Raw genomic sequence first — 56,991 nt, forward strand, 5'->3', positions numbered from 1 at the left:
GTCGTCGACCAGACACCGTTGGAGACGACGGCCGAACCGGTGCCCGGGATGCGGTCACCGTTCTCGTCGAGAACGTTGATCCGCGAGCCGCTGGTTCCCGTACCGGTGAAGGTGACGGTGCGCGAGTCGACCGTCTGTCCGGAAGTGGGGCTCGTCACCGAGAAGTCTGCGGGTGCGGCCTGTGCCGCGGTCGTGCCGAGAAGGGCGCCGGCCGAGCTCAGTGCGACGACGGCCGCGACGGCCGCCATCTTCTTCCATGTGGAAGTGATTTTCACGTGAATCCTTTGTATCGGGTGGGTCGGAGCACGCAACATGGAGACCGCCGCTGCGAGAAGTTTCTACGACGGAGCCAATGGTTGCTTCTGTGCAATTGTTAACCGAAGCTACCAGAGGTCATCCAATCGGATTCCGGTTTGACTTCGAAGAGGAAGTATGGCGACAGACACGAACGCACCCGACGCAGATGAGCATGACGAAGTCATGGGAGCTCTCCGCGCCGTTCTGGCGATCACCGCTCGCGCTGTCGCGAACAATGTCGAGGGAGCACGATTCGACGACGTCCGCCTCGTCGCCCTCGCATCGCAGGGCTGGCCGCTCGAGCATCTGCCCTCGCGTCTCAATCGACCCCCCGAGAGGATCGCAGACGACGTCGACCGACTCGCCGCCGAGCGGTTCGTCGTCTCTGCCGGCGCGGCCGAAGCCGCAACGCTGCGCATACTCCCTCGCGGCGTTCACCTGCTGGAAGACATCGCCGCCCGGTATCGCGCCGAGTTCGAGCGGGTGCTGCGCCGCCTCGACGACCGTCAACGCGAGGAGTTCCGCGAGGCCCTCGACACGTTCCCGGTCATAGATGCGCTCGCGCGAACCGACATCCTCACACTCGGGCTCGCCCGCGCGGAGTCCGAAGAGGTGTAGCGGCCGCGGTCAGAGCACGGGCCACGAGTCCGGCTGCGGACCCGCCTCGCCGGCCGCGGCCGCGAAGGCTCCCAGCGCGCGGCGAAGCTGCTCCTGACGCTCGGGCGGCACGTCGGCCAGCACGATCCGCAGTTCGTCCTTCCGCCGCCGCATCACCTCGTCGACGAGTTCCGCTCCGCGGGACGTGGCACGCACGAAGATCTCTCGGCGGCTCGCCGCGCTGGTCTCGCGCTCGACCCACCCGCCGCCGATCATCCGCTCGATCATGCGCGTCACGGTCGACGGAGCCACCCCGGCTCGTTCGGCCAGCGCGCCCATGCGCGTCGGGCCTTCCCGATGGAGGATGACGAGAATGCGGAACTGCGCGACCGTCACCTGTTCCAGCGCGGGTTCGAGCGATCGCGCGATGATGGCGAGCAGCGCACCCGACGCATCGATCGTCGCCTGCATGACCTCGTCAGGTACGGACGATTCGTCGACCATCGTCAGCCTCTCAGCTACTCGGACCCCCCGCGCACTGCCCTGTCGTTGCAAGGGCGACCGGCCATGCACGCTGTTCGACAGCATACAAGCGCGAGCATCGATCGTCGGCGGAGCCGGACGCACCATAGACGGCGGCAAGACGGTTCGCCAGACCGACCCCGGAGCCCCCAGGTATGCCTATGGTGAAGCATGACTGCCAGCATCCTGGGGATCGGCACCGCGGTGCCCGCAACGCGCCTGCGACAGGGCGACGTGCGCGACCTCCTCGCGGAGCAGCCCGCCATCGACCGACGCGCGCGCCGCCTGCTCGGTGCGGCCTTCGATGCCGCCGCGATCGATACGCGCTACACGGTGCTCGGCGAGCTCGGCGGCGGCGACGCATCGGGGCTGAAGCTCCGCGACGGCACCCCGGTGCTGCGCGTACCGTCGACCGGCGAGCGCAACGCCGAGTACCGCCGCACGGTGCCGGCACTGTTCGCGGCCGCCGCCCGCGACGCCCTGGCCCGCTCCGGCGTAGACCCCTCGGAAGTCACGCACGTCATCACCGTGTCGTGTACGGGGATGTTCGCTCCCGGCCCCGACTACCTGCTCGTACGCGACCTCGGGCTCTCGCCTGCGACCGAGCGCTACCACCTCGGATTCATCGGCTGCGCCGCGGCCATCCCCGGCCTCCGGGCCGCCGCCCGGATCGCGGCGGCGCAACCCGACGCGGTCGTGCTCGTGGTGTGCGCGGAGCTGTGCTCCCTCCACATCCGCAGTTCGAACGACCCCGAGCAGATCGTCGCCGCATCGGTCTTCGCCGACGGCGCGGCCGCGGCGGTCGTCAGCGCCGATCCCGCCCGACATGTCGGTCGGCGCCTCGACCTCGACGGGTTCGGCACCCGGCTCACCGAGGACGGCGAGAAAGACATGGTGTGGACCGTCGGCGACGAGGGGTTCGAGATGACCCTCACCGCCCAGGTGCCGCGCATTATCGGACGCGAGATCGAGGCGGTGGCCCTCGACCTCTTCGGCGGCACCGCGGCCGTCGACGCGTGGGCGGTGCACCCGGGCGGGCGCAGCATCCTGGACCGCGTCGAGGACGGCCTCGACCTCGACCCGAGCGCTCTCGCCCACTCGCGCGACGTGCTGCGCGAGTACGGCAACATGTCGAGCGCGACCATCCTCTTCGTGCTGCGCCGCATGATGGAGCACGACCGTCGCGAGGGCGAGCGACTCGCGGTGCTCGCCTTCGGACCCGGACTCACGATCGAGGCCGCGCGGATGTCGGTGCGCGGGGTCGAGGCACCCGTCGAGGCGGTCCGCGACCTGGTCGCGGGCGCCACCGGTCGCTGACCGCGCGATGAGCATGCGCGAACGTGCGGTCGATCTCACGGAGATCATGGACGACCCCGACTGCGACCCGGTGCGCCTCGCCGCCACCTATCGTCGTTTCGACACCGTCAACCGGCTCGTCGCCGGCTGGGGCGGCGTGTACCGCACACGCCTGCGGCCGTACCTGAGGAGCCTGGGCCGACCGGCGCGCGTGCTCGATCTGGGCTCCGGCGGCGGCGACCTCGTCGCCCGGCTCGACGCCCTCACCCGGAAGGACGGGCTCGTCGTCGACTGGACCGGGGCCGATCCCGACCCGCGCGCGCATGAGGCCGCGCGAGGGCGCAGCTCGAGCCGCATCCGTTTCGTTCGCGCCGATTCGGCCGAACTGCTCGCGGCGGGCGAGACCTTCGACGTCGTCGTGTCGAATCACGTGCTGCACCACCTCTCCCCGGCGGCGCTGACCCGCTTCGCCGACGACTCGCTCGCCCTGTCGCGGGGCACCGTGCTGCACGCCGACATCGAGCGCGGACGCCTCGCCTACGCGCTCTACGGGGTCGGGGTCGCGCCCCTCAGCCCCGGCACCTTCCTTCATACCGACGGACTGCGGTCGATCCGCCGCAGCTACCGCGCCGCCGAACTCGCCGACGCCCTCGGCCGGCCGTGGCGCGTCGACCGCCCCGCGCCGTTCCGCCTGCTCGCGACGGGAGCAGGGCGTGCATGACGTGGTGATCGTCGGCGCCGGACCGGTGGGGATGCTGCTGGCCGGGCGCCTGCATCGCGCCGGCCTCGACGTGGTCGTGCTCGAAAAGCGTCCTGAGGCGTCCCCGGGTTCGCGGGCGATCGGCCTGCACGCCCCGGTTCTCGCGGCCCTCGAAGCATCCGGGGTCACCGAGCGGTTGTTGGCGGACGCGCTGCGCGTGGAGCGCGGCGAGGCACGATCGGGCGGCCGACTGCTCGGCGAGGTGCGCTTCGACCGGCTCTCTGCGCGGTTCCCGTTCGTGGCGACCCTGCCGCAGTCCGCGACGGAAGCCGTGCTCGCCGTCGACGCGCCCGCCGTGCGCCGTGGCGTCGACGTGACGGCCGTGCGCCCGGACGGCGACCGGGTGCGCGTGTTCATGAACGGCGCCGAGCCCCTCCTCGCCCGCGTCGCGGTGGTGGCCGCGGGCGTCGGGTCGCGCGGTCTCGTGTTCCGCGAGGGCGGCGTGGCGGTGCGCGAGTATCCCGACCGCTACCTCATGGCCGATCTCACCGCCCCGGGCGGGCCGGTGGCCGTCGTGCACCTCGACGACGGCGGCGTGCTCGAGTCGTTCCCGCTGCCCGGCGGACGCCGACGGTTCGTCGCCTGGGACGCCGGTGGAAACGACGATCCCGCCGCCCGCACCGAGCGACTGCGCGCCGCGCTCGCAATGCGCGGCGAGAGCGAGGCCGCCGCGGAACTCACGGCGGCGTCGTCTTTCCGCGTACGGCGCGCCGTCGCCTCCGGTCTCGTGCGCGGCGGACTCGTGGTCATCGGTGACACCGCCCACGAGGTCAGCCCGATCGGCGGTCAGGGCATGAACCTCGGTCTGCTCGACGCGGCTACGCTCGTCCCGCTCCTGATCGAGTGGGTGCGGGCCGGTCGCCGCCCCGACGCCGACCTGCGGCGCTGGGAGCGAGCGCGCATCGCCTCGGCGCAGACCGCGGCGCGGCTCGCCGCGATGAACACCTCGCTCGGTCGTCCGATGGGGCCGACCGGTGACGTGCTCCGCCGCGCTGCCCTCCGCGTCGCACTCGGCACCCCCGCGGGCCGCGTCGTCGCCCACGCCTACGCGATGGGTCTCGATCGCGCGGCGTGAGGAGTCGCCCCGTGGCTCAGCCGCCGAGCGCCGAACCCGTCGCCACCAGTTGCGCAGCGAGCAGCAGCGCCGCCAGCATCACGAAGCGGAACACCGTGCGATCGGGTGGGCGCACGAGGGCGCGGATGCCGGTGGCCACCGCCACGACGCCCACGGCCCCCGCGAACAGCCACCCGGGCCAGGCGATCCGGCCGAGGTCGCCGCCGACGGGACCGAGGAGCACGGCCGCCGCTCCGATGAAGAGCCCCGCGACGGCGAGCAGCGCGGATGCACGAGGCCCGATGCGATGCGGGAAACCGCGCACCCCGGTCGCCCGGTCGTCGTCGAGGTCGGGGAGCACGTTGGTCAGGTGCACCGCCGCTCCGAGCGCAGCACCGGCGATCGCGGCCCAGAACGGGGCGAGGGTCGGCGCGGGAGCGGAAAGGGTCGCGAGCGACGGGAAGACCCCGAAGCTGACGAGGAACGGCACGAGCGAGAAGGCCGACGACTTCATCCCCGCGTTGTACGCCCAGGCCCCGGCGATCATGAGGGCCTGGCCCGCCAGCATCCCGAATCCGAGCACCGCCGACAGCGCCAGCGAGGCGACGACCGCCCCGACCGCGACACCGAGTGCGAGCTGCACCGAGACGACGCCCGCGGCGATGGGCTTGTCGGTGCGCCCCACGGCGCGATCACGGCCGGCGTCGATGGCGTCGTTGGAGAGGCCGACCGAGATCTGGTTGCACAGCACCGATGCCACGAGGAGGGCAATGCGCGCAGGATCGAGGCCCGTCGCGATGCCGAGAGCGAGCGAGAGCGCCGTGACGACGAGCGCCGGACCGGGATGAGTGGAGCCCCAGAGCGCCCGCGCCGTCTTCATGCTCCGACGTTACCCGCGGTCACTTCCTCTTCGCGCCGAGGGCGCTCGCGATGTCGGGAACGGAGCGGTGGAGGTCGCGCGGCGGTCGCGCGTCGTCGGCGATCGGCGGGCGGTCGGGAATCTCGATCTCGTCGGGTTCGGATCGCTCGTACGGGATGCTGCTCAGCAGATGCGCGATCGTGTTGAGACGTGAGGCGCGCTTGTCGTCGCTCTCGATCGTCCACCAGGGCGCTTCGTCGATGTCGGTCGCGTCGAACATCGCATCCTTCGCCCGCGAGTAGTCCTCCCACCGCAGGATCGACTCGAGGTCGGTGGGTGAGAGCTTCCATCGACGCATCGGGTCGTTCAGCCGGGAGGCGAACCGATCCTGCTGCACGCCGTCGGAGACCGAGAACCAATACTTCAGCACGATGATGCCGTCGGCCACGAGCAGGCGCTCCACGATGGGCGTCTGCACGAGGAAGCGCTGGTACTCCTCGTCCGACGAGTAGCCCATCACGCGCTCGACCCCGGCCCGGTTGTACCAGGACCGATCCATCAGCACGATCTCGCCCGCCGCGGGGAGACGCTCGATGTAGCGCTGGAAGTACCACTGCCCGCGCTCGCGATCCGAGGGCTGAGGCAAGGCCACGACGCGCGCGTGACGCGGGTTGAGGTACTGCATGACGCGTTTGATCGCGCCGCCCTTGCCCGCCGCATCCCGGCCCTCGAAGATGACCAGCACCCTCGCGCCGACCGCCGTCACCCACTGCTGCATCTCGACGAGTTCGATCTGCAACCGCTCGAGCTCCGCCTCGTACGCCTTCTTCGGGACCCGCTTGACCTTCTTCGACACGTGCACTCCTTCGCCGCGATGCGTCTCGATCGTCGGTCGAAGGAGGCACGCGCCAGCCTAGACCCGGGCTTCGTCCTCCGGGCCGTCGCTCGTGAGCACGAGCGTCGACCCATCGGCGGCCACGTCGACGCGAACCACGTCGCCGTCGTGCACCCCGCCCGCCAGGATCGCCATGGCCAGGCGGTCCTGGATCTCGGACTGGATGAGCCGGCGCAGCGGCCGGGCGCCGAACAGCGGATCGTATCCGCGCTCGGCCAGCCACGAACGCGCGTCGGGCGTGACGGCGAGCGTCAGCCGGCGCTCGCGCAGACGCCGCTGCAGGGCGAAGACCGACAGCTCGACGATCTGGGCGAGGTCATCTTCCGTCAGCGCCTGGAAGATCACGATGTCGTCGAGGCGGTTGATGAACTCCGGCTTGAACGCCTGGCGCACGAGCGCCTGCACCTGCGCCCTCTTCTCATCGAGCGAGAGCAGCGGGTCGATGAGGATCGGCGAGCCGAGATTCGACGTGAGGATCAGGATCACATTCGTGAAGTCGACCGTGCGGCCCTGGCCGTCGGTCAGCCGGCCGTCGTCCATGACCTGCAGCAGCACGTCGAACACCTCGGGATGGGCCTTCTCGACCTCGTCGAGGAGGACGACGCTGTACGGGCGTCGGCGAACGGCCTCGGTGAGCTGACCACCCTGCTCGTACCCGATGTATCCCGGAGGGGCACCGACCAAGCGCGAGACCGAGTGCTTCTCGCCGTACTCCGACATGTCGATGCGCACCATCGCGTGCTCGTCATCGAAGAGGAAGTCGGCGAGCGACTTGGCCAGCTCGGTCTTCCCGACGCCCGTGGGCCCGAGGAAGAGGAACGACCCGGTCGGCCGGTTCGGATCGCTGATGCCCGCACGCGAGCGGCGCACCGCGTCGGCGACTGCCTTCACGGCGTCCTTCTGGCCGATCAGGCGCTTGCCGAGTTCGGCCTCGAGGTGCAGTAGCTTCTCGGTCTCGCCCTGCAGCAGCCGCCCGACGGGAATGCCCGTCCACGCGGCGATGACCGCGGCGATGTCTTCGTCGGTGACCTGGTCGTTGACCATCCGGTCTTCACCGGCGGTCTCTTCGCCCTCGGCCGTCATGAGCTCGCGCTCGAGCGCGGGGATGTCGGCGTACAGCAGGCGCGACGCCTTCTCGAGGTTGCCCTCGCGCTGCGCCCGCTCGGCCTCCATCCGGGCCGTATCGAGCTTCGTCTTCAGGTCGCCGACGCGGTTGAGCGAGGCGCGCTCGCGCTCCCACCGGGCCTGCAGCTCGTCGAGGTGAGCCTGCTCCTTGCCGAGGGTCTCGCGCAGAGCTGCCAGCCGCTCCTTCGACGCGGCGTCTTTCTCCTTCTTCAGCGCGAGTTCTTCGAGCTTGAGCCGGTCGACGTGGCGCCGCAGCTCGTCGATCTCCAGCGGCGCCGAGTCGATCTCCATGCGCAGGCGCGACGCCGCCTCGTCGATCAGGTCGATCGCCTTGTCGGGCAGCTGGCGGGCCGGGATGTAGCGGTGCGACAGGGATGCTGCGGCGACGAGAGCCGCATCCGCGATCGCGACCTTGTGGTGGGCCTCGTAGCGCTCCTTGAGTCCGCGGAGGATCGCGATGGTGTCTTCGACGGTCGGCTCGCCCACGTAGACCTGCTGGAAACGGCGTTCCAGCGCAGCATCCTTCTCGATGAACTCGCGGTACTCGTTGAGCGTGGTCGCCCCGATGAGGCGCAGCTCTCCGCGCGCGAGCATCGGCTTGAGCATGTTGGACGCGGCGACCGACCCCTCTCCGCCGCCGGCGCCCATGAGCACGTGCAGCTCGTCGATGAACGTGATCACCCGCCCGTCGGACTCGGTGATCTCCTTGAGCACGCTCTTGAGGCGCTCCTCGAACTGACCGCGGTACATCGCCCCGGCGACGAGCGCCGAGATGTCGAGGGTGATGAGCTCCTTGCCCTTGAGGCTCTCGGCCACGTCGCCCGCGACGATGCGCTGGGCGAGACCTTCCACGACGGCGGTCTTGCCGACACCGGGTTCGCCGATGAGGACGGGGTTGTTCTTGGTGCGCCGGGTGAGCACCTGGCTGACCCGGCGGATCTCGGAGTCGCGCCCGATGACGGGGTCGAGCTTGCCCTGACGGGCGCGGTCGGTGAGGTTGATGCCGAACTGCTCGAGGGCGCTCTGCGCCTCCTCCTGTCCGGGCTGTTGCGTGGCGTTCATACGGTCTCCTGGAAATCGGTGGGCACTCGATAAAAGTTGAGTGCGTCGGACTCAACTTTATCAGCGACCCCCGTTTCCCACCAGCCCTCCCGGCGGAGGACTACGGTGATGCCGTGACGACGCCCGCACCCGCCGAACCGCGCAACCCGCCGCCGAGCTCCGCAGACCGACGCGCCTTCGGCAGGGACGCGCGGCAGCGCCTCCCGCGCCGCGATCTGGCGCGACTCACCACGACCGGCCGCGACCCGCTCGGCGTCCTCGCCTCGCAGAACGCCTCGCGGGTGCCCGAGCTCGTGCCGATGCGCGCGGAGCGCATGTCGGCCAGCGTCTTCGCGTTCTATCGGGGAGCCGCCGCCGTCATGGCCGCCGACCTCGCGCGCGACGCGAGCACGGGGATCGCCGTGGCATCCTGCGGCGACGCGCACGTGGCGAACTTCGGGTTCTACGCCTCGCCCCAGCGCTCGCTCGTGTTCGACCTCAACGACTTCGACGAGGCCGCATGGGCACCGTGGGAGTGGGACCTCAAGCGGCTCGTCACGAGCGTCGTGCTGGCAGGACAGGAGACAGCACGCGACGACCGCGTCGTGCAGGAGTCGGCGGCCGCGGCCGTGCGCACCTACGCGCGGGTGCTCGACCGCCTGGTCGAACGCGACCCGCTCGCGCGCTACTTCGAGCATTTCAGCCCGCAGGAACTGCTCGACTCCTACGACCCGCAGTCGCGGAGCGTCGTCGTCGAAGCCATCCGCGACGCCAAGCGCCGCACGGGCAAGCGGGCGGTCCGCAGGCTCACGACCGAGGGAGACGGAGGGCGCCTCGCCTTCGTCGATCAGCCGCCGACCACCGTGCACGTCGACCTCGACACCGCCCGCCTCATGCTCGCCGTCGACGGCGACTACCGCGCCTCGGTGAACGTCGACGTGCGGATGCTGCTCTCCCACTACGAAGCCGTCGACGTCGTGCTGCGCGTGGTCGGCGTCGGCAGCGTCGGCACGCGCTGCTTCCTCGTGCTGCTGCAGGACGGCGACGGGCACGCGCTCATGCTGCAGGGCAAGGAGGCGGGGCGCAGCGTTCTGGAGCAGTACGGCGGCGCCCACCAGCCCGCCGCGCTGACCGAGGTGGTCGCCGCATCCGGCGAGGGCGCTCGCGTGGTCTCGCTGCAACGGGTGCTGCAGGCGGTGTCCGACCCGTTCCTCGGTCACGTCCGCGGTCCCGATCGCGACTTCTACGTGCGCCAGTTCCACGACATGAAGGGCGGGATCGAGATGGTCGAACTCGACGACGCCCCCTTCCAGCGCTACGCGCAGGCCTGCGCGGCCACCCTCGCGCGCGCGCACGCCCAGTCGCCGAACGCCGCCGCCGTCGCCGGCTACGCCGGCGGCGGCCGGGCCCTCGCCGATCCGATCGTCGACTGGGCCTACGCGTACGCCGACCTCACCCGCACCGACCACGCCGCGTTCGTGTCCACCTGACGCCGGCGGTCCGCTCGGTCAGGCGACGGGCGCGAGTTCGGGCGTCGCGCTCGACCCTGCCCCGACGACGGCCTCCTGGGCCTCGTCGGTGCAGGCGAACCGGGCGCGGTACGCGGTCGGCGTGATCCCGAGGGTGCGCGCGAAGTTCTGACGCAGCACCGCCGCCGACCCGAATCCGCTCTCGGCGGCGATGCGATCGAGCCCGAGCCCGGACTGCTCGAGCAGCCGTTGCGCGTGGATGATCCGCTGACGCCCCAGCCAGGCGGCCGGCGTCGCACCGAAGTCGGCCTTGAACCGGCGGGCGAAGGTGCGCGGAGACATGTGCGCCCGCGCCGCGAGCTGGTCGACCGTCAGATCCAGCGCGAGGTTCTGCAGCATCCAGTCGCTCACCGGGGCGAGCGAGAGCGAAGCCTCGATGGGAAGAGGCGCGACGATGAACTGCGCCTGCCCCCCGTCGCGCTGCGGCGGCACGACCATGCGGCGGGCGATGATGTTCGCCATCTCGGCGCCCAGCTCCTGCCGCAGCAGATGCAGGCACGCGTCGAGTCCTGCGGCGGTGCCGGCACTGGTGATAATGCGGTCGGCCTGCACGTAGAGCACATCGGGATCGACGTCGATCGCGGGGTACATCGACGCCATCACGTCGGCGTACCGCCAATGCGTCGTCGCCCGGTGACCATCGAGGACTCCCGAGGCGGCGAGCACGAACGACCCGCTGCAGACGCTCAGGAGCCAGGCGCCGCGGTCGGCCGCCCGCCGCACGACGTCCGCGACGCGGACGTCGACGCACCCCCAGTCCTCGCGCGGAATCGGGGTGACGACCACGAGGTCGGCGTCGTCAGCGAACGCCAGGTCGTGCTCGACGTTGATCGAGAATCCGAGGTTGCTCGGGATGGCACCCGGCTCCGGCGTCACGATGCGGAAGTCGAACGGCTCGATCCCGTCGTCGCTGCGATCGAGCCCGAACGCCTCGCACGCGAGACCGAACTCGAAGGGCGCGAACCCGTTCTGGACGACGACGGCGACCGTTCTCATGGTGCGACCTCACGATGGGTGAATGGCAGGAAAAACGCGATGCATGTCTATCCTGCCACTCGTGGCTCGATTCGTACAACCATAGCGTTACTGCCGTGATCGTCCTTCTCGCCTCAGCCCTGCTCGCCGCCGTCGCGATCGCGGCGTCCGTCCGCTCGCTGTTCACCGACGGCTACCGCCGCCTCCCCACCGACCGCAACCGCCTGCCCTGAGGCTCGCTCACGCTCCGCGGGTGCTCGCGGCCACGCGGTCGTACAGCTCGACCATCGCGGCCGTCCGAGACGACTGCCGGAACTCCTCGGCGACGGCCGGATCGGGCCGCGGGGAAGCGCCGCGCATGATGTCCGCGGCGGCGGCGCTCAGGGCGCGGGCGAGCGCCGTGGTCGATGCGTCGGCGACCGGCCACGATCCCGAGCGCAGCTCGGCGGCGATGTCGGGATCGCTCACCACGGCCGGCGTACCCAGCGACGCCGCCTCGAAGACGGTCATGCCCTGCGTCTCGAAACCGATCGAGGTCTGCACGACCGCATCGGCGGCACCGATGCGACGCAGCGTCTCGGCGTAGGGAAGTCGCCCGGCGAACTCCACCCGCGTGGCGCCGGTGCCCGCCTCGACGATCCGACGCGCAGCGCGCAGCTGCCCGCCACCGCCGATGATCTCGACGTCGGCTGCCACCCCCGACTCGACGACCGCGCGCAGGAACGGTAGCAACCGCTTCTCGGGGCTCATGCGCCCGACCCAGACGAAGCGAGGGCGTGACGGATGCGGCGAATCGGAACGGGGGCGATCGCGTGCGGCATCGAGGATCTCGTCGTCGATGCCGTTCCAGACCACGTCGACTCTCGGGAAGACGCCGTGCTCCTCGAGACGATGCGCGAAGTGGGCGGAGGGCGCGGTGACGGCGTCGGCACCCTCCGCCAGCATCCGCAGATACGCCCACCCGTCCGTGCCGCGCCGCGACGTCGCCCCGGCCGGCAGCATCCGCCCCGCCCAGGAGTTGAGCATCCGCAGGACGAGCTTCGGGAAGGGGGCGGTGGCTTCGATGCCGACGTCGACGCGGTTGTGCATCGTGTGAACGACCGGCAGGCCGTGCCGCCGGGCGAACCGGTGCCCGATGACGGCGCCCCAGAAGTCGGCCTGCACGTGCACCACGTCGACCGGAGGCCGCCCGGTCATCGCGAGGTCGAGCCGCCGATCGGCCCGGCGACCGGGCACGGTCATCGCGTACTCGCGGTCGGGGGTGAGGGGCACCGAGGGAAGGTCGAGGTACGCCGGATCGTCGATCCGTCGCGCGTGAAGGCGCGGCGCGACGATCGTCACGGTGTGCCCGGCGCGTTCGAGGAAGCGGCGTTGCAGCCGCATCGACACCTGCGCGCCGCCCGAGGACTCGACGTGCTGGTCGCCGAACATCACGACGTGCATGCGGTTACGAGGGGAGCGGCTCGCCCCGGTAGAGGGCTTCGAAGGTGTCGAGGGTGCGGCCGATGTCGTGCACGGAGACGCCGTCGAGCGACGCCTTCTGCATGCGCAGCCGTTCCTCCGGGGAAGCGGTCAGCACGTCGGTGAGGCGCGCGGCGAGCTCGTCGTCGTTGCCCGGTTCGAACAGGAACCCGTTCTCGCCGTCATGCACGAGATGCGGCAGCGCGACCGCATTCGCCGCCACGACGGGAAGACCCGACGCCATGGCCTCCATCGTCGCGATCGACTGGAGTTCGGCGATCGAGGCGATGGCGAACACACTCGCCCGCGTGTACAACGCCCGCAGGTCGGCCTCCGAGGCGTGCCCGTGGAAGGTGACGCGCGATCTGATGCCGAGCTGGTCGCTCAGGGTCTCGAGGTTTTTGCGCTGATCGCCGCCGCCGACGAGGTCGACCGACACGTCGAGGGACGGATCGAGCTTCGCGACCGCCTTCAGGAGCACGTCGATCCCCTTCTCTGTCGTCAGTCGCCCGACGAAGAGGATGCGGTTCGCCTCACGCGGGGTGAGGTCGGCGGTGTAGTTCGCCTGATCGATGCCGCAGCTGATCGGGATCACGCCGTGGAGGTCGATCGTCGACTCGAGGAAGTCGGCGGCGTTGCGCGTGGGTGTCGTGACGGCGCGGGTCATGTCGAACGTGCGCTTCGCATCGGCCCAGGCCAGCGCCAGGATGTAGCGGTTGAGGAACGCGGGGAGGGCGGTGAAGTCGAGCAGGTTCTCGGCCATGACGTGGTTGGTCGCGACGATCGGGATGCCGCGCTTGCGCGCCTCACGGGCCAGACCGCGACCCAGCACGATGTGCGACTGGATGTGCACCACGTCGGGCTTGACCGCGTCGAGCACCTGACGCGCGTAGTGCTTCGACCGCCACGGCCAGACGAAACGGAGCCAGTCGTGGGGAGGCCAGCGCACCGACGGCAGCCTGTGCAGCGTCATCGGCTGGTCTTCGACCACCTCGGTACGCGGGGCCGCGCGACGGTACTCGGTGTTCGGCGCCACGACGTGCACGTCGTGGCCGCGGACCACCAGGCCGGCCGCGAGGCGCTCGGCGAAACGGGCGGCTCCGTTGATGTCGGGCGCGAAGGTGTCGCAGCCGATCAGGATCGTGAGCGGCCGATCGGGGTCGGGACGAACGTGGTCAGGCGTCGCGGGGGAGGTCACGGATGGCGGCCAATCTGTGCGGCGGGATGAGTCGCACGGTGCGGTGCTTGCCGGTTCACTGTACCCGAGGCGTCGATGAACGCCGCGGACGGCGGCGGCATGTCAGCGGGGCGCGGACTCCTCCTCGGTGATCGCTTCGGCGGTCTCCGAGCCCGCCGCCTGCTCGAACTGCGACTGGTAGAGGCGCCAGTAGGCGCCCTCCGCCTCGATGAGCTCGGCGTGCGTGCCCTTCTCGACGATGTCGCCGTGCTCCATCACGAGGATGAGGTCGGCGTCGCGGATCGTCGAGAGCCGGTGGGCGATCACGAAGGACGTGCGACCTTCACGCAGTGCCGCCATCGCGTGCTGCAGGAGGAGCTCGGTGCGGGTGTCGACCGACGAGGTGGCCTCGTCGAGGATGAGCACCGACGGCCGGGCGACGAAGGCGCGGGCGATCGTGATGAGCTGCTTCTCGCCCGCCGAGACGTTCGACGCGTCTTCGTCGAGCACGGTGTCGTACCCGTCTGGCAGCGAGTGGACGAAGCGGTCGACGCGGGTCGCGGTCGCAGCATCCAGGATCTCCTGGTCGCTCGCCGACGCGCGTCCGTAACGGATGTTCTCGCGGATCGTGCCGGCGAACAGCCAGGGATCCTGCAGCACCATGCCGGTGCGCGAACGCACGGCATCGCGGGTGAGCGTGGCGATGTCTTGCCCGTCGAGCAGGATGCGACCGCCGTCGAGCTCGTAGAACCGCATGATGAGATTCACCAGGGTCGTCTTGCCCGCACCGGTGGGTCCGACGATCGCGACCGTCTGGCCGGGCTCGACCCGGAACGACAGGTCGGTGATGAGCGGACGGTCGGGCGAGTACGAGAACCGCACGTGCTCGAACTCGATGACGCCCTCGCCGTCGACCGGGGCGGGAGCGTCGTCGGCGTCGGGCTCTTGCTCCTCGGAGTCGAGCAGTTCGAACACCCGCTCGGCCGAGGCGGTGCCCGACTGGATGACCGCAGCCATGCCGCCGAGCTCGGACAGCGGCTGGGTGAACTGCTGCGAGTACTGGATGAACGCCTGCACGTCGCCGAGCCGCAGGTTGCCGCTGGCCACCATGAGACCGCCGAGCACGGCGATGCCGACGTAGGTGAGGTTTCCGACGAACATCATTCCCGGCATGATCATGCCGGAGAGGAACTGCGCCCTGAAGCTCGCCTCGTAGAGCTCCTGGTTCTCGACCTCGAACTTCTCGCGGGAGTCCTTCTCGCGGCCGTAGACCTTCACCAGCGCGTGACCGGAGAACGACTCCTCCACCCGGGCGTTCAGCCGGCCGACCTTGCGCCACTGGATGCCGAACGCCTTCTGCGACCGCGGACCCACGATACCGAAGATGACGGCCATCAGGGGCAGGGAGATCAGCGCGACGATCGCGAGCTGCCACGAGATCGTGAACATCATCACGAGCACGCCGACGACGGTCAGCACGGAGGTCACCACGGTCGACAGCGACTGCTGCATCGTCTGGGTGATGTTGTCGATGTCGTTCGTGACGCGGGAGATGAGCTCACCGCGCTGCACCCTGTCGAAGTACGACAGGGGCAGTCGGTTGATCTTCGCCTCGACCGACTCGCGCAGACGCCACATCGTGCGCACCATGATGATGTTGATCACGAAGCCCTGCACCCAGCTGAGGAACGACGACGCGACGTAGATCGCGAGCACCGCGATGACGACCCCGCGGAGGCGGTCGAAATCGACACCGGCGCCGACCTGGAAGTTCTGCATCGCCGAGACGACGTTCGCCATGTCGCCCTGGCCGGAGTTGCGCAGCGACTCCACGACGTCGGCCTGCGACGTGCCGACGGGGAAGGAGTCGCCGAGCGCGCGGGAGGTGATGCCCTCGAAGATGAGGTTGGTGGCCTCGCCCAGCACGCGCGGTGCGATCACGGCGAGCACGACGCCGATCGCCCCGAGGATCGACACGAGCGTGAAGGCCACGGCGTGCGGGCGGAGCAGACCGATGAGGCGGCCGAAGCTCCTGCCGAAGTTCGTGGCCTTGCCGGGGGCGACGCTGTCCCAGTCGCCGGAGTTCTGACGCGCCTGCTCGGCGAGCTCGAGTTCGAGCCGTTCGTCTTCGGTCAGTGCGTCGGGAGCGCTCATGCCTCCACCCCCAGCTGCGACTCGACGATCTCGCGGTACGTGACGTTGTTCTCGAGGAGCTCTTCGTGGGTGCCGAGCCCCACCATGCGCCCGTCTTCGAGCACGACGATGCGATCGGCCTCGGTGATCGTCGACACGCGCTGCGCGACGACGATCTTCGTCACCTCCGGCAGCTCCCGCCACAGCGCTTGTCTCAGCCGCGCGTCGGTCGAGAGGTCGAGGGCCGAGAACGAGTCGTCGAAGACGAGGATGTCGGGCTGGTGCACGATGGCGCGGGCGATGGCCAGGCGCTGACGCTGCCCGCCCGAGACGTTGGTGCCGCCCTGCGAGATGCGGGCCTCGAGCTGCCCCTCCATCTCGGCGACGAAGTCGCTGCCCTGGGCGATCTCGAGCGCCTTCCACAGGTCTTCGTCGGTGGCCTCCTCGCGTCCGAAGCGCAGGTTGGACGCCACGGTGCCGGTGAAGAGGAACGGACGCTGCGGCACCAGCCCGATGCCCTTCCACAACTCGTCGAGATCGGCCTGGCGCACATCGACGCCGCCCACGCGCACCTCGCCGCCCGTCGCGTCGAAGAGCCGGGGGATGAGCGAGACGAGCGTCGTCTTGCCCGAGCCGGTCGAACCGACGATCGCGACGGTCTCGCCGCGGGCCGCCTCGAAGCCGATGCCCTGCAGCACGGGCGACTCGGCGCCCGGATAGGTGAACTCCACGTCGCGCAGCTGCAGCGCCCCCGGCTCGGGGAAGCGGGTGACCGGGTCGGCCGCCCGCGTGAGGGTCGACTCGCTCGCGAGCACCTCGCCGATGCGCTCGGCGGAGACCGCCGCGCGCGGGATCATGATCGTCATGAAGCTCGCCATCAGCACCCCCATGAGGATCTGACCGACGTACTGCATGAACGCGAACAGGGTGCCGATCTGCACGGCACCCGAATCGACCTGGATGCCGCCGAACCAGATGACACCGACGACCGTCACGTTGAGCACGAGCATCGCCAGCGGGAACAGCAGCACGAAGAGGGATCCGACCTTGCGACCGACCACGAGGATGTCGGTGTTCGCCTCGCGGAAGCGCTCCTCCTCGATGCGCTCTCGCACGAACGCCCGCACGACGCGCACGCCGGTGAGCTGCTCGCGCATGACCCGGTTCACGGCGTCGAGCTTCTTCTGGAAGCTGCGGAACAGCGGAACCATGCGACTGATGATGAGGCCCGCGACGACCAGCAGGAGGGGCACCGCCACACCGATCAGCCAGCTGAGCCCGACGTCCTGCTGCAGCGCCATGACGACCCCGCCGATCGCGAGGAGCGGAGCGGTGACGAGCATGGTCGCGCCCATCATCGCGAGCATCTGCACCTGCTGCACGTCGTTCGTGTTGCGGGTGATGAGCGACCCCGGCCCGAACTGCGACACCTCGCGCTCGGAGAACGCGCTGACCTTGTCGTAGACGTCGCGGCGGATGTCGCGCCCGGCGCTCATCGCGGCGCGCGCGGCGAAGTAGGTGGCGATGATCGACGCGACGATCTGGCAGAGCGAGATGCCGAGCATCATCGTGCCGGTCGACCAGATGTAGCCCGTGTCGCCCTGGGCCACGCCCTTGTCGATGATGTCGGCGTTGAGGCGCGGCAGGTAGAGCGAGGCCATGGCCGAGACGAACTGGAAGGTCAGAACGCCCGCGAGGAACCAGCGGTAGGTGTTGAGATAGCGGATGAGCAGCTTGCCGAGCACGGGATACTCCGAGGTGTGAGCACGACGATCGCCCCCGACCCGGGGGCGTGGTGAACAGCCTGCCACTTGGCTCGGACACCGCAAGACCACCGTCGACGCCTAACCTGGAAGGCATGGCGACGCGATTGCAGGCAGAGGCCGATCCCGCCCGCTGGGTGGCGGTGACGGAGTCGCTGGGCCTGCGCGGGCGACGGCACCGCAAAGCGGCGATCCGGATGCTGCTGGGGCAGGCCAACCGCGCCGTGGGAGCGACCGAGCGCCCCGGCAGCGGGTTCCTCGCGTGGGCGGCGAGCCAGGCCGCGCCGCTCCTGATGCGCCGCGCCGCCGGACGCGTGCGGGTCTGGGTGTGGAAGTCCGATCCCGAACTCGTCGTCGCGATGGCGCAGCTGCAGGAGGCCACGCCGCAGCTGCGCACCGCGCGCGCGAGCATGCCGATGGAGTACGACGACACCGAAGACTTCCGCAACCCCCACCTGGGCGTCGGCGAGAAGCTCGTGATCGACCTGCCGACCGACCAGCGCACGCCGCCCTTCGCGACCTACACCTGGGACACCGGCAGCCACTTCGTCACCCTGACCGCCGTCTGCTCCGACCGCGCGCGGATCGCCACCGTGCTGCCGGCGGTCGACGAGATCGCCCGCAGCCTGAGAGTGATCGACGACCTCTCGGTCGGCGAGTCGCCCGCCGTGCTGCGCATCGACCCCGGTCCCGCGCCGCGCTGACCCCGGTCAGACCCCGCCGGTCGCGACGGGCGAGGCGAGCGCGCGATCGATCTCGTCGCGCGACGGCATCGACTCGGCCGCGCCCGCCCGGGTGACCGTGATCGCCGCCCCCGCGATCGCGGCCTCGAGGGCCTCGTCGAGGGATCGCCCGTCGGCGAGCCACGCCACGAGCACGCCCACGAAGGTGTCGCCCGCCGCGGTGGTGTCGACCGCGCGGGCGGGGCGCGCGCCGACACGACGCACCACCGCTCCCCCGCGCGCCACGAGCGCGCCGTGCTCTCCCAGGGTGACGATGACCGTCGCGGCGCGCCGGCTGAGCTCGATCGCCGCGGACTCGGCATCGTCGCGGCCGCTCAACATCATCGCCTCGCCCTCGTTGGGCACGAGCACGTCGGCGAGATCGAGCAGCGCATCCAGGCCCGCCCCCGCCGGCGCCGGCGTGAGCACGGTCGTGACCCCGGCGTCGCGCGCGTGACGCAGGGCCACCTCGAGCAGCTCGATCGGTCTCTCGAGCTGCACGACCAGATGGGATGCCGCCGCCACCGCCGAGCGGTCGTCCTCGGTGAACGCGCGATCGGCGTTGGCCCCGGGCACGACCACGATCGTGTTCTGTCCGTCGTCGGTCACGGTGATCTGTGCGATACCGGTGGCACCGGGCACCGTCCGCAGCCCCTCGACATCGACCCCGTCGGCGACGAGCCGGTCGCGCAGGCGCTCGGCGAAAGCATCCGCCCCCACCGCTCCGATGAAGCGCACCGACGCGCCCGCGCGAGCCGCGGCGATCGCCTGGTTGAGCCCCTTGCCGCCCGGTCCGGTCGAGAAGTCCGTGCCGAAGAGCGTCTCGCCCGGCTCCGCGCGGCGCGGCTGGCGCACCACGAGATCCATGTTGGCGCTGCCGAGCACGACGACCCCCGAGCCGCTCATCGGGCGGCCCCCCAGCCGCCGGTCACACCGTCACCCGGCCGACCAGATTGACCGCGATGCCCATGCGTTCGAACATAGCGGCCTTCGCGATCAGGGCCTTGTCGGCGGTCGCGGCGTCGGGTGCGTAGACGACCTGGGCGTGGTTCGCCTTGTGCCGGGCCATGAACTGGTCGCGCGAGACATCGTGCAGCACCACGTGCGCGATGGGCCACTCGGGATTGGTCGCCTCCTTGCGCCGACGCGTCTCAGCCTCGGGCAGCTCGACCGCGCTGCCCCGGAAGATGTCGACCTGCAGGATCCCGTCGGCGATGAAGACGCGACTGATCACCAGCTCACCGGGGCGCGAGACGCCGTTGATGGTGGCGCCGCCGGCGGGGAAGAAGACCGGCCCCTGCCGCCACCCCTCCGCCTTGTCCCATCCCCCGAGGTGCGAAGCGGGAACCGATCCCGAGATCTCGTAGACCCACACGAACTCGCCGTCGTACTCCTCGCCCCACCGCACGTCGTGCAGCGTGTTGTCGGGCACGAGCCCCATCGCCGTCCAGACCCGGTCGGTGACCAGAGCGTCGACCGCGACGCCCTCGTCGGCCTCGTTGAAGTGCGGCATGGCCCGACCGGCGAACAGCTCGCGCCCGCCGTCGCGCGAGAACACCGGCGGGCGTTCGGTGGAGTTGAGCACCCCCTCGGCGAGATCCGACGCCGGCACCAGGTCTTTGAGGCCCTGCTGGTACTGGATGCCCACGGCGTCGAGGCCGAAATCATCGGCGATGCGCAGCGCCGCGATGTACATCTTCATCTGCCATCGCACCTGGCCCTCGGTGAGCTCCGTCGCCTCGTCCGTGCCGAAGCGGAAGGTCATCCCCCGGTCGATCAACCAGTCGCGCGCGGCATCCGCCTCCTCGTCGGGGACGACGAGCATCTCGGCGTACAGGGCCGACTGCGAGAGGCGTTCCTTGTAGATGCCCGTCGGATTCAGCAGCTCGTCGTCGAAGATCGCGTTGTACATGCCCATGCAGCCCTCGTCGAAGACACCGATGATGGCCTTCTCGGCGAGCAGCTGGTCTCCCAGCGCGCGACCCAGATCGCGCTCGGGCGAGGGAGCCAGCTCGGGCAGCGGCCTGACGTGCGACTCGTCGTGGACGATCCGGCCGGTCTCGGTCCACTCCCGCAGCCCGTCCCGGAACCACGGGTCGGTGAAGTCGACCGACCAGATCGTCGAGTACTCGGTGCCCATCTTGGTCATGCCGGCGTTCAGGCCCAGCAGTCCGACGAGCCCCGGCCAGTCGCCGGCGAAGTTCGCGACCGTCAGGATCGGACCGCGGTGGGTGCGCAGGCCGGCGAGCACGTGGTGCGAGTACTGCCAGACGGCCTCGGCGACGATGAGGGGCGCATCGGCGGGGATGCTGCGGAACACCTCGAGCCCCATCCGCTGGCTCGAGATGAACCCGTGGCCCGTCTCGGGATCGACGCCGTTCGCGCGCACGACCTCCCAGCCGAGCTCGGCGAGCGCCGCGGACACGTCCGCCTCCATCCGGGCCTGCGTGGGCCAGCCCGCGACGTTCGCCGACTCGCGGAGGTCGCCGCTGGCGATGAGGTAGGCGGTGCGCGCGGGCGCGGTGAGACGGGGCGGCGGGGAGGGGAGGGTGTACGTGGTCATCGGGGAGCGCCTTCCGTGTCGGTGAGGCTGCGTTGACGCGCAGCGAGATCGTGGGTGATGACGGCCGTTCCGTCGTAGAGGGAGAGGTAGAGGGTGAAGAGGTCGTCGTAGAGCGCGGCGACCGCCGGGTCGGGGACGACGGTGCGTGCGACCGGGTTCCAGTCCTCGATGCGCGGGGCGTCGTCGCGAGAGGGATCGGAGGCCGCCGCGAGGAAGGCCGCGCCGTACGATGCGCCGATCGTGACCTCGGGGACCTCCTGCACGAGGCCGGTCACGTCCGAGACGATCTGCAGCCAGAGGGCGCCCTGGGTCCCCCCGCCGACCGCGACGATGCGTCGGATGTCGGCGCCCGCGGCGCGCATCGTCTCGACGTTGTGCCGCACGCCGAACGCGGTCGCCTCGAGAGCGGCGCGGTACAGATCGCCGCGGTCGTGCTCGAGGGTGAGACCGGCGATGACGCCGCGCGCGTCGGGGTCGAGGATGGGCGTGCGCTCACCGGCGAAGTACGGCAGCATCACCAGGCCCCGCGCGCCCGGCCCCGACTCCGCGGCTTCGGCGAGGAGGCGCGGGTAGTCGGCGCCGGTGAGGGCCGCGATCCATCGGGTGATCGCGCCGGAGCTCGCCAGACCGCCCGCGAGGTTGCGAGACCCGGGGAACGCCCCGACGGTGCTCCACATCGACGGGGTGCGAAGAGTCTCGTTGCCGGTGGCGACGAGGAACATCGTCGTGCCGTACATGAGCATGAGGTCGCCGGCACCGTGGGCTCCGACGCTCACCGCCTCGGTCCACGCGTCGATGGTGCCGGTGATCACCGGCGTCCCCTCCGCGAGACCGGTGCGGTCGGCGGCGTCGCGGGTCACGAGACCCGCGACCTCTCCCGCCCACCGCAGGAGCGGCTGCTCAAGTCCCGGCGCGATGAGCCGCCACCACGGTTCGTGCCACCGTTCGTGCTCGATGTCGTAGAGCGGAGTCATCTGACTCGCCGACTGATGATCGAGCACGTACGCACCCGTCAGGCGATGCGCGAGCCACGAGGCCGGCATGAAGAGGCGACGAGCCCGCGCATACGCCTCCGGCTCTTCGTCGCGCACCCACGCGATCTTCGGGCCGCCGGCCTGCGTCGTCAGGGACGACCCCGCGATGCGCACGATCTCGTCCTCGCCGAGCGCTTCGGTCAGGCGACAAATCTGGTCGGTCGCGCGCGTGTCGACGCCGTAGAGGATCGCCGGACGGACCGGGGTCGCGTCGGCGTCGACGAGCAGCACGCAGGGACCCATGCCGCTGACGCCCACCGCGCTGACCTCCACGTCCTGCCCCGAGACGCGCGCCAGGAGCTCGCGCGAGAGCGTCACGAACTCGTCCCACCAGACCGAGCCGTCCATTTCGACCCAGCCGGTGCGCGGACGCGAGACCTCGTGTTCGACGGCCGCCGATGCGACGATCCGGCCCTGCGCATCGACGAGGACGCCCTTGCTGCTGGACGTGCCGATATCGACGCCCATCGTGCAGCGGACCGTCATGGCATCCGCCTCTCTTCCCCGTGTGCGGATCAGCGGTAGGCGGCGATGACGCGATCGATCTCGACCAGCGCCTCGTCGTCGGGCTCCACGAGCGCCATGCGGCAGCGACCGTCCGCGACGCCCATCGAGCGCAGGGCGGCTTTCATGCGGGGCATGTCGCCCCCGATGACCCGCACCACGTCGTCGACGGCCGCCTGCGCGGTCGCGATGATCTCGGGGTCGCCGCCGTCGGCGGCTGCGGCGAGCGCGCGGAACGGCTTCGGCAGCACGGACGACACCCCCGAGACGACGCCCTGCGCTCCGACCTCGCCCGCGGCGACGAGGTCGCGGTCCGCGCCCGTGTAGAGCACGAAGTCATCGTCGACGACGGCGCGGTAGGCGGCGATGTCGTCGAGGCTCATCTCGCTGATCTTCGCGCCGATGACGTTCGGCAGCTTCGCGAGACGGGCCAGGAGCGCGGGGCTGACCTCGACGCCGCTGCGCTTCGGGTACACGTAGACGAACAACGATCCGTCGCCGACGGCCTCGGACACGGCCTCGAAGTAGCTCTCCACGGCGGCCTCCGCCGAGGCGAGGTAGTACGGAGTGAGCGCCGCGAACTCGCGCGCCCCCAGCTCGCGGGCGATCTGCACCCGCCGCACCGCCTCGAACGCGCTCGAGCGACCGACGTGCACGATCACGCGCATCCGACCGCCGAGATCCTCGACCGCGGCTCCCACCAGCGCGCGGAACTCCTCCTCGTCGATGGCGGGGAACTCCCCCGTCGTCCCCAGCACGAAGGCGCCTTCGTTGCCCGACTGCGCGACGTAGCGGAAGATCGCGCGGCTCCCCTCGAGGTCCAGGCTCCCGTCGGCGTGGAAGCTGGTCGGGATGGCGGTGACGATGTCGCGACGTGACATGTGATGCGGCCTTTCAGATGGTGGAACGGATGACGCAGATCAGGCGTAGGAGGTGTTCGAGGTGGGGGTGAGGACGAGCTCGTTCACGCAGACCCGTTCGGGCAGCGCGGCGATCCACCCCACCGCCTCCCCCACGTCCGCGGCGCGGAGCATCGACTCGCGCGCCTCGGCCGAGGGCGGGTTCGGACGGGTGTCGAGGATGTCGGTCGCCACCTCTCCGGGGCACAGGTGGGTGGCGCGCACCCCGTTCGGGTGCTCCTGGGCGTTGACCGATTCGGTGAGCACCCCCAGGGCGGTCTTGCTCATCGAGTAGGCGGCCCCCGCGCCCGGGGAATGGCGCCAGGCAGCCCATGACGAGATGAGCACGATGCGGCCGCCCCCGGCCGCACGCATGCCGGGCAGGACGGCGTGCACCGCGCGGACCGCCCCGTGCAGGTTCACATCCATGACGTGGTCGATCGCCGATGGGGTCACGGCGTCCCAGAAGCGCTCCTGCACGTTGGTGCCGGCGCTGAACACGAGGGTGGCGACGGGCCCGTGTTCGGCCTCGATGGTCGCGACGGCCCCCGAGACCGCGCGGTCATCGGACACGTCGAGCGCGAGCGGCGTCGCCGAGCCGCCGGCCGACCGGACCTCGGCGACCACACGGTCGAGCTCGCGCTCTCGGCGGCCCGACACCACCACGTGACCTCCGAGCCGAGCCAACGCCCGGGCGGATGCCTCGCCGATACCGCTGCCACCGCCGATCACCCACGACGCGGGGAGAGCAGGCACGTCAGCCCTTCGTCGCGCCGGCGGTCAGACCGCTGACGACGTATCGCTGGGCGATGAGGGCGACGATCATCACCGGGACGGTGATGACGACGGCCGCGGCCATGAGCCCGCCCCAGTCGACCGCGGCGTAGCTGGTGAAGTTCACGATCGCCACGGGCAGCGTCCTCGTACCCTGACTGGACAGCACGAGCGCGAACAGGAAGTTGTTCCAGCTGAAGATGAACGACAGGATCGACGCGGTCGCGATACCCGGCACCGACAGGGGGAGAACGACCCGGACGAACGCACCGATCCGGCTGGTCCCGTCGATCTGCGCCGCTTCCTCCAGCTCGTGCGGGATGCCGTCGAAGAAGCTCGACATGATCGCGACGACGAGCGGCATCGTCACGAACAGGTGCGTGAGGATCAGCACGGTGTAGGTGCCGACGAGCTGGATCTGCGAGAACAGGAAGTACCAGGGGATGAGCAGGCTCACACCCGGGATCACGCGCGCCATCAGCAGGAAGGCCGTCGTACTGCGAACCCGGTAGCGGGCGATGCCGTAGGCGGCGGGCACCCCGATCAGGAGGGCGAGCAGCGTCGCGCCGATGCCCACGATGACGCTGTTGCCGATGATCGGCAGGAAGTTCTGCGCCCCGAAGACCGTGTCGTAGTTGCCGAGCGTCGGTTCGAAGTCGAACGTGCGGGAGGGGTCGACGACGTCGCGGTTGCGCTTGATGCTCGCCAGGAACATCCAGGCCAGCGGCACGAGGAAGGCCAGCACGACGGCGACGATGCCGACGACGCGGGCGGTGCCGCCGATGATCTGCGCACGTGTCCGCCTGCGCCGACGCGGCGTCGGCAGCGGGCGGGCGGCGGCGGGGGTGGCTCCCTGACGGGGCCGGATGGGGGCGGTGACGCTCATGAGCGGTCTCCTCGTTTGCGAAGAATGGCCAGGGCGACGAGCACGATGACGATGAGCATGAAGAACAGCATCAGAAGGGCGGACGCCTTCCCGTACTGCGAGAACTGGAACGCCTGCCCGTAGGCCAGGATGTTCAGCGTCTCGGCCTCGTGGCTCGATCCGCCGCCGATGCCCTTGGTGGCGTAGATGATGTCGAAGGTCTTCATGGCGTCGATCGCGCGCAGGATGGCCGCCGCGCCGATGACCGGCGCGAGCAGGGGCAGCGTGATGTGTCGGAAGCGCTGCCACGCGTTGGCACCGTCGACCCGCGCAGCCTCGTCCGGCTCCTCGGGGAGCGTGGAGAGCCCCGCGAGCAGGATGAGGATGACCATCGGGGTCCACTGCCAGACGTCGATGAAGATCAGCGTGTTCAACGCGGTCGCGGGATCGGACAGCCACCCCTGCGCGGGAAGACCGAAGAACTGCATCACGACGTTCGCGAACCCGATGGTGGGTTCGAAGATGAGCAGCCACATCATGCCGACCGCCACCGGGGTGGCCACGAGCGGGAGCAGGATGAAGACCCGCACGATCCCCTGGCCTCGGAAGGTCTTGCGCAGCAGCAGTGCGATCGCGAGTCCGAAGAGCAGCTCCAGCCCCAACGCGACACCGGTGAAGTAGGCCGTGCGTCCCACCGCCGGCCAGAACCGCTCGGTGTCGGTGAGCCATCCGACGTAGTTCGCCAGGCCGACGAACTCGAACGGCCGGTTGACCGACCCGGCGGAGTCCGTCAGCGACAGGAACACCGTGTACCCGATGGGGAACGCGATGAGCGCACCGATGAACACCACCGACGGCGCGATGAGGATCCACTTCAGGTGCGCGTCGACCCAGTCGACGGCGCGCGTCGCGGCGCTCGGGCGGCGCGGGGCGGTGATCGTTGCCACTTCTTCCTCCTCTGGTGAGCGGGGTCCCGGCGGTGCAGCCGCCGAGACCCCGGCCCGATCAGTTCTCAGAATCCAGGAGGTCCTGGAACTGCGTGTTGGCCGACGCCGCCGCCTCGGAGACGTCGCCGCCCTCGATCGCGGCGATCACGGGACCGCCGACGATCTCGCGCGCCGCGGCGACCTGCTCGAGTTGCGGGCGGTCGTGACCGACACCGTGGTCGGCGACGTTGCGGACGATCTCGACGAGTCCGGCCGGGAACTTGGCGACGGCGGCGTCATCGTCCCAGGCGGACTGACGGGCGCCCGGGACGGTCTCGTTCTCGAGCAGCCACTTGGTGTTCTCCTCGTTGGTCACCCACTTGATGAACTCCCACGCCGCATCCTTCTTCGTCGAGAACTCGTTGATGCCGACGGTCTGCGGCACGATGTTGTAGAACTTCGAGCCGTCGGGACCCTCGGGGAACTGCGCGAAACCGACGGTGTCGACGACGCTGCTGTTGTCCTCGTCGAGGAAGGTGTAGGCCTGGCTGTCGGCGTCGATGTAGAACGCCGCGCGCCCCTGAGCGAACAGGGCGGATGCTTCGACCCAGCCCATGTTCGTCACTCCGGGAGGGCCGTACTCGCGCAGCAGGTTGCCGTAGAGCTCGATGGCCTCGACAGCCTCCGGGGTGTCGATCGATGCGTTGCCGTCGGCGTCCTGGAAGTCTGCACCGAAGCTGTAGAGGAACGAGGAGAGCTGCGTCACCAGCGGCACGCGCGAGCCGCGCATGGCGATGCCGAAGACGCCGTTCTCGGGGTCGTTCAGCGTCGCGATCGCCGTCTCGAGCTCCTCGAGCGTGGTCGGCACCTCGAGGCCGGCCGCTTCGAGCAGGTCGGTGCGGTAGTAGACGATCTGGCGCTCGGTCATGACGGGGACGCCGTAGACGACGCCGTCGAGCTCCACCGCGTCGCGCGCGGCGGGCTGGAAGTCCTCCCAGTTCCACTCGGCGTCGGACGAGACGTACTCCGTCATGTCGGCCAGCCATCCGTTGCGCGAGAACTCGCGCATGACGTCCTGCACCTGGAAGGCCATCACGTCGAAGTCGGACGACGACGAGTTCAGCTTGACCTTGTAGTTGTCGTTGAGCTGCTCGTTGCCGTACGCCTCGATCGTGACCGCGATGCCGGTCTCTTCCTCGTACTGCGTGGCGAGGGTCTTCAGTCCCTCGGTCCACGGGCTGTTGGCGGCGACGACGGTCAGCTCGGTGACCTCGCCCTCCGCCTGACCGCCGCTTCCGCCGCCGCAGGCGGTGAGGCCGAGGGCGAGAACCGCCCCGGAGGCCAGGACGGCGAGAAGGCGCCGCGATCGCTGTGTGGTGAACATCGGTGTTCCTTTCGTGGGGTGTTCGGGTTGTGTGAAGGTCAGGCCACCAGCGCCGTGGGAACGCGGCCGGCGAAGACGTCGACGATCGCCTCGGCGGTGGCGAGCCCGATCCGCTCGTACGCTTCGCGGCTGTCGGCCGCGGCGTGCGGGGCCACGACGACCATGGGGTGGGAGAAGAGCGGGTTGTCCTGCGAGGTGGGCTCGATCTCGAACACGTCGAGGCCGGCTCCGGCGATGCGGCCCGTGGCCAGAGCGTCCACGAGAGCGCCCTGGTCGACGAGGCCACCGCGCGACGTGTTGATCAGGATGGTGCCCTGGCGCATGCCGGAGATCAGTTCGGCGTCGACGATGTGGTGCGTCGCCGCGATGTGCGGGGCGTGCACGCTGACGATGTCGACGTCGGCCACCGCCGCAGCCGCCGTGTCGACCAGCGACACCCCGAGGCGCGCCGCGGCGGCCTCGTCGGCGTAGGGGTCGTAGGCCTTGATCGAGACGTCGAAGCCGGCGAGCCGACGGGTGAGCAGCTGGGCGATGGCGCCGAAACCGATCAGGCCGATCGACGTGCCTGCCAGCTCACGGCCGACGAATCGGTCCCACCGGCCCGCCTTCGTGGCGGAGTCCATCTCGGGGATGCGGCGCAGGACCGACAGCATGAATCCGATGGCGAGTTCGGCCACCGCGGCGGCGTTGCCGCCGGGCACGTTCACGACCTTCACGTCGCGGCCGCGGGTGGCGTCGAGGTCGATGTTGTCGAGGCCGACACCGAGGCGGGCGATGATCTGCAGACGGTTCGCGTGTGAGAGCGCTTCTGCGTCGTAGACCTCCACCCCGCCGACGGCGGCGTCCGCGTCGGCGATGAGCGCGTGCAGTTCGGCCTGGGTCCACGGAACGGTGGAGTCGTTCTCGACGAGGGTGAAACCGTGGTCGATGAGCAGCTGACGGCCCGACGAGCAGAGTTCGGGGTATCGGACCGGCCCGACGATGACCGTTCGTCCCGTGCCGACAGGTATCAGGGGGGCGGTAGCAGTCATCTCGGAGGCCTTTCTGGGCGGGTCAGGATTCCGAGGAATCGATCACCGTTGAACGATTTGTTTACTGTTAACAGTCACCATAGAGGGCGGGTCGTTGGCATGTCAAGACGACGAAACGAAGGGGCGCCCGCGGCCTGATGCCACGGGCGCCCCTCTGCGGAAGTGAGCCTCAGGAGTGCGCGAGCCCGCGCAGCACGTCGCGGACGTGGCCCTTCGCCAGGGTGAGATGCAGCCTGAGCCGCCGCACCGACGCCTCGACGTCGCCCGTGCGCACCACATCGAGGAAACCCTGGTGATCTTCGGTCGCAGAGGCGATGTCCGAGGTGTCGCTGAGCTCGAACAGGATCGCGAAGATGCGCTGGTAGGGCCGCCACGCATCGAGGAGGCGACGGTTGCCGGAGTTCGCATAGAAGCTCGTATGGAAGGCCATGTCGGCGTCGGCGAACCGCTCCCCGTCGTCGTCCTCCGCAGCGGCGGCCATGGAGTCCACGATGCGCTGGACGTTGTCCCAGTCCTTCGCGCTCGCGTTCTCGATGGCGAGCCGGATGGCCAGCGACTCGAGGGCCTCGCGCACGGTGTAGAGCTCCTCGACGTCGCGGAGATCCATCGCGCGGGCGTACAGCCTCTTTCGCCGGTCTTCCGCCAGCCCCTCGGTCTCGAGTTGGCGCAACGCGTCGCGCACGGGCCCGCGACTGACATCGAAGCGGGCGGCCAGGTGGTCCTCGGCGAGATGGGTGTCGGGCGGGATGATCCCGCGGATGATCTCCACCCTCAGGCGATGTGCGATCTGATCACCCATCGCCAACGGTCGAAGATCCGACACGGTTTACCCCCTGTGAATTGTCTACTGGTGACAAAGCTAACCCACGCTCGGCGATCCGGGGCAATCCTTCACGAACGGGCGTCGGAACCGCCCGCCGCTCGCCGGTCGGTGCTCTCACGGGATGCGCGCTCGTGCTCGAGTTCGCGCATCACCTCCTGCACGTCGGCTCGGGTGGCCGGCAACTGGTCCTCGTGGCCGCGGGCGGCTCGCTCCACGACCCACGATGAGAACGACGCGACGATGAGGCCCACGAGCACCACACCCCCGACCATCAGGAACACCGCGATGACCCGCCCCGGGATCGTCACCGGCGTGTAGTCGCCGTATCCGACGGTGGTCACGGTGCAGAACGCCCACCACACGGCGTTGCCGAAGGAGGTGATCGTCGCCCCGGGGGCGTGGCGCTCGGCGTTGAGCACGGTCAGCGAGGCCATCCAGATGAGAAGCAGGGCCGCGCCCGCGCCGTAGATCAGCAGACGGGCGCGCAGCGAGCTGCCGGCGGTACGCGTGAACGACGTGAGGCGAGTGAGCGCGCCGAGCAGCCGCACGGGCCGCAGGGTCGGCACCAGCACGATGACGATGTCGATGAGGTGCCGCCGCACCCAGAGCCCGCGGGGGTGGCTGAGCAGGAGGCGCGCGAGGTAGTCGACGATGAACATCACCCACGTCGTCACCACGACGACGGTGGTCACGGTCGACCACAGGCCCCGCAGATCGCCGATGACCTGGAACGTGTAGGCGATGAGGAACGCGAGCGCGGCGACCGTCAGCGGCCAGTAGCTCGCCGCCTCCCAGCGCCGGGTCGCCGCGGTCTCCCCCGCGTTGCGTGCGCGCGGGGGCGAGGACTTCGACGGCATGATCGCACTCTAGAGCAGGCACACCCCGAAGTGCGCGAGACGTCAGTGGGCGGATTCATCACCGGGGCGACGCGGTCGCCAGAGCACCACGTCGGTGGCGCGGCGCACGCGGGCGCCGTGCCGGAGCGTCACGACCGACCCGGTGGCGCCGGCCGCGAAGACGCGCGCGCCGGGGCGGGATTGCCGCTCGGCGTTGAGCTGACGCTCGAGGTCGGTGACGCGGCGGGTGAGGGCGTGGACGTGCTCCTCGAGCGCGAGCAGCCGGGCGATCGCCGGAAGGCTCATCCCCTCGCTCGAGAGGCGGGCGACCTCGCGCAGCTGCCCGATGTGTCGGGAGGAGTAGCGGCGCGATCCGCCCTGGGTGCGGCCGGGCACCACGAGCCCGAGTCGGTCGTACTGCCGCAGCGTCTGCGGGTGCATGTTGGCCAGTTCGGCCGCCACTGCGATCGCGAAGATCGGCGCATCCGCGTCGAGTTCGTCATCCACGTCTGTCACCAGTCTTCCCCCTCTCCTCCGCTCACCTCAGCCGCGCGCCTTCGACATCAGCTCGGCGCGAGGGTTCTCCTTCGGCTCGAGCTCCTGGAAGCGCACGAGCGCCTCGCGAGCCGCATCATCCAGGTGTGCGGGCACGGCGACCTGCACCTCGGCGAGGAGGTCGCCGGTGCCCTTCGACGTCTCGACGCCGCGACCCTTCACGCGCAGCACGCGCCCCGACGGGGTGCCGGGCGCGACGCGGAGCTTCACGGGATCACCGCCGAGGGTCGGCACCTCGATCGTCGCCCCGAGCGTCGCCTCGGTGAAGGTGACCGGAACGGTGACCCTCAGATTCAGACCGTCCCGCACGAAAACGGGGTGCGGGCGCACCGTCACCTGCACCACGACGTCGCCGTTCTCGCCGCCGTCGGGCGACGGGCGCCCGCGGCCGCGGAGACGGATCTTCTGGCCGTCCGAGACCCCGGCGGGGATCTTCACCTTGAACGGCTTGCCGTCGTCGCCCTGGAGCGAGATCGTCTCGCCCTTGGTGGCCGTGACGAAGTCGACCGTCGTGCGCGCCGTGACGTCGGAACCCCGGGTCGGGCCGCCGAACCCGCGATACCCGCCCGAGGTCTGCCCGAACCGTCCGGAGCCGAAGCCGCCGGGCTCGAAGTTCGCGAAAAAGTCATCGAAGTTGCTCGACGACTGGGTGCGCGGGCCCCCACGACCCTGACCGAACATGCTGAAGACGTCTTCGAAGCCGGCGTTGCCGCCGCCCGGGGCCGTGAAGCGCGGCGCCCCCGAGCCCATGGCGCGGATCTGGTCGTACTCCGCGCGCTGCTCGGGGTCGCTCAGCACCGCGTAGGCCTCGCTGACCTCCTTGAAGGTCGCCTCCGCCTTCGCGTCGCCGGGGTTGGAGTCGGGGTGATACTTGCGGGCGAGCTTGCGGTAGGTCTTCTTGAGGTCGGCCTCCGAGATGTCCTTCGCCACGCCGAGCACCTTGTAGAAGTCCTTGTCGAACCAGTCCTGACTCGCCATACGGTGCTCCTATTCCGCCGGGACGGCGACGACGACCTTCGCGGGTCGCAGTTCGACAGAGCCGAGACGGTAACCGACCTCGACGACCTCGAGCACGGTCGGAACCGTCACGCCCGGGGTCGGCGCCTGGAAGATCGCCTCGTGCTGCTGCGGGTCGAACTCCTCGCCGGCAACGCCGTACGAGACGACACCCAGGCGTTCGGCCACGGAACGCACCTTCTCGGCGATCGCCGAGAAGGGCGTGCCGGCCTCGAGGTCGCCGTGCTTGACCGCGCGGTCCAGATCGTCGAGCACCGGGAGCAGGCCCTTCACGGCCTCGCCCTTCGCCCGCTCGATCTCTCGCTCGCGCTGGTCTTCGGTACGGCGACGGTAGTTGGCGTACTCGGCCTGCAGACGCTTGAGGTCGTTGAGCAGCTGCGACTCGAGGTCTGCCAGGGTCGTGTCCTCGGCCTGCGCCTGAGCGGTCTGCTCCGCGCCGAGGATGTCGTCCACGGTCAGCTCGTCCTGCGACGAGGGGTCGGATGCTGCGGCGGACTCAGCGCCCGCGGACTCAGCGCCCGACCCCTCCCCGTTCGGCCGAACCTCGTCGTCGCCCCGGCCGTCGTCGGCGCCGGGCTCTTCGAAGTTCTTCTTCGCCATGGTTACTTCTTCTCGTCTTCCTCGTCGACGACCTCGGCGTCCACCACGTCCTCGTCGGAGGAGGGGGCATCGGTCGCGGCGTCGGGCGCAGCATCCGGGGCCTGCTGCGACTGACCAGCGTTGTAGATGGCCTCGCCGATCTTGCCCTGGCTCTGGTTGAGCTTGTCGAAGGCGGTCTTGACCGCGTCGTCGTCGTCACCGGCGAGCGCGCTCTTGAGTGCGTCCACGTCGCCCTGCACCTCGGTCTTGACGTCCTCGGGCAGCTTGTCGGCGTTCTCGGAGAGCAGCTTCTCGATCGAGTACGAGAGGGTCTCGGCCTGGTTGCGCACCTCGGCCGACTCGCGACGCTTCTTGTCTTCGGCCGCGTTCTCCTCGGCCTCGCGCACCATGCGCTCGACGTCCTCCTTCGGCAGCGAAGAGCCGCCGGTGATGGTCATCGACTGCTCCTTGCCGGTGCCCTTGTCCTTCGCCGAGACGTGGACGATGCCGTTCGCGTCGATGTCGAAGGTGACCTCGACCTGCGGGATGCCGCGGGGGGCCGGAGCGATGCCGGTGAGCTCGAAGGTGCCGAGCGGCTTGTTGTCGCGGGTGAACTCTCGCTCGCCCTGGAAGACCTGGATCGCGACCGACGGCTGGTTGTCGTCTGCCGTGGTGAAGGTCTCGCTGCGCTTGGTCGGGATGGCCGTGTTGCGCTCGATGAGCTTCGTCATGATGCCGCCCTTGGTCTCGATGCCGAGGCTCAGGGGGGTCACGTCGATGAGCAGGACGTCCTTGCGCTCGCCCTTCAGCACGCCCGCCTGGAGAGCGGCGCCGACGGCGACGACCTCATCGGGGTTGACGCCCTTGTTGGCTTCCTTGCCGGCCTCGCGCTTGACGAGTTCGGCGACGGCGGGCATACGGGTCGAACCACCCACGAGCACGACGTGGTCGATGTCGGCCACCTTGATGCCGGCTTCGCGGATGACGTCCTCGAACGGCTTCTTCGTGCGGTCGAGGAGGTCCTTGGTGAGGTCCTCGAACTTCGCGCGCGTGATCGTCTCGGAGAGCGAGACGGGGCCCGAGTCGGTCAGCGAGAGGTACGGGAGGTTGACCGAGGTCGAGGTGGAGCTCGAGAGCTCCTTCTTGGCCTGCTCGGCGGCTTCCTTCAGACGCTGGAGGGCGATCTTGTCGCCGGAGACGTCGACGCCGGTGGTGTCCTTGAACTGCTTGATGAAGTACTCGACGAGACGCTGGTCCCAGTCGTCACCGCCGAGGCGGTTGTCGCCGGAGGTGGAGCGCACCTGGATCGTCGAGAAGTCGTCGTCCTTGCCCACCTCGAGCAGCGACACGTCGAAGGTTCCGCCGCCGAGGTCGAAGACCAGGATGAGCTCGTCCTCCTTGCCCCGGTCGAGGCCGTAGGCGAGAGCGGCCGCGGTCGGCTCGTTGATGATGCGGAGCACGTTGAGGCCCGCGATCTCACCGGCCTCCTTGGTGGCCTGACGCTCGGCGTCGTTGAAGTACGCGGGAACCGTGATGACCGCGTCGGTCACGGTGTCGCCGAGGTACTCCTCCGCGTCGCGCTTCAGCTTCTGGAGGATGCGCGCGGAGATCTCCTGCGGCGTCCACTTCTTGCCGTCGACGTCGAAGCCCCAGGTGGTGCCCATGTGGCGCTTCACGCTCGAGACGGTGCGGTCGACGTTCGTGACGGCCTGACGCTTCGCGGTCTCGCCGACGAGCACCTCGCCGTCCTTCGTGAACGCGACGACGGACGGGGTCGTGCGGAAGCCCTCCGCGTTCGCGATGACCTTGGGCTCGCCGCCCTCGAGGACGGAGACGACCGAGTTGGTGGTTCCGAGGTCGATTCCAACAGCACGTGCCATGTTGATCTCCTTCTAGGTGAGACGAGCGGATGCTGCGCCCCTGGGTTCGATTCGAGTTCTGGGGGCTCAACCGCTCCTCGAGTTCGCGAAGGGTTGAGCCGTGATGACTCAAGGCTATCGAACCCGAGAGTCGCGGTCAAACGAACTTGCTATGAATCGGCTCAACTTCGCACGATCAGATCGCGTGGGCGATCGTCTGCAAGCCGATCACGAGAAGACCGAGGGCGAGCAGCAGCAGCAGGGCGAGCAACTGCTGGCGGACGGGTAGGCGGGAGCGACGCACGCCGAGCCAGCCGATGAGGGCCAGCGTGCCGATGAAGACGAACGCGCACACCGTCAGCGCCGTCTCGATGTCGAGCACGTCGACCCAGGAGAGCACGATGATGCCACCCGGGATGATCACCGTGCCCATCGCGCCGCCCGCCACCTTGAGCATCTCCTCGACGCGGCGTCGGTCGGGGAACTCCCGGTGCACCGCGAGATGCGAGATGATCTCCGACACGAACCCCGCCGCGGTGATACCCAGAACGCCCAGCACGAGCGCGAAGAAGGCGTGGTCGGGTTCGGGGTGGAAGGCGGTGGCGGTCACGAGCACGATCGCGAGACCGGTGAACGTCGCGTAGACGCGCTCCTTGAAGTAGGTCGCGGCTGCCCGCTCCTTCTCCACGTCGACCTGCGGCGTAGCATCCGACATCTCCCGGCCCCTCTCGTCGTCGCGAGCCTAACGCCCGGCCGCACCCCCGCGCGGCGGCCGCCCGACCTGCGGCGGGGCATCACCGCGTGTTCACCGTGACGGCCTAGCGTGACCGACGTGAGCTCCCCCGATCCGGCCGAGGCCGCTGTCATCCCCCGCTCGAGAGTCTGGTCATGGGCGCTGTGGGACTGGGGCTCCGCGGCCTTCAACGCCGTCGTCACGACGTTCGTCTTCAGCACGTATCTGGCCAGCGGGCTGTTCGTCGATCCGGCGATCGTCGCCGCGGCCGGCGACGACGACCGCAACCCCGACCTGGTCGCCGCCCTCGCCGCGAACGCGAGCCTCGTCGGGGTGGCCCTGATGGTGGCCGGCATCGTCATCGCCGTGCTCGCACCGGTGCTCGGTCAGCGCAGCGACGGCAGTGGCCGCCGCAAGCTCTGGCTCGGGATCAACACCTTCGTCGTCGTGCTGGCGATGGCGGCGATGTTCTTCGTGGAAGCCGCACCGGGGTACCTCGTGCTCGGAGCCACCCTGCTCGCCGTCGGAAACGTGTTCTTCGAGTTCGCGGGCGTCAACTACAACGCCATGCTCGTGCAGGTCAGCACGCGGACGACCGTGGGTCGCGTCTCGGGCTTCGGCTGGGGCATGGGCTACGTCGGCGGAATCGTGCTGCTGATCCTGCTGCTCGTGCTGTTCATCCAGAACTTCGGCGCCGAGGGCACCGGAGGCGTGCTCGGCATCACCACCGAGAACGGGCTCAACATCCGCGTCGCCGTGGTCGCCTCGGCGATCTGGTTCGGCCTGTTCGCCATCCCCGTCCTCGTGCGCGTGCCCGAGATCGAGGCGCCGTCGCGGCGCGTGCGCGTGGGGTTCTTCCGCTCCTACGCCGTGCTGTGGCACACGCTCGCGTCGCTGTGGCACGGAAACCGCCAGGTGCTGCTGTTCCTCCTCGCCAGCGCCGTGTTCCGCGACGGCCTCGCCGGCGTCTTCACTTTCGGCGCCATCATCGCGCAGCAGGTCTTCGGCTTCTCCTCCACCGAGGTGCTCTACTTCGCTGTCGCGGCGAACCTCGTCGCCGGCATCAGCACCATCGCGTCGGGCCGGCTCGACGACCGGTTCGGCCCGAAGAACCTCATCCTGTTCTCGCTCGTCGGCCTGGTCGTCACCGGCACCGCCGTGCTGTTCATCGGCTCGGCTCAGGGCGGATTCTGGGTCGCGGGACTCATCCTCTGCGCGTTCGTCGGACCGGTGCAGGCGGCCAGCCGATCGTTCCTCGCCCGCATCACCCCCGCGGGTCGGGAGGGGGAGATCTTCGGCCTGTACGCCACGACGGGGCGCGCCGTGTCGTTCCTCGCGCCCGGCCTGTTCGCCCTGTTCGTCGGCGTGACGGGCGACACCCGCCTGGGCATCCTGGGCATCGTGCTGGTGCTGCTCGCGGGGCTCTTCCTCATGCTCCCCGTGAAGGCGAAGCAGGCCACGATCGACTGAGCGCGGCTCCCGACCGAGGCACGACCCGCGAAACCGCTTCCGCGCGCCGACACCCCGACACGATGTCAGGGTCTCGGCGCGCAGATCGGATTCTCGGTCAGGTGTTCGTCGGGCCGGCAGGGGTGTCGGATGCTGCGGGCGCAGCATCCGCGCGCTTCTTCCACGGCCACCAGTCGGGCGCCCGGAGGCCCGTATCGTCGCGCGCCTCGACCTCTAGACCGTAGTGCTCTCCGATCTGGTCGACGAACTGCGCTCGGCGCGCCCGCTCGTAGGCCCGCCGCTCGCGCTGGAACGCGATGACGGTTGCCCAGCACATCGCGAGCATCACGACACTGAACGGCAGCGCGGTCGTGATCGCCGCCGCTTGCAGAGCGTCGAGACCCCCCGCGACGAGGAGCGCGATCGCCAGGAACGCGGTGACGAGCGTGAAGAGGATGCGCACCCATCGGGCGGGTTCGGGGTTTCCCCCGGTCGCGAGCATGCCCATCACCAGCGCCCCGGAATCGGCGGAGGTGACGAAGAAGATCGCGATGAGGATGATCGCGCCGATCGTGAGGATCGCCCCGCCCGGCAGGCTGTCGAGCAGCTGGAAGAGCGCCCCCGCGACGTTGACCGATCCATCGGCCTCGGTGAGCGCACCCGGGCTGCGCATCTCGAGCGCGATCGCCGACCCACCGAGCACGGCGAACCAGAGCACACCGACGAGCGTCGGCACGAGCAGCACGCCGACCACGAACTGGCGCACGGTGCGTCCGCGGCTGATGCGCGCGATGAAGATGCCGACGAACGGCGCCCACGACATCCACCAGCCCCAGTAGAACGACGTCCACGCGGCCTGCCACTCCTGACCCGCCTCGCCCTGGAACGCGCTGACGGTGAAGCTGAGGCCGACGAAGTTCTGGATGTAGGCGCCGATCGACTGCACCCACTCGCGCAGCAGGAACGCCGTGTCACCGGCGAAGAGGATGAACAGCATCAGGAGCCCGGCGAGCACCAGGTTGATCGACGACAGCCACTTCATGCCCTTCGTCACGCCCGAGAGCACCGAGAAGAGAACCGCGATCGTGATGACGCCGATGATGACGATCTGCACCGGCAGCCCGGGCTCCGAGACGATCCCGCCCGCATCGAGACCGGCGCTGATCTGCAGCACCCCGAGACCCAGCGACGTCGCGACGCCGAAGAGGGTCCCGACGAGCGCGATCGCGTCGATCGCATTGCCCCAGCCGCCGCGAACGCGCTTGCCGAGGAGAGGCTCCAGCGCCCAGCGGATGGACAGCGGACGCCCTCGGCGGTGGATGGCATAGGCGAGACCGAGACCCACCACGACGTAGATCGCCCACGCCTGGATGCCCCAGTGCAGGTAGGTCTGGGTCAACGCCGACTGGGCGAGCTGCGCGTCGGTGCCGATGACCCCGGGGCGCGGGTTCACGTAGTGGCTGAGGGGCTCGCTCACGCCGTAGAACACGAGACCGATGCCCATGCCCGCGGCGAACAGGAGGGAGATCCACGAGCCGGTCGAGAACTCGGGCTCGTCGTCGTCCTTGCCGAGCTTGATATCACCGAACCGGCTGAAGCCGACGAAGAGGGCGAACGCGACGAAGAAAGCGGCGATCAGCACGTAGTACCAGCTGAAGGTGTTCACGATGCCCGCCTGCACGGCGGCGAACGCGACCTCGGCCTGCGCGGGGAAGATCACCGCGAACAGACTGATCAGCAGCGCGACCGCGCCGGCGGGTATCACCACCCATCTGGCGACCCCGAGCGGCGCCTTCGAGTCGGTCGATACGGGCGATGGCTTCTCGGCAGGGATTCCGTCGGTCACCGGAACACGGTATCCAAGCCTCTCCGCCCGCGCGAGGGAGGCCCTCCCGTGTTATGGACGAGGCCAGACGTCGGGCGCGGCTTCACCGCCGGGTTCGAGCGCGGTCGTGCCGCAGCATCCGAGCCGGTCGCGTAGCCTGCGGACCAGAATCCAGGACGGATCGCTGCTCGGGGGCCCGAAAGCCCCCGAGAACGCGGATCGATCCTGGATTCTGTGCGCGTACGCGGCGCGGCGGATGGAACTGCAGGGCCGAACGCAGAAGCGCCACGAGAGCGGGATGCTCTCGCGGCGCTTCTGCCCGGATGCGGCGTGACCTGCGGCTACGCGGCGCTGACGCGATCGCGTCGGCGACGCACGATCACCACGAGGACGAGCACGATGGCCGCCAGCAGCGGGAGGACGAAGCGCACCACCAGCGCCAACGGACCCCACTCCTGCACGTCGCCCTGGATGGCCGTTCCGCCGACGACGTTCCACGTCACGAGAAGCGCGGACGCGAACGCTCCGGTCCAGATCGTGCCGGTGAGGTGGAAGAAGTACGTCGACATGATGCCCACGAGAGCCAGCACCACGATGAAGGGGTAGCCGACGATCGTGAGCAGCGCCTCGTCGATCGCCAGGCGTCCGGTGACGAGGAGCGGGACGTAGTTGATGATCTCGAGCACGAGGATTCCCGCGGGGAGCACGATGGCGTTCGCCAGCATCTCCTTGCCCCGCGAGATCGACCGTCCCTGCCAGCGCAGCGAGCGGTGCAACGTGAAGGTGAGCATCAGGAAGAACGCCGTGAAGGGGATCAGGTACACGAGGAACTGCGCGAACCGCGTGATGGTCAACGGCTGCAACTGCAGCACGTAGAGCCGGAAGTCGGTCTTGAACAACCAGTCCGAGAGGACGACGAGCACGTAGGCGGCACCGACCGCGATCGTCGCGACGAGCGCCGCGCGTCCGATGACGGCACGCGCACGAGGAGCGGCGACGTCACCGTCGACCTCCGGCAGGTTCGGGAGCACCCGGTTGCCCGACGAGCGGCGTGCCAGAGCCGCACCGATCGCGTAGATGACGAGACCGATGATGCCGTTGAGCAGTGCCCATACCGCGATCCCGGTCGCGAAAGTCTGACCGAAGACGGGCCCGGCGGGGATCCACAGCGCCCCCCAGGTGTTGAACCAGAAGAAGGTCAACGCGGGGATGCCCGCCGTCAGCAGCGCCGAGACGGCCCACGGCCAGCCCCATCGGCTGCCGGCGGCAGCGGGGACGGGACGACGCATCTGCGAGAAGAAGGGAGCGCGCAGCAGCAGTCCGCCGGTGGCGAAGATCATGAGGACGGCGCCGACCATCGCCACGAACGTTCCGGCTTCCTTGAGCCACCAGATCTGTCCGGCCGCGTCGTGGCCGCCCTCGAGAGTCTGTCCGAACCAGTCGATGATGTGCTGCGTGGCCGCGAGATCGTGCGTCACGCCGGGGTGGTTGTTCACCGGACGCACCAGCTCGCGCGCGGTGCCGTCGGCGATCGATCCGTAGAGCTGGTCGGGCACCACGTCGTCGGTGGTGCCGAACGTCGCCTTGAGCGCTTCGCTCGCGGGGATGTCGCGCGTGTTGGCCTCGCCCCACATCGACCCGGAGAACTCTTCGAACTCGGCGAACTGCACGAGCAGGTTGCGCGGGAAGTCGGGGGTTCCGGGAGGGCCGAAGAACCCGGTGGCCGAATCGAGGAGGACCATCGACTGGTACCCGTCGGGGAACGCCGCGGCGGCGTTCATGATCGTCGAACCGCCCAGCGAGTGCCCGGTGAGCCCGATGTTGTCGGTGTCGACGATGTCGAGCGATCGGAGGTATCCGAGGCCGGCCGGGCCGTTGAAGGCGTTGCCGAAGGCCGGGGCGTCCGAGCGCCCGTGGCCCGACTGGTCGATGGCGAGGACGACGTAGCCGCGACGGCTGAGCTCGATCGACGGAGCCTGCTGCATCTCCCGGGAGTTCACGTATCCGTGCACGGCGAGCACCGCGGGCGCCGGCGACTCGGCGGTGACACCGTCGGGGACGAACAGGAGCCCCGAGACCGTCTTGCCGTCAGCCGACGTGAATGCGACGTCACGTACCTGGACAGACCCGAACGAGGTCTGCGCTATCGCGGCGGTCGAGCCGCCCGCGAGAACGAGGGCCAGGGCGACCAAGAACAGTGACCACAGGCGGTGGTGCCTTCGGGATGAGGGCATGGCGATTACTCCTTTGTACCGACGGGTGAAGCGACGCTCGGGTGCGTCCGGCTCACCGGCCACCATGCGGCCGGCCGAGCCAGGGTCGAGTGTAGGGTTCTGCGCCGAAGCTGAGAGAACGCTCCACACAACATGCACATACGTGCAATTGCGCGTGTCGCATACCGCCGGAACGGCCGGATAGCGGTATGGCTACCCGCCGGCCGAACCTGCGTCGGTGACCCCGACATCGGTGCGGTGGAAGTTGAGGAACGAGCGCGACGCCGTCGGTCCGCGCTGACCCTGGTAGCGGTTTCCGTAGGGGCCGGAGCCGTACGGGTTCTCGGAGGGCGAGGTCAGCTGGAAGAAGCAGAGCTGACCGATCTTCATCCCGGGCCAGAGCTTGATGGGGAGCGTGGCGACGTTGGAAAGCTCGAGCGTGACATGCCCGGTGAAGCCGGGGTCGATGAACCCCGCCGTCGAATGGGTCAGCAACCCGAGCCGGCCGAGCGACGACTTCCCCTCGAGCCGCGCGGCGATGTCGTCGGGCAGTCCGATGAGCTCGAACGTCGAGCCGAGCGCGAATTCCCCCGGGTGCAGGATGAACGGCTCGTCGGGTGCGACCTCGATCAGGCGCGTCAGCTCGGGCTGGTCCTCGGCAGGGTCGATGAACGGGTATTTGTGGTTGTCGAACAGCCGGAAGTACCGGTCGAGTCGCACATCCACGCTCGACGGCTGCACCATCGCGGCATCGGAGGGTTCGAGCACGATGCGCTTCGCATCGAGCTCACGGGTGATGTCGCGGTCGGAGAGCAGCACGGCATCAGCCTAGAGCCGCGCGACCGATCCGAGAGGATGCTGCGGCGCAGAGCCCCCTGTTATGCTGGCCCGACGCCGAAAGGCTGCCCGGGGATGTAGTTCAATGGCAGAACTTCAGCTTCCCAAGCTGATAGCGCGGGTTCGATTCCCGTCATCCCCTCCACAGAGCGAGGCCCACCGCAGGTGGCGCATCACCTCGCATCCGCCGCGGGACGCTCCTCGTCGCGGTCAGGCCGGCGTGAGGCGGCGCGTATTGGCACGCACCGAAGGCAGTCGGCGCCGGTGCAGCACGATCTCGCGCACGGCGGTGACGCGGCGACGCAGACCCCAGACGGTGACGTTCCACAGCGACTCGCGCACGATGCCGCCGCTCATCTTGCTGACGCCGCGCTCGCGCTCGACGAAGGTGATCGGCACTTCGACGACGCGCAGGCCGCGCTCGAGCCCTCGCCAGAGCAGGTCGAGCTGGAAGCAGTAGCCCTGCGACGCGACCCCGTCCAGTCCGATGGCGTCGAGAGCGCCGGCGCGGAACGCGCGGTAGCCTCCCGTCGCGTCGCGCACGTCGATCCCGAGGGCGAGGCGCGCGTAGAGGTTTCCGCCGACGCTGAGCGCCTTGCGGTGCATCGGCCAGTTCACGACGCTTCCGCCCGGCACCCACCGCGACCCCAGCACCATGTCGGCGTCGGCCAGCTCGTCGAGCATGGTCGGCAGCGATTCGGGCTGGTGCGAGCCGTCGGCGTCCATCTCGACGAGCACGTCGTACCCGCGCTCGCGTCCCCACGCGAACCCGGCGAGGTACGCGCGTCCGAGTCCGTCTTTCGCTGTTCGGTGGAGCACGTGCACGCCGGGATGCTGCGCGGCGAGGCGATCGGCGAGCGCACCGGTGCCGTCGGGCGACGCGTCGTCGACGACGAGCACGTCCGAGCGTCCGACGGCGAGCACGCGATCGACGATCGCTTCGAGGTTCTCGATCTCGTCGTACGTGGGGATGACGGTCAGCGCGGTGTTCATGACGGGTCCTTCCTTCGGCCGCGAGGCGGCGGTTCTCGACGTGTCAGGCGGCGATGGCGGTGACGACCACGTTGTCGACGTAGTGTCCGGTCTGGGGGTCCCACGCGCCGCCGCAGGTCACGAGCCGCAGTTCCGGGGTCGGCACCGGGGCGTAGATCGACTCCGTCGGGAAGCTGTCCTTCTCCACCGTCTGGATGCCGGTGACGACGAAGTCCGCCGTGGTGCCGTCGCTGCGCGCGACGGAGACGGTGTCGCCCGGGACGAGCTTCGGAAGGTCGTAGAAGACGGCGGGTGCCGTCGGGGAGTCGACGTGCCCCGCGATCACCGCCGGGCCGATGGCGCCGGGCACGACGCCGTTCTCGTACCAGCCCACGGCGTCGAAATCGGCGGGGGATTCGATCCAGCCGTCCACGCCCAGCCCGAGGCCGATGAGGTCGGAATCGACGCCGATGGCGGGGATCGATATGTGCTCGGGCGTGGCGTTCGACGCCGCCTCCGGGGCGACGGGGTCTTGGAACCCGTCGGCAGCGGAAGCCGAGGCGCCCGCCGCCGACGTCGCCGCGTCGAGCGGCGGGCATCCTCCCAGCACGTCGTCGGTCAGCATCGCTCCGGCGAGGGCGCTCCACGCGTCGCCGTAGTACGTCGGCGTCGCCACCGCCGTCTCGGTCATGCGCGCGAGATCGTCCCGCGCAGCATCCGTGCTCGAGTCGGCGGCGTACGCGGCCGCGCGCGCGGCGTAGGCGACGGGGTGCTGGTCGCTCGTCACCGCCTCGGCGCCGGAATCGAGCTCGGCCGGCAGCTCGTCGCCGTCGGGCAGGGCTGCGGCGATCCGGGCGGCCACCGCACGGTCGGCGGGGTCGCACGATTCGGCGTAGCGGATCGATGTGCGGGTGGCGTCGTATCCGTATCCGGGCTCGCCCTCGCCGCTCGCCGAACCGGCGATGGCGACCGAGCCGTCGGCCGCGACCGTGGCCCAGTTGGTCGGAAGCGCGTTGACGTCCAGGAGCGCCTCGGTCGCGGCGCGGCTGCCGGTGGCGAGTTCTTCCCACCGGGTATCGCCCGACGCGGCCGACAGGACGGCGTACGCCGCGGGTGAGGAGTACGACGGGTTATACGCGTGCGGCGAGGCGGTCGCCCACGGCCCGGGCAGGAGGATCCGCCCGGTCTCGGTCGACGCCGTCATCTCGTCGAGCAGCGCCTCGCCCAGCGCGACGCCGTCCTCGCGGAGGTCGTCTCGCCCGAAGGCGTCTGCGGCGAGCACGAGAGCGCGCGCCGCGTCGAGATCGGCGTCGGAGGCGGGCTGGTCATCGACCACGGCCCCCTCCTGCCACCGCCACGCGAGCAGGAGATCGTCGCGCTGCAGGTGGGCGGTGGTCCACTCCCAGATCTCGTCGAACGTCTCCTCGTCGTCGGCGGCGACGGCGAGCAGCAGGCCGTACGCTTGCCCCTCGCTCACCGTGTCGCCACCCTGGTCGGTGCGCACCACGCGCCCGTCGTCGGCGTACTGCTCGAGGAAGTCCGCCGCCGCAGACGCGGATCCGTCCGTTGCCTCGGAGCCCGGATCGGCGACCGGGGCCGCGCACGCCGCGGCCACGAGGGCGACCGCGACGGCGACGGACGACGCGGCGAGCGCGCGCCGGAGGCCGATCACACGGTTCCCGCGGTGGCGTGGCGACGACGCATGATGAGCGCGACGACGGCTCCTCCGAGGAGGAGTCCCGCGGCCGCGACGCCCCCGAGGGTTCCGGTCTGACCGTCGGCCGTGCCGCCCCCGCCGGTGTGGATGCCGCCGACGGGCATGTCGGCGAGAGTGGCCGAGTCGGTGATGGCCTGCGCGGTGAGCGCGCCCGCAGCGGTGTCGAGCACGAACAGCGTCGACACCGAGCCCGCGGGCAGGTCGACCGCGGAGGACGACACCACGTCGGCTCCGGTCAGCTCGAGATCCCATGCGCCGGCGGCTACGGAGGCGTAGCCGGTCGCCGCCCCGGTCGGAACCTCGCGGGCGATCGAGCGGCCTTCGACGGTGTCGACGTCGACGCGGGGTTCGACGGTCGACGCCTGCACGACGCGCACGCGCGCCTGCCCCTCGGCGGGGGCGGAGAGGTCGTCCTGGAAGACGGTGGTCTGGAGGTCGTCGTTGCGACCGTAGGCGGCGACGGTCACCGGACCCCCGGCGGCGACGTCGACCGACTGGCGCACGACCGGCTCGGCATCGTCCGCCGCATCCGACGGCACCATCGAGACGACGTACGTCCCCTCGGCGAGCGGGATGTAGTCGCTCACCGCGCCGTACGCGACGTCTTCGAGCTCGTAGACGACGGAACCGCCCGCGAGAGCGGTCATCTGCACATCGACCGACTTGGTGTCGGGTGAGAGGTGGGCGACGCGGGCCCATCCGCCGGGCTCGGCAGGAGCGGCGGATGCTGCGGGCGCGACCGCCACGCCGAGGGCGACCGGGAGGAGGGCCGCGGCCATGAGGGCCAGGCCGCGCACGCGGCGCCGAGGGGTGCGGCGCGGGGAGCCGGGAGTGGAAGCGTTCGGAATCATGGTGATCCTTTCTTCGGGGGTGTGAGGACGGGGTCGGGTGCGGCGGGGGCAGGTCACGCCGCGGGACGCGGCAGCAGGTTCACGGGTTCGACGGGAGAGAACGTGATGACCACCCCCGCATCGCTGCGCACGGCGGACAGGGGCGCCAGCTGGCCGGTGAGGGATTCGTAGAAGCGCAGCGCCGCGTCGGAACCCGGGGCATCGCCACGGGCGTCCTCGCCGGCGAACGCGCTGATGACCAGCTGACGATGCACGCCGGAGGGGTCGCCGTCGAGCTGGGCGATGTCGGCGATGTCGATGCGCCCGATCGCGGCGAGCTGTCCGAGCGTGAGCAGGATGCGGCCGTCGACGACGCCCGAGGTCAGCAGGTCCTGCTCCTCGACGGGAACGCCGACCGAGGGGTTCTGCAGCAGCTGCTGGCCGGCGATCGATCGCGCGGCGTAGAGACCGTCGTCGCTCGCCTGTGCCAGACCGGACTGCTCGCTGTCGATGAAGCGCACATCGACCTGCTGCGCGCCCTCGCCGAAGGAGGCGACGACCACGCTGTTCTCGATGGCCTGGCTCACGGTCGGGAACTCCGTCGGGAAGGTGCGCATCGAGTCGGTGGTGACGACGTAGTCGTAGTCCCGCCACCCGTCGGGGGCGAGCGCCTGCACGTCGGAGTCGGTGTCGGCCTTGTAGTACCAGACAACGTTCTCGCGGGTGAAGCCCTCGTCGACGAGATCGACCCACATGGCGTCGTCAACGAGCATCCGGGAGTCGGCCGGGGCGTTGTCGGCCATCCAGGTCTCGGCGTCGCGCAGCGGACGGTCGAGGTCGGCGAGCAGAAATCCGCGCAACTGCGCGGTCCAGAGTGGACCGCCCGCCACCAGAGCGACGACCAGGCCTACCGCGACACCGGCACCGCCCACGCGGGAGATGAGCCGATGCCGAGTCGACCGGGCGCGAATGCGCTCGACAGCGACCTGTCCGATCCCCGCGACCACGATCGCGGCGAACGGCAGCAGCATGATCACGTACGGCACGGGCAGGTACCCGCCGCGGAACATGAACGCGGTGAGCGCGAGCAGGGTGATCGCCCACGGACGCAGGCGGCGCACGAAGAGGGCCGCCACCGCCGCCGCGAGAGAGGCGACGATCAGCACGGAATCGAGCTGCCACCACATGCCGACGGTGCGCGACATGAGGCTGTCGGGGTCGAACAGTGATCCGCTGCCCTCGCGAGAGGCCAGCTGGAAGGCGAGTCCTTCGAAGAGGCTGACCCGACCGGCGCCGGGAGCGACCTCGCCCTTGACGAGTGCGAAGGCGACGTAGGTGAGGCCGATGAGAGCCAGCACCGCCGATGCGACGGAGAGCGTGTAGCGACGCGTCGTGCGGTCGGCACCTCGCCACATGAACCACGCGATCAGCGGCAGTGCGAGGAGGTAGGTCTCCTTGGTGAGGACGGCGATCCCGAATGCCGCTGCCGCTCCGATGTATCCGAGCAGTTGCTTGCGCCTGCTCATCGCGAGCAGGAGGGCTCCGAGAAGCCATGCCGTCGCGATGTTGTCGAGATACACCTGGCGGTGGAACTGCACGGCCAGCGGCGACAGCAGGAACAGCGCCGTCGCGACGGACGCGGTGAGGCGTGCGAAGCCGATGCGACGCACCAGGAACCACAGCAGGATCCCCGCGATCGCCGTCGCGACGAGCATGGCCTCGCGCGCCGCGACGACGGCGACGTCGTGCCGGTCCCATGCCCCCGTCAGACCGGCGTAGCCCGCGATCTGAATCCACCCGAGAGGGGGATGGTCGTACCAGTACGTGTAGTGGGTGAGCTCGCCGAGGTTGCCGATGGCCCAGGCCTGCGCGGTGTAGGTGCCCTCGTCGTCGATGCGTTGCGGCGAACCGCCGAGATTGATCGCGTTGACGACCATGCCGATCGCCAGGGCGGGAAGCAACCAGGCGAGGTCGATCAGTCGCGCCCGCCAGAAGCCGCGGGCGGGATCCGGCGCGGTGCCGCCGGCATTCGCGGGCGGCACGGGAGCGGACACGGTGGGCGTGCGTTCGAGCGTCGAGGTCATCGGTTCTCCTCCGAAGCGGCGGCGGCGGCGACGAGCTCGGCCGAAGCGGGGCGGGGCACGGATGTCGTCGAGGAAGCGGGGTCGCGGTGTGCTCCGGTGTGCTCCGTCTTCTCCCAGCTGCCGTCCCCACGCAGTTGGCGGACGACCGATCGCACGGCCGCCGCGGCGAGGAAGATCTGGTACGGCACGAGACCGAGCACGAGCTTGACGTAGTCGCGCACGCGCACCTTCTTGGAGTACACCCGGCCGAACTCGGTGAGACCGGCGGCTTCGGCGACGAGGGTGATGACGGTGGGCACCAGCGGGAGGAAGGTGATGAGCGCGACGACGGTCGGCACCTTGACGAGCAGGATGAAGGCCACCGAGATCGGGATCAGGATGCCGGTGGCGGCTTGCAGGAACGGCATGTTCAGGAGGTACCGGGCGTACATGCGCTGGCGAAGGGTCGGGAGCTTCTTCCACTCGCCCTTGCCCAGCACCTGCAGGAAGCCCTGGTTCCAGCGCGTGCGCTGCTTGTACAGCGATTTCAGCGTCGGCGGCGTCTCCTCACGGGTGACGTACTCGGGGTTGTAGGCAACGACGACCTTGGCCCCGTCGCTCGACAGACGCACACCGAGCTCGCAGTCCTCGGCGAGGCACTGGTCGTCCCACCCCTTCGACCATTCGAGGCGGTCGCGGGTGACGAAGACGGTGTTCCCGCCCAGGGGGATGAACTTCGACCGCGCGTGGAAGTGCAGGCGCGAACGGAACCAGAAGTAGTACTCCAGCACGTTGCGCAGCGACCACCAGCTCGTCTCGAAGTTCATCAACTGCACGCCGCCCTGAACGACGTCGGCGCCGGTCTCCTGGAATTTCGAGTCGACGACGGTGAGCAGACCCGGATGCACTTCGTCCTCGGCATCGAAAACGCCGACGACGTCGCCGGTCGCGATCTGGAGTGCGCGGTTCAGCGCCTTCGGCTTGTTCTTGGGCACACTGTCATCGACGACCACCTTGATGAGATGGGGGTGGCGCGCCGCGGCCTCGCGAACGACGAGTTCCGTGCCGGGGTCGTCGTGACCGACGATCGCGATGATCTCGAAGTCGGGGTGGTCCTGCTGCGCGAGGCGGTCGAGGGTCTGCCCCATGACCTCCTCCTCATGACGCCCGGGCACCAAGAGGGTGAAGCGATGGCGGGCCGGGCGCGGCGATGAGCTGAACTGCGTCGCGCGGAGGTCGTCGGCGGAGCGCCAGGCATGCAGCATCCACCACAGCGTCGTCGTGGCAACCGCGGTGAGCAGCAGCGCCAGAACGATGATGCCGCTGTACCCGAACCACTCGCCGATCGACCAATCGGGCAGGAATCCCCCCATGACCGAAGTGCCGGACTGCGCGGGCACGGGCACGTCGATCACACCGGAGGGCTGCTGCCCCGGAGCCGGTGCGACGGGGGTGAGGAGGGGTTCGGGGGTCTGCCCCGGTGCGGTCTGGGCGAGAAGAGACATGGGTGTGTCGAGGAGCGGGATCACGAGATACCTCCGGCGTCCGGGCGGACGAGTCGAGGGGCGGGGAGCGAGAGGCGCAGGGTGCGCGGGCGCGGGGAGACGACGAGACGGCGAGGGGCGACGGAAGGGAAGATCGCGCGCAGAACGGCGAAGAGGGAGCCGGCCTGCTCTGAGATGGACGGGGCGGCTGCGGCGGCGCTCCCGGTGTTCCTGATTTCTTCCGTATCGATATTCGTCCGCACGGGTGGTGATGCGGAACGGATGGGGAGACGGTTTGGAGCGGTCAGGTGTTTGCCAGGGTGGCGAAACCTCCTGTTCACCTTCGGACGGCCTGCTCACGGTCGCGGATCCGCTTCTGCGGAAATATGATGTGCTTCATGACGCAGATTCGCATCCGAGACGCGGCCGCGTTTCTCGCCGTCAGTGACGACACCGTCCGTCGCTGGATCGACGTCGGCGTGCTGGAGAGCACGCGGGATGCTTCGGGGCGCACCGTCGTCGACGCACTCGCGGTGGCGCTCCTCGGTCGGAAGAACGCCGTTCTGCCCGCGGACCCCTCGGAGATCGGGCGATCCGCCCGCAATCGGCTCGTCGGAGTGGTGACCGATATCCGCATGGACACCGTCATGGCGCAGGTGGAACTGCAGTGCGGTCCTCATCGCATCGTCTCGCTGATGAGCAGCGACGCGGTGCGCGAGCTCGCACTCGAGCCCGGTTCGGTCGCCATCGCCGTCGTGAAGGCCACCACGGTCATCATCGAAACCCCTGACGCGAACGCCCCGTGATGACCCGCACCTCCGCGCTCGCGGCAACGCTCCTCGCCGCCGCCGTCACTCTCGCCCTCGCCGCGTGCGCCGGGGGGACGGCGCCGACGAGCGCCGCGAAGACGGAGGGATCCATCACCGTCTTCGCCGCGGCATCCTTGACCGCGACATTCACCGAGCTCGCGGCGGAGTTCGAAGCAGCGAACCCCGGCACGACCGTGCAGCTGACCTTCGCCGGTTCCTCCGACCTGGTGACGCAGATCACCGAGGGCGCCCCCGCCGACGTCTTCGCCTCCGCCGACGAGAAGAGCATGACGAAGCTGACCGACGCGGCCCTGGTCGACGCCGACGCCCCCGTCGACTTCGCGACGAACGTGCTCGAGATCGCCGTGCCGCCGGGCAACCCCGCCGGCGTGACGACTCTCGCCGATCTCGCCGACCCGGCGGTGAAGACCGTGGTCTGCGCCGCACAGGTTCCCTGCGGCGCCGCGACGGCCGCCATCGAGCAGGCAACCGGTTCACACATCGTTCCGGTCAGCGAAGAATCATCGGTCACCGACGTGCTCGGCAAGGTCATCTCGGGCGAGGCCGACGCCGGACTCGTCTACGCCACCGACGTCATCTCGGCCGCGGGCGCCGTCGAGGGGATCGAACTCCCCGAATCGAGCGAGGCGGTCAACACGTACCCCATCGCGGTGGTGAAGTCCTCCGCCCGCCCCGTCGTCGCCGCGGCGTTCGTGGCGTTCGTCACCGGCTCGGTCGGCGAAGATGTGCTCTCCGCCGCCGGCTTCGGGAAGCCGTAACCGACCGCATGGCGCCCCGGAGAAGCTCCCCTTTCGCCGGCGTACCCGCGTGGGTCGCCGCCATCGCCGTCGTCGGTGCCGCGTTCGTCGTCGTTCCGCTGGTGGCGATGATCTCCCGCGTGAACGGGGCGGAGTTCTTCCCGCTCGTCACTTCGGAGTCGTCGATGGACGCGCTCTGGCTGAGCCTTCGCACCTCGCTCACAGCGACGGCGCTGTGCATCGTCGTCGGAGTGCCGATGTCGCTGGTTCTCGCGCGGACGCGATTCTGGGGGCAGAAGATCCTGCGGTCGCTGGTGCTCCTCCCTCTCGTGCTTCCGCCGGTCGTGGGAGGAATCGCGCTGCTCTACACCTTCGGACGCCGGGGACTCCTCGGGCAGCACCTCGAGGTTCTCGGGATCTCAATCGCCTTCTCGACCACCGCCGTCATTCTGGCGCAGACCTTCGTCGCCCTCCCCTTCCTGGTGCTGAGCCTCGAGGGCGCCCTGCGCACCGCCGGCACGCGGTACGAAGCGGTCGGCGCCACCCTCGGAGCCCGCCCCACGACCGTGCTGCGCCGCATCACCCTGCCGCTCGTCCTCCCCGCGGTGCTGTCGGGCGCGGTGCTGTCGTTCGCGCGGGCACTGGGCGAGTTCGGGGCGACGCTGACGTTCGCCGGATCGCTGCAGGGCGTCACGCGCACCCTGCCGCTGGAGATCTACCTGCAGCGCGAGACCGACCCCGATGCGGCGGTGGCGCTGTCGCTGGTGCTCGTCGTCGTCGCCATCATCGTGGTGGCGATCGCCCATCAGGCGGGCGAAACGCGCCTCCCCCGACTCGGGAAGGCGCGCTCGTGAGCTTCTCGTTCACGGCGACCGTCGCCGACCGCGGCTTCGATGTCGCCATCGACATCGCCGCCGGCGAGACCGTCGCTGTTCTCGGCCCCAATGGGGCGGGCAAGTCCACATTCCTGAACGTCACCGCCGGCCTCCTCCGACCGACCACCGGCCGCGCGCGGCTCGATGACCGCACCCTGTTCGACATCTCGCCCGGCCGCACCGGCAACCGATGGCTCGCCCCGCACGAGCGGGGCGTGTCGATGCTCGCGCAGGACGCCCTGCTCTTCCCGCATCTCACGGCCCGCGACAACGTGGCCTTCGGCCCCCGCAGCAAGAAGGTCCCGCGTGAGGCGGCGAACCGCACGGCGATGGAGTGGCTGGAACGCGTCGACGCCGGCGAGCTGCACGACAGGAAGCCGGCCCAGCTCTCCGGTGGGCAGGCGCAGCGCATCGCCCTCGCCCGCGCGCTGGCCTCCGACCCGGCGCTCCTGCTTCTCGACGAACCGATGGCGGCCCTCGACGTATCGGTCGCGCCGATGCTGCGCCGGATGCTGCGCGATGTGCTCGCCGACCGGACGGCCGTCATCGTCACCCACGACGTGCTCGACGCGTTCACCCTCGCCGACCGCGTCGTCGTCCTCGAAGCGGGGCGGATCGTCGACACGGGGCCGACGCGCGACGTGCTCGACCGCCCCGCCACACCGTTCGCGGCAGGACTCGTCGCCCTGAACCTCCTCGTCGGCACCCGCACCGACGACGGGATCCGCACCGACGACGGCCACTCGCTCCGCGCACGCGGCATCGACGCGATACCGGTGGGCGCACGGGTCGGCGTGTCGATCCGCCCCTCGTCGGTCACGGTCACCACCGGAACGCGCCCCGCACGCACCTCCGACGCCGTCACGATCTCGGGTGAGATCACCGATCTCGAGCCGCGCGGCGACCTCGTGCGCGTCCGCTCGACCGGCATCGCCGCCGACGCGCTTCCCGCTCGCGTCGCCGAACTCGATCTCACACCGGGAGCGACGGCCTGGTTCACCTTCGAAGCGGGCGACGCCCTGGCGTACGAGCTGTGACCCGCGGATCGTCGCCGTCGGCTCACACGTAGGTGTTGGCGCCGACCGCGCCGATCGGCGCGTTCGCGATGTCGCGCCAGAGCAGCGCGATGCCCGCGTCGAGGGAGGGGCGTTGTCGTGCCCGCGCCATCAGACGCTCGGCGAGGCTTCTGGAGTCGTCGCACGTCTCGGCCAGCAGCACGGTGAGCACGATCGAGCGCGCGCAGGCCTGCTCGAGGTAGGCGTGGATGCGTTGCGCCGCGCTGTCGCAGATGCGCAGCACGATGCGCTCCGGAAGCATCGAGCCGTTGAGGACGACGAGGATGTGCTGCAGCCGGTGCAATCGACCGACGAGCACCGAGCACTGGGCCTCGACGTCGCGAAGAACCGCTCGCAGCTGCCCGCGGGTGCGCGACGCGGCGACGTCCACTCCGATGACGACGGCACGGTGACGCCCCGACACCGTGCAGGCGCAGGCGAACTCCTGCGCCTCCGGCGCCGCGCGCATCGCCGCCAGACACTCCAGCCGGTCCCCGATCACCGCGACCAGGGGGGAGGGCTCCGGGGCATCGTCAGGTCCCGTCGACACGGCGCTGGCAATCGAGACAGTTCTCGGCGTGAGGGAGCACCTCGAGCCGAGCAGCGGCGATCCCCTCGCCGCAGCGGAGGCACCGACCGTAGGTTCCGTCGTCCAGGCGCGCGAGCGCCGCGGTGATCTGATCCAACACCCGCCGCGTCGCGGTGCTGGTGGCCCACGTCACCGGGTCGACGTTCGGCGCGGCGCTCGGCGCCGCCTGCCGCACGATCTCCTGCCGCTGGCTGAGATCGTGCTCGAGAAGGCGGCGAAGACGAGAGACGTCCCGCTTCGGGGCGGACGGTGTGGAGGTATCGACAGACATAAGAATCCTGAGAAAGAATGCAGCGAAAAAGGGCAGCGCGAATTCTGCCCGCGAAGATGTCGGAGCGTGAGCATGTGATCACGATGCGGCGCGAGGCGCGATAGCGCGCTGGCGATAACCGCCCCCGGGTACAAAAAAAGCCGCAAATGCGACGCGCGTGACTACCGAGAACCTGAAGACGAATCAGGGCGGCGGAGCGCGGAACGCAGAGCGGCCTCCCGGCGGAGCGATCATGGACATGCCATCACCGTAGCCCGCTTCCGGGAAAAGGCAAATCGATCCGATTGACCCCCTGCACCGTCGTCTGTCCGCATTTCGACGGAGGCGAAGTGCTTTATCGAGGTGAATGCACTATGGTCATCGGAAATCATGCCAGCTGAAGAAGGGAAGCGTGATCGACATGGCCGACAAGGCCCCTCGCGGTGGAAAAGCGAAAAAGGAGCCGAAGCTCACTCTGAAGGAAAAGCGCGAAGCGAAGCGCACGAATGCCGAGCCGGTGTTCATCAAGCCGCGCAAGGCCCGCTGAGCCCTCGCTCAGCGCGGCGGCTGGCGGCCGTGATCGAACTCCACGCGCGTGGCCCGCTCGTCGCGGCGACCGCGGACGTAGGCCGTGACGACCCGAACGGCTCCGCGGAACGTGTGTCCGTTCACGAGGAACAGCACGGCATCGGTGACGGCGTGAGTCGTCCTGCTGCCGCTCATCTTCGAGATCGCGCGGAAGGGCGCATTGAAGACGAAGACCACGGAGAGGTCGGGGCGCCCGGCCCGGAGCGCGCGCTGATGTCGACGCTCGATAGCGCGGAAGATCGTGCGCACCAGGCGGCTGCGGGCGACGTGCAGCCGGTCGATCGGATCGTTGAATCCGAGCGGGTCGACCGGCCAGTGCGATGACGGGATCGGGCGCCCGAGCAGCGCCGCGAAGTCGGCGTCGGAGACCTGACGCACGTCGGCCGCACGATAGGCCGGGAGGTCGTCGGCGCTGGATGCTGCAACCTCGTCGCCCTCGACCGTGACGGTCGCGGCGTGCGCGATGTCGCGCACGTTGGGGCCGACGTGGACGTCGTACTCCCCCGCCTCGACAGCCCAGGCACCCGTCGATACGTCGAAGTGGCGGAAGCCTCGGGGTCCGAGCGCCAGCACGACATCACGGGTCTCACCGGGGTCGAGCCGCACCTTCGCGAAGGCCTTCAGTTCGCGTCGGGGCCGGTAGACGGCGCTCGGGCTTCGCCGACCGACGTACACCTGCACCACCTCGGCGCCGGTGCGGGAGCCCGTGTTGGTGACCTCGACCCGCACCTCGTCGGGCGTCGCGCGCAGATTCGCGTAGGCGAAGGTCGTGTAGGTGAGTCCGAACCCGAACGGGAACGCGACGTCGACACCGGCGGAGTCGAAGAAGCGGTATCCGACGAAGAGGCCCTCGCGATACTCCGCCGTCCGCGCTGCGCTGGGGAACGTGTCGGCCGTCGCGCCGTCGGCGAGCGCGCGGGGGAACGTCTCGGCCAGTCGCCCCGAGGGCGCCGCCGCGCCGGTCAGCAGGTCGGCGATCGCATCCGCCCCGGCCTGCCCGCCGAGATAGGCGTGCAGCAGCGCGGTGGCGTTCTCGATCCAGGGTGCTGTCTCGATCACGCCGCCCGCGCTGAGCACGACGACGGTTCTCGGATTCGCCGCCGCCACCGCGCGCAGGAGGGCGATCTGGTCGGCGGGGATCGCGAGCGTGGTTCGGTCCAGCCCCTCCGCATCGGCGATCTCGGGGAGACCGAGCATGAGCACCGCGACTTCGGCGCGGCGTGCCGCCGCGACCGCCTCGGCGACCAGCGCCGCGTCGGGCACCTCGTCGCGGCGGAAGCCCTGGGCGACTCCGGTCGTCACGAGCCGTGTCGCGGCCACCGCGTCGCGCAGCGTGGCGACGCGGGTCGGGTTCACCATCGACGACCCCGTGCCCTGGAAGCGCGGCTCGGTCACGAAGTCGCCGATGAGAGCCACCCGGGTGCCCGGCGCGAGCGGCAGGATCGCATCGGTGTTGCGCAGCAGTACGGCCGACTCCGCGGCGGCTCGCCGGGCGAGCGCGTCGTGGGCGGCAGCATCCACCTCTCCCGGAGCGTCACGGGCGGTCACCCGCTCGACGAGCCGCAACAGCTCCCGCACCCGCGCATCGAGGTCGGCGACGGCGAGATCGCCCCGCTCCACCGCGGCGACGATCGCCCGTGCGGAATCGAACCCCGGCGACGGCATCTCGAGCGTGCCTCCCGCGGAAACGGCGGCCACCGGGTCGTCGCCCCCGCCCCAGTCCGAGATCACGGCACCGTCGAAACCCCACTCCTCGCGGAGGATCTCGGTCAGCAGGTGCCGGTTCTCGTGCGCGTAGGCGCCGTTGACGAGGTTGTACGCACTCATCAACGCCCACGGCCGCGCCTCGCGCACCACGATCTCGAACGCCGTCAGGTAGATCTCGCGCAGCGTGCGCTCGTCGACCACCGAGTCGCTGACCATCCGGCGAAGCTCCTGGCTGTTCACCGCGAAGTGCTTCGGCGTCGCGGCGACTCCCTCCGACTGGATACCGCGCACGTAGGCGGCCGCGAGGATGCCCGACAGCTCGGGATCTTCGGAGAAGTACTCGAAGTTGCGACCGCCCAGCGGGCTGCGCGTGATGTTCAGCCCCGGGCCGAGCAGCACGTCGACACCTTGCGCGGCGGCCTCACGCCCCAGCGCCGCACCGATCTGCTGCGCGAGCTCGGGATCCCAGCTCCCCGCCACCGTCGCCGCGGTCGGAAAGCACGTCGCCGGCTCGGATGCCGCGAGCCCGAGGTGGTCGGCCGCGCCGAGCTGTCGGCGCACTCCGTGAGGACCGTCGGCGAGCCGGATCGCCGGCACGCCGGCCGAGGCGACCGCGCGGGTCTGCCAGACGTTCTCGCCGCTGAGCAGCGCCGCCTTCTGCAGGGTCGTGAGCCGGGTGAGGATCTCGGCGGGATCGTCCACGAAGCCCTCTCCCGCCGGGCGGGTTCGGCGTGCGTCCCGAGCGGTGTGCAGTTTATCGCTCCGGGACGACGCTGCCGGGCTCAGCCGTCACGCCCGAGACGACCAGATCCGCACGGGAGGCGGATGCGTCGACCAGCAGCGCGTTCGCACCGTCGACCTCCCGCGCGAAGGTCGTCGCCGCCTCGCGCGTGCGCCCGTGCCGCACATGACGGTCGATGAGCCGGGCCTCGCGGTCGGCCTCGGGTGTGCGGCAGAACCAGGCCGCGTCGAGCTGGGACCGCACCCCCGCCCAGGGCGGGCGATCGACGAGCAGGTAGTTGCCCTCGACCACCACGATGTCGACGTCGGGCTCGATCGCGATCTCGCCGGCGATGCCCTCGTCGACCTCGCGGCGGAAGCTCGGGGCGTAGATCGTGTGATCGGTCTCGACGCGCAGACGCCCGAGCAACGCCACGAACCCCCACCCGTCGAAGGTCTCGATGGCCCCCTTGCGGTCTCGGAGCCCCCGCCGGTCGAGCATGTCGTTGGCGAGGTGGAAGCCGTCCATCGGCAGGTGTGCGGCGACGCCCTGGCGGCGGGCGTTGAGGTGGTCGACCAGCGCGACCGCGAGGGTGGTCTTGCCGCTCCCGGGGCTGCCGGCGATGCCGACCACGAACCGCCGTCCGGGCGTCGCCGCGGCCTCGATGCGCGACGCCAGCCCGGCCACCGCCGCGCCGGGTGGACGGCCGGTCACCGGCACCGCGTCATTCCGCCGCGCCGATGCCGGACGGGGCGTCCCCGCGAGCGACCGGGCGCCCCGGGGCGGTGGACCACTCGCTCCACGAGCCGGGGAACACGAGCGCTTCGATCCCCGCCTCCTCCAGCGCGAGGGCGGTGTGCGCGGCGGTGATACCCGAACCGCAGTAGACGGCGACCGGCGTCCCCTCGGTCACGCCCGCCGCGGCGAACGTCGCTCGGAGTTCGTCGGGGTGACGCAGTGTCCCGTCATCCGCGAGGTGCACGGGGGTCGGCAGGTTCACGGCACCCGGGATGTGCCCGCCGATCGGGTCGAGCGGCTCGACGTCGCCGCGGTAGCGTTCGGGCGCACGCACGTCGAGGAGCACCCCCGCCTCGGGGAAGGCCGCCGCCTCGTCGATGTCGATGACCCCGACGGTCGAATCGGTGAGGTGCACGTCACCCCTGGGCGCGGTGACCTCTCCGGTCTCGAGGGCGCCTCCGGCGGCGACCCACGCGGGCAATCCGCCGTCGAGGACGCGGATGTCGACCCCGGCGCGGCGCAGCAGCCACCACGCGCGTGCCGCCGCGAGGCCCCGCGCATGGTCGTACGCGACCACGATGTCGCCGTCGTGCAGCCCCCAACGGCGCGCTGATCGCTCCAGGTCGGCGGCCGCCGGCAGCGGATGGCGGCCACGGTGCGACACCGTGTGATCGGCCAGTTCGCCACCGAGATCGACGTATACCGCGCCGGGCACATGACCGTCGAGGTACTCGGCCCGCCCGTCGGGCTTGTCCAGCCGCCACCGCACGTCGAGCACCCGCACGGGGGCACCCGCGTCGAGCAGCTCGCTCAGTTCCGACACGCTCACCAGATGGCTCATGTGTCGAGGGTCGCACTCCTCGGTCGCGCGCGCACGTCCATTACCCGCGATTGCGCCGCTCCCCCGTCACGAACTGTCGATG

The 56,991-nt window shown here is 70.0% G+C and carries 51 protein-coding genes and 1 tRNA gene; 13 read left to right on the plus strand and 39 right to left on the minus strand.

What is annotated here, in order from left to right; all coding sequences use genetic code 11:
• Positions 1 to 275: hypothetical protein (locus DEA06_RS04755; protein WP_205781218.1), on the minus strand; the 275-nt coding region annotated here is incomplete at its 3' end.
• 157 nt (positions 276 to 432) lie between these two features.
• Between DEA06_RS04755 and DEA06_RS04760 the strand changes: the two genes are divergently transcribed.
• Complete coding sequence (locus tag DEA06_RS04760; protein ID WP_116646843.1) at positions 433 to 915, plus strand: hypothetical protein; 483 nt, start codon at positions 433 to 435, stop codon at positions 913 to 915.
• Between the two features lie 9 nt (positions 916 to 924).
• Here the strand turns inward: DEA06_RS04760 and DEA06_RS04765 are convergent, their stop codons facing one another.
• The gene (locus DEA06_RS04765; protein ID WP_165817925.1) at positions 925 to 1,398 is read right to left on the minus strand and encodes a MarR family transcriptional regulator; all 474 of its coding nucleotides are present in this window, start codon (positions 1,396 to 1,398) and stop codon (positions 925 to 927) included.
• 189 nt (positions 1,399 to 1,587) lie between these two features.
• Between DEA06_RS04765 and DEA06_RS04770 the strand changes: the two genes are divergently transcribed.
• The 3 genes from DEA06_RS04770 to DEA06_RS04780 are packed head-to-tail and all read left to right on the plus strand — an operon-like array spanning position 1,588 to position 4,547.
• Positions 1,588 to 2,733: a type III polyketide synthase gene (locus DEA06_RS04770; RefSeq protein WP_116646845.1), complete on the plus strand. Its 1,146-nt coding sequence runs from the start codon at positions 1,588 to 1,590 to the stop codon at positions 2,731 to 2,733.
• Between the two features lie 7 nt (positions 2,734 to 2,740).
• Positions 2,741 to 3,433 (plus strand): methyltransferase domain-containing protein, encoded by a 693-nt coding sequence (locus DEA06_RS04775; RefSeq protein ID WP_116646846.1) that lies wholly within the window; start codon positions 2,741 to 2,743, stop codon positions 3,431 to 3,433.
• Entirely contained in the window at positions 3,426 to 4,547 is a 1,122-nt protein-coding gene (locus DEA06_RS04780) for an NAD(P)/FAD-dependent oxidoreductase (RefSeq protein WP_116646847.1), read from the plus strand. The genes DEA06_RS04775 and DEA06_RS04780 overlap by 8 nt, the downstream gene beginning before the upstream one ends.
• A gap of 16 nt (positions 4,548 to 4,563) precedes the next feature.
• On the opposite strand, the gene DEA06_RS04785 is transcribed toward DEA06_RS04780, so the two are convergent.
• Genes DEA06_RS04785 through DEA06_RS04795 form a run of 3 tightly spaced genes read right to left on the minus strand, consistent with a single transcriptional unit; the run spans position 4,564 to position 8,467 of the window.
• Complete coding sequence (locus tag DEA06_RS04785) at positions 4,564 to 5,406, minus strand: UbiA family prenyltransferase (protein ID WP_116646848.1); 843 nt, start codon at positions 5,404 to 5,406, stop codon at positions 4,564 to 4,566.
• Between the two features lie 19 nt (positions 5,407 to 5,425).
• Positions 5,426 to 6,241: a polyphosphate kinase 2 gene (gene ppk2, locus DEA06_RS04790; protein ID WP_116646849.1), complete on the minus strand. Its 816-nt coding sequence runs from the start codon at positions 6,239 to 6,241 to the stop codon at positions 5,426 to 5,428.
• A gap of 57 nt (positions 6,242 to 6,298) precedes the next feature.
• Entirely contained in the window at positions 6,299 to 8,467 is a 2,169-nt protein-coding gene (locus DEA06_RS04795; RefSeq protein ID WP_116646850.1) for an AAA family ATPase, read from the minus strand.
• A gap of 113 nt (positions 8,468 to 8,580) precedes the next feature.
• Between DEA06_RS04795 and DEA06_RS04800 the strand changes: the two genes are divergently transcribed.
• Positions 8,581 to 9,936: a DUF2252 family protein gene (locus DEA06_RS04800; RefSeq protein ID WP_116646851.1), complete on the plus strand. Its 1,356-nt coding sequence runs from the start codon at positions 8,581 to 8,583 to the stop codon at positions 9,934 to 9,936.
• A gap of 18 nt (positions 9,937 to 9,954) precedes the next feature.
• Here the strand turns inward: DEA06_RS04800 and DEA06_RS04805 are convergent, their stop codons facing one another.
• The 5 genes from DEA06_RS04805 to DEA06_RS04825 all read right to left on the minus strand — a co-directional run bounded on the left by DEA06_RS04805 (position 9,955) and on the right by DEA06_RS04825 (position 17,466).
• Entirely contained in the window at positions 9,955 to 10,971 is a 1,017-nt protein-coding gene (locus DEA06_RS04805; protein ID WP_116646852.1) for a helix-turn-helix domain-containing protein, read from the minus strand.
• A 219-nt stretch (positions 10,972 to 11,190) separates the two neighbouring features.
• Positions 11,191 to 12,393, minus strand: a complete 1,203-nt coding sequence (locus tag DEA06_RS04810) for a glycosyltransferase (protein ID WP_116646853.1) — start codon at positions 12,391 to 12,393, stop codon at positions 11,191 to 11,193.
• A 4-nt stretch (positions 12,394 to 12,397) separates the two neighbouring features.
• Positions 12,398 to 13,609, minus strand: coding sequence for a glycosyltransferase (locus tag DEA06_RS04815; protein WP_116646854.1), 1,212 nt, complete (start codon positions 13,607 to 13,609; stop codon positions 12,398 to 12,400).
• A gap of 102 nt (positions 13,610 to 13,711) precedes the next feature.
• Positions 13,712 to 15,742: an ABC transporter ATP-binding protein gene (locus DEA06_RS04820; RefSeq protein ID WP_116646855.1), complete on the minus strand. Its 2,031-nt coding sequence runs from the start codon at positions 15,740 to 15,742 to the stop codon at positions 13,712 to 13,714.
• The gene (locus DEA06_RS04825; protein ID WP_116646856.1) at positions 15,739 to 17,466 is read right to left on the minus strand and encodes an ABC transporter ATP-binding protein; all 1,728 of its coding nucleotides are present in this window, start codon (positions 17,464 to 17,466) and stop codon (positions 15,739 to 15,741) included. Before DEA06_RS04825 ends, DEA06_RS04820 begins: the two co-directional genes overlap by 4 nt.
• Positions 17,467 to 17,579: 113 nt before the next feature.
• On the opposite strand from DEA06_RS04825, the gene DEA06_RS04830 reads away from it, so the two are divergent.
• Positions 17,580 to 18,188 (plus strand): hypothetical protein, encoded by a 609-nt coding sequence (locus DEA06_RS04830; RefSeq protein WP_116646857.1) that lies wholly within the window; start codon positions 17,580 to 17,582, stop codon positions 18,186 to 18,188.
• Between the two features lie 6 nt (positions 18,189 to 18,194).
• Here the strand turns inward: DEA06_RS04830 and DEA06_RS04835 are convergent, their stop codons facing one another.
• From DEA06_RS04835 to DEA06_RS04910, 16 genes are all read right to left on the minus strand, one after another.
• Positions 18,195 to 19,112 carry a ribokinase gene (locus tag DEA06_RS04835; protein WP_116646858.1) on the minus strand — a complete coding sequence of 306 codons (918 nt, stop codon included), beginning with the start codon at positions 19,110 to 19,112 and terminating at the stop codon, positions 18,195 to 18,197.
• Positions 19,113 to 19,134: 22 nt separating this feature from the next.
• Positions 19,135 to 20,769: a fucose isomerase gene (locus tag DEA06_RS04840; protein ID WP_116646859.1), complete on the minus strand. Its 1,635-nt coding sequence runs from the start codon at positions 20,767 to 20,769 to the stop codon at positions 19,135 to 19,137.
• The gene (locus DEA06_RS04845) at positions 20,766 to 22,289 is read right to left on the minus strand and encodes an FGGY-family carbohydrate kinase (RefSeq protein WP_116646860.1); all 1,524 of its coding nucleotides are present in this window, start codon (positions 22,287 to 22,289) and stop codon (positions 20,766 to 20,768) included. The genes DEA06_RS04840 and DEA06_RS04845 overlap by 4 nt, the downstream gene beginning before the upstream one ends.
• Before the next feature lie 29 nt (positions 22,290 to 22,318).
• Positions 22,319 to 23,188, minus strand: coding sequence for a dihydrodipicolinate synthase family protein (locus tag DEA06_RS04850; protein ID WP_116646861.1), 870 nt, complete (start codon positions 23,186 to 23,188; stop codon positions 22,319 to 22,321).
• A gap of 39 nt (positions 23,189 to 23,227) precedes the next feature.
• Positions 23,228 to 23,962, minus strand: coding sequence for an SDR family NAD(P)-dependent oxidoreductase (locus tag DEA06_RS04855; protein ID WP_116646862.1), 735 nt, complete (start codon positions 23,960 to 23,962; stop codon positions 23,228 to 23,230).
• Position 23,963: 1 nt separating this feature from the next.
• The gene (locus tag DEA06_RS04860) at positions 23,964 to 24,866 is read right to left on the minus strand and encodes a carbohydrate ABC transporter permease (protein ID WP_116646863.1); all 903 of its coding nucleotides are present in this window, start codon (positions 24,864 to 24,866) and stop codon (positions 23,964 to 23,966) included.
• The gene (locus DEA06_RS04865) at positions 24,863 to 25,792 is read right to left on the minus strand and encodes a sugar ABC transporter permease (RefSeq protein ID WP_240606822.1); all 930 of its coding nucleotides are present in this window, start codon (positions 25,790 to 25,792) and stop codon (positions 24,863 to 24,865) included. The genes DEA06_RS04860 and DEA06_RS04865 overlap by 4 nt, the downstream gene beginning before the upstream one ends.
• A 58-nt stretch (positions 25,793 to 25,850) precedes the next feature.
• Positions 25,851 to 27,155 (minus strand): sugar ABC transporter substrate-binding protein, encoded by a 1,305-nt coding sequence (locus DEA06_RS04870; protein WP_116646864.1) that lies wholly within the window; start codon positions 27,153 to 27,155, stop codon positions 25,851 to 25,853.
• Positions 27,156 to 27,193: 38 nt separating this feature from the next.
• The gene (locus DEA06_RS04875) at positions 27,194 to 28,186 is read right to left on the minus strand and encodes a phosphoglycerate dehydrogenase (RefSeq protein WP_116646865.1); all 993 of its coding nucleotides are present in this window, start codon (positions 28,184 to 28,186) and stop codon (positions 27,194 to 27,196) included.
• 169 nt (positions 28,187 to 28,355) lie between these two features.
• The gene (locus DEA06_RS04880; protein ID WP_116646866.1) at positions 28,356 to 28,985 is read right to left on the minus strand and encodes a GntR family transcriptional regulator; all 630 of its coding nucleotides are present in this window, start codon (positions 28,983 to 28,985) and stop codon (positions 28,356 to 28,358) included.
• 92 nt (positions 28,986 to 29,077) lie between these two features.
• Positions 29,078 to 29,866: a potassium channel family protein gene (locus tag DEA06_RS04885; RefSeq protein ID WP_116646867.1), complete on the minus strand. Its 789-nt coding sequence runs from the start codon at positions 29,864 to 29,866 to the stop codon at positions 29,078 to 29,080.
• A 42-nt stretch (positions 29,867 to 29,908) separates the two neighbouring features.
• A complete protein-coding gene (locus DEA06_RS04890) occupies positions 29,909 to 30,361 on the minus strand; it encodes a MerR family transcriptional regulator (RefSeq protein WP_205781219.1) in 453 nt (150 codons plus the stop codon).
• Between the two features lie 27 nt (positions 30,362 to 30,388).
• A complete protein-coding gene (locus DEA06_RS04895) occupies positions 30,389 to 31,378 on the minus strand; it encodes a DnaJ C-terminal domain-containing protein (RefSeq protein WP_116646869.1) in 990 nt (329 codons plus the stop codon).
• A gap of 9 nt (positions 31,379 to 31,387) precedes the next feature.
• Positions 31,388 to 32,017 (minus strand): nucleotide exchange factor GrpE, encoded by a 630-nt coding sequence (locus DEA06_RS04900; protein ID WP_116646870.1) that lies wholly within the window; start codon positions 32,015 to 32,017, stop codon positions 31,388 to 31,390.
• A gap of 2 nt (positions 32,018 to 32,019) precedes the next feature.
• Positions 32,020 to 33,876 carry a molecular chaperone DnaK gene (gene dnaK / locus DEA06_RS04905; protein WP_116646871.1) on the minus strand — a complete coding sequence of 619 codons (1,857 nt, stop codon included), beginning with the start codon at positions 33,874 to 33,876 and terminating at the stop codon, positions 32,020 to 32,022.
• Positions 33,877 to 34,051: 175 nt separating this feature from the next.
• On the minus strand, positions 34,052 to 34,570 hold the full coding sequence (locus tag DEA06_RS04910; RefSeq protein WP_116646872.1) for a hypothetical protein: 519 nt from the start codon (positions 34,568 to 34,570) through the stop codon (positions 34,052 to 34,054).
• 117 nt (positions 34,571 to 34,687) lie between these two features.
• Between DEA06_RS04910 and DEA06_RS04915 the strand changes: the two genes are divergently transcribed.
• Entirely contained in the window at positions 34,688 to 36,058 is a 1,371-nt protein-coding gene (locus tag DEA06_RS04915; RefSeq protein ID WP_240606823.1) for an MFS transporter, read from the plus strand.
• Positions 36,059 to 36,155: 97 nt separating this feature from the next.
• Here the strand turns inward: DEA06_RS04915 and DEA06_RS04920 are convergent, their stop codons facing one another.
• The 3 genes from DEA06_RS04920 to dcd all read right to left on the minus strand — a co-directional run bounded on the left by DEA06_RS04920 (position 36,156) and on the right by dcd (position 40,894).
• Positions 36,156 to 37,805 carry a BCCT family transporter gene (locus DEA06_RS04920; protein ID WP_240606852.1) on the minus strand — a complete coding sequence of 550 codons (1,650 nt, stop codon included), beginning with the start codon at positions 37,803 to 37,805 and terminating at the stop codon, positions 36,156 to 36,158.
• 398 nt (positions 37,806 to 38,203) lie between these two features.
• Positions 38,204 to 40,096: an alpha/beta fold hydrolase gene (locus DEA06_RS04925; RefSeq protein ID WP_165817926.1), complete on the minus strand. Its 1,893-nt coding sequence runs from the start codon at positions 40,094 to 40,096 to the stop codon at positions 38,204 to 38,206.
• Between the two features lie 192 nt (positions 40,097 to 40,288).
• Positions 40,289 to 40,894: a dCTP deaminase gene (gene dcd, locus DEA06_RS04930; RefSeq protein WP_116646876.1), complete on the minus strand. Its 606-nt coding sequence runs from the start codon at positions 40,892 to 40,894 to the stop codon at positions 40,289 to 40,291.
• Between the two features lie 89 nt (positions 40,895 to 40,983).
• Between dcd and DEA06_RS04935 the strand changes: the two genes are divergently transcribed.
• A tRNA-Gly gene (locus DEA06_RS04935) sits at positions 40,984 to 41,057 on the plus strand.
• A 65-nt stretch (positions 41,058 to 41,122) separates the two neighbouring features.
• Here the strand turns inward: DEA06_RS04935 and DEA06_RS04940 are convergent.
• From DEA06_RS04940 to DEA06_RS04960, 5 genes are read right to left on the minus strand one after another with little or no spacing between them, the layout of a single operon-like run.
• A complete protein-coding gene (locus DEA06_RS04940) occupies positions 41,123 to 41,905 on the minus strand; it encodes a polyprenol monophosphomannose synthase (RefSeq protein ID WP_116646877.1) in 783 nt (260 codons plus the stop codon).
• A gap of 43 nt (positions 41,906 to 41,948) precedes the next feature.
• Complete coding sequence (locus DEA06_RS04945) at positions 41,949 to 43,556, minus strand: class F sortase (protein ID WP_165817927.1); 1,608 nt, start codon at positions 43,554 to 43,556, stop codon at positions 41,949 to 41,951.
• Positions 43,553 to 44,452, minus strand: a complete 900-nt coding sequence (locus tag DEA06_RS04950; RefSeq protein ID WP_116646879.1) for a DUF4397 domain-containing protein — start codon at positions 44,450 to 44,452, stop codon at positions 43,553 to 43,555. The genes DEA06_RS04945 and DEA06_RS04950 overlap by 4 nt, the downstream gene beginning before the upstream one ends.
• A 53-nt stretch (positions 44,453 to 44,505) precedes the next feature.
• The gene (locus DEA06_RS04955) at positions 44,506 to 46,515 is read right to left on the minus strand and encodes a phospholipid carrier-dependent glycosyltransferase (protein ID WP_116646880.1); all 2,010 of its coding nucleotides are present in this window, start codon (positions 46,513 to 46,515) and stop codon (positions 44,506 to 44,508) included.
• Positions 46,512 to 47,999: a glycosyltransferase family 2 protein gene (locus DEA06_RS04960; protein WP_240606824.1), complete on the minus strand. Its 1,488-nt coding sequence runs from the start codon at positions 47,997 to 47,999 to the stop codon at positions 46,512 to 46,514. The genes DEA06_RS04955 and DEA06_RS04960 overlap by 4 nt, the downstream gene beginning before the upstream one ends.
• Before the next feature lie 377 nt (positions 48,000 to 48,376).
• Between DEA06_RS04960 and DEA06_RS04970 the strand changes: the two genes are divergently transcribed.
• The 4 genes from DEA06_RS04970 to DEA06_RS04985 are packed head-to-tail and all read left to right on the plus strand — an operon-like array spanning position 48,377 to position 51,457.
• A complete protein-coding gene (locus tag DEA06_RS04970) occupies positions 48,377 to 48,784 on the plus strand; it encodes a TOBE domain-containing protein (protein ID WP_116647254.1) in 408 nt (135 codons plus the stop codon).
• The gene (gene modA, locus DEA06_RS04975; protein ID WP_116646882.1) at positions 48,784 to 49,566 is read left to right on the plus strand and encodes a molybdate ABC transporter substrate-binding protein; all 783 of its coding nucleotides are present in this window, start codon (positions 48,784 to 48,786) and stop codon (positions 49,564 to 49,566) included. The genes DEA06_RS04970 and modA overlap by 1 nt, the downstream gene beginning before the upstream one ends.
• 8 nt (positions 49,567 to 49,574) lie before the next feature.
• Positions 49,575 to 50,399, plus strand: coding sequence for an ABC transporter permease (locus DEA06_RS04980; RefSeq protein WP_116646883.1), 825 nt, complete (start codon positions 49,575 to 49,577; stop codon positions 50,397 to 50,399).
• Positions 50,396 to 51,457, plus strand: coding sequence for an ABC transporter ATP-binding protein (locus DEA06_RS04985; protein ID WP_116646884.1), 1,062 nt, complete (start codon positions 50,396 to 50,398; stop codon positions 51,455 to 51,457). Before DEA06_RS04980 ends, DEA06_RS04985 begins: the two co-directional genes overlap by 4 nt.
• Positions 51,458 to 51,479: 22 nt before the next feature.
• Here the strand turns inward: DEA06_RS04985 and DEA06_RS04990 are convergent, their stop codons facing one another.
• Entirely contained in the window at positions 51,480 to 51,944 is a 465-nt protein-coding gene (locus DEA06_RS04990) for a hypothetical protein (protein ID WP_133241700.1), read from the minus strand.
• A 64-nt stretch (positions 51,945 to 52,008) separates the two neighbouring features.
• Positions 52,009 to 52,335: a TraR/DksA family transcriptional regulator gene (locus DEA06_RS04995; RefSeq protein WP_116646886.1), complete on the minus strand. Its 327-nt coding sequence runs from the start codon at positions 52,333 to 52,335 to the stop codon at positions 52,009 to 52,011.
• Between the two features lie 391 nt (positions 52,336 to 52,726).
• On the opposite strand from DEA06_RS04995, the gene DEA06_RS16890 reads away from it, so the two are divergent.
• On the plus strand, positions 52,727 to 52,861 hold the full coding sequence (locus DEA06_RS16890) for a hypothetical protein (protein WP_276308335.1): 135 nt from the start codon (positions 52,727 to 52,729) through the stop codon (positions 52,859 to 52,861).
• Between the two features lie 8 nt (positions 52,862 to 52,869).
• Here the strand turns inward: DEA06_RS16890 and DEA06_RS05000 are convergent, their stop codons facing one another.
• Genes DEA06_RS05000 through DEA06_RS05010 form a run of 3 tightly spaced genes read right to left on the minus strand, consistent with a single transcriptional unit; the run spans position 52,870 to position 56,909 of the window.
• A complete protein-coding gene (locus tag DEA06_RS05000) occupies positions 52,870 to 55,311 on the minus strand; it encodes a glycoside hydrolase family 3 C-terminal domain-containing protein (protein ID WP_240606825.1) in 2,442 nt (813 codons plus the stop codon).
• A gap of 52 nt (positions 55,312 to 55,363) precedes the next feature.
• Complete coding sequence (locus DEA06_RS05005) at positions 55,364 to 56,044, minus strand: nucleoside/nucleotide kinase family protein (RefSeq protein WP_240606826.1); 681 nt, start codon at positions 56,042 to 56,044, stop codon at positions 55,364 to 55,366.
• A gap of 10 nt (positions 56,045 to 56,054) precedes the next feature.
• Positions 56,055 to 56,909 (minus strand): sulfurtransferase, encoded by an 855-nt coding sequence (locus DEA06_RS05010; protein ID WP_116646888.1) that lies wholly within the window; start codon positions 56,907 to 56,909, stop codon positions 56,055 to 56,057.
• Positions 56,910 to 56,991 lie beyond the last annotated feature (82 nt).

Source organism: Microbacterium sp. Gd 4-13 (assembly GCF_003095395.1).
Classification (GTDB): domain Bacteria; phylum Actinomycetota; class Actinomycetes; order Actinomycetales; family Microbacteriaceae; genus Microbacterium.

Excerpts from the sequence above, each read along its gene's own strand:
- DEA06_RS04760 (WP_116646843.1), top strand. The coding sequence starts at position 433 with ATGGCGACAGACACGAACGCACCCGACGCAGATGAGCATGACGAAGTC.
- DEA06_RS04765 (WP_165817925.1), bottom strand. The coding sequence starts at position 1,398 with ATGGTCGACGAATCGTCCGTACCTGACGAGGTCATGCAGGCGACGATC.
- DEA06_RS04770 (WP_116646845.1), top strand. The coding sequence starts at position 1,588 with ATGACTGCCAGCATCCTGGGGATCGGCACCGCGGTGCCCGCAACGCGC.
- DEA06_RS04775 (WP_116646846.1), top strand. The coding sequence starts at position 2,741 with ATGAGCATGCGCGAACGTGCGGTCGATCTCACGGAGATCATGGACGAC.
- DEA06_RS04785 (WP_116646848.1), bottom strand. The coding sequence starts at position 5,406 with ATGAAGACGGCGCGGGCGCTCTGGGGCTCCACTCATCCCGGTCCGGCG.
- DEA06_RS04795 (WP_116646850.1), bottom strand. The coding sequence starts at position 8,467 with ATGAACGCCACGCAACAGCCCGGACAGGAGGAGGCGCAGAGCGCCCTC.
- DEA06_RS04805 (WP_116646852.1), bottom strand. The coding sequence starts at position 10,971 with ATGAGAACGGTCGCCGTCGTCGTCCAGAACGGGTTCGCGCCCTTCGAG.
- DEA06_RS04810 (WP_116646853.1), bottom strand. The coding sequence starts at position 12,393 with ATGCACGTCGTGATGTTCGGCGACCAGCACGTCGAGTCCTCGGGCGGC.
- DEA06_RS04820 (WP_116646855.1), bottom strand. The coding sequence starts at position 15,742 with ATGAGCGCTCCCGACGCACTGACCGAAGACGAACGGCTCGAACTCGAG.
- DEA06_RS04830 (WP_116646857.1), top strand. The coding sequence starts at position 17,580 with ATGGCGACGCGATTGCAGGCAGAGGCCGATCCCGCCCGCTGGGTGGCG.
- DEA06_RS04835 (WP_116646858.1), bottom strand. The coding sequence starts at position 19,112 with ATGAGCGGCTCGGGGGTCGTCGTGCTCGGCAGCGCCAACATGGATCTC.
- DEA06_RS04840 (WP_116646859.1), bottom strand. The coding sequence starts at position 20,769 with ATGACCACGTACACCCTCCCCTCCCCGCCGCCCCGTCTCACCGCGCCC.
- DEA06_RS04845 (WP_116646860.1), bottom strand. The coding sequence starts at position 22,289 with ATGACGGTCCGCTGCACGATGGGCGTCGATATCGGCACGTCCAGCAGC.
- DEA06_RS04850 (WP_116646861.1), bottom strand. The coding sequence starts at position 23,188 with ATGTCACGTCGCGACATCGTCACCGCCATCCCGACCAGCTTCCACGCC.
- DEA06_RS04860 (WP_116646863.1), bottom strand. The coding sequence starts at position 24,866 with ATGAGCGTCACCGCCCCCATCCGGCCCCGTCAGGGAGCCACCCCCGCC.
- DEA06_RS04870 (WP_116646864.1), bottom strand. The coding sequence starts at position 27,155 with ATGTTCACCACACAGCGATCGCGGCGCCTTCTCGCCGTCCTGGCCTCC.
- DEA06_RS04875 (WP_116646865.1), bottom strand. The coding sequence starts at position 28,186 with ATGACTGCTACCGCCCCCCTGATACCTGTCGGCACGGGACGAACGGTC.
- DEA06_RS04880 (WP_116646866.1), bottom strand. The coding sequence starts at position 28,985 with ATGGGTGATCAGATCGCACATCGCCTGAGGGTGGAGATCATCCGCGGG.
- DEA06_RS04885 (WP_116646867.1), bottom strand. The coding sequence starts at position 29,866 with ATGCCGTCGAAGTCCTCGCCCCCGCGCGCACGCAACGCGGGGGAGACC.
- DEA06_RS04895 (WP_116646869.1), bottom strand. The coding sequence starts at position 31,378 with ATGGCGAGTCAGGACTGGTTCGACAAGGACTTCTACAAGGTGCTCGGC.
- DEA06_RS04900 (WP_116646870.1), bottom strand. The coding sequence starts at position 32,017 with ATGGCGAAGAAGAACTTCGAAGAGCCCGGCGCCGACGACGGCCGGGGC.
- dnaK (WP_116646871.1), bottom strand. The coding sequence starts at position 33,876 with ATGGCACGTGCTGTTGGAATCGACCTCGGAACCACCAACTCGGTCGTC.
- DEA06_RS04910 (WP_116646872.1), bottom strand. The coding sequence starts at position 34,570 with ATGTCGGATGCTACGCCGCAGGTCGACGTGGAGAAGGAGCGGGCAGCC.
- DEA06_RS04925 (WP_165817926.1), bottom strand. The coding sequence starts at position 40,096 with ATGCCCTCATCCCGAAGGCACCACCGCCTGTGGTCACTGTTCTTGGTC.
- DEA06_RS04940 (WP_116646877.1), bottom strand. The coding sequence starts at position 41,905 with ATGAACACCGCGCTGACCGTCATCCCCACGTACGACGAGATCGAGAAC.
- DEA06_RS04950 (WP_116646879.1), bottom strand. The coding sequence starts at position 44,452 with ATGATTCCGAACGCTTCCACTCCCGGCTCCCCGCGCCGCACCCCTCGG.
- DEA06_RS04955 (WP_116646880.1), bottom strand. The coding sequence starts at position 46,515 with ATGACCTCGACGCTCGAACGCACGCCCACCGTGTCCGCTCCCGTGCCG.
- DEA06_RS04960 (WP_240606824.1), bottom strand. The coding sequence starts at position 47,999 with ATGTCTCTTCTCGCCCAGACCGCACCGGGGCAGACCCCCGAACCCCTC.
- DEA06_RS04970 (WP_116647254.1), top strand. The coding sequence starts at position 48,377 with ATGACGCAGATTCGCATCCGAGACGCGGCCGCGTTTCTCGCCGTCAGT.
- modA (WP_116646882.1), top strand. The coding sequence starts at position 48,784 with ATGACCCGCACCTCCGCGCTCGCGGCAACGCTCCTCGCCGCCGCCGTC.
- DEA06_RS04980 (WP_116646883.1), top strand. The coding sequence starts at position 49,575 with ATGGCGCCCCGGAGAAGCTCCCCTTTCGCCGGCGTACCCGCGTGGGTC.
- DEA06_RS04990 (WP_133241700.1), bottom strand. The coding sequence starts at position 51,944 with ATGCGCGCGGCGCCGGAGGCGCAGGAGTTCGCCTGCGCCTGCACGGTG.
- DEA06_RS04995 (WP_116646886.1), bottom strand. The coding sequence starts at position 52,335 with ATGTCTGTCGATACCTCCACACCGTCCGCCCCGAAGCGGGACGTCTCT.
- DEA06_RS05010 (WP_116646888.1), bottom strand. The coding sequence starts at position 56,909 with ATGAGCCATCTGGTGAGCGTGTCGGAACTGAGCGAGCTGCTCGACGCG.